The 57671-nt window shown below is 60.0% G+C and carries 47 protein-coding genes (2 of these 47 running past the window's edge); 17 read left to right on the forward strand and 30 right to left on the reverse strand.

What is annotated here, in order from left to right:
* Nucleotides 1-298, reverse strand: partial view of a helicase-related protein gene (locus FHX05_RS23675; protein WP_183874876.1) — the 5' portion only. It extends 2825 nt beyond the left edge of the window; 298 of the gene's 3123 nt are visible here — the first part of the coding sequence; its start codon is at nucleotides 296-298; the stop codon falls past the left edge of the window.
* Nucleotides 299-1069: 771 nt separating this feature from the next.
* Here FHX05_RS23675 and FHX05_RS23680 point away from each other — a divergent pair.
* The 4 genes from FHX05_RS23680 to FHX05_RS23695 all read left to right on the forward strand — a co-directional run bounded on the left by FHX05_RS23680 (nucleotide 1070) and on the right by FHX05_RS23695 (nucleotide 2329).
* Nucleotides 1070-1291: a hypothetical protein gene (locus FHX05_RS23680; protein ID WP_183874878.1), complete on the forward strand. Its 222-nt coding sequence runs from the start codon at nucleotides 1070-1072 to the stop codon at nucleotides 1289-1291.
* A 266-nt stretch (nucleotides 1292-1557) separates the two neighbouring features.
* Entirely contained in the window at nucleotides 1558-1713 is a 156-nt protein-coding gene (locus FHX05_RS23685) for a DUF3309 family protein (RefSeq protein WP_015341639.1), read from the forward strand.
* Between the two features lie 45 nt (nucleotides 1714-1758).
* Nucleotides 1759-2013: a YMGG-like glycine zipper-containing protein gene (locus tag FHX05_RS23690; RefSeq protein WP_112336180.1), complete on the forward strand. Its 255-nt coding sequence runs from the start codon at nucleotides 1759-1761 to the stop codon at nucleotides 2011-2013.
* A 145-nt stretch (nucleotides 2014-2158) separates the two neighbouring features.
* On the forward strand, nucleotides 2159-2329 hold the full coding sequence (locus FHX05_RS23695; RefSeq protein WP_183712725.1) for a hypothetical protein: 171 nt from the start codon (nucleotides 2159-2161) through the stop codon (nucleotides 2327-2329).
* Nucleotides 2330-2462: 133 nt separating this feature from the next.
* Here the strand turns inward: FHX05_RS23695 and phbB are convergent, their stop codons facing one another.
* Both phbB and FHX05_RS23705 read right to left on the reverse strand, forming a co-directional pair.
* Entirely contained in the window at nucleotides 2463-3188 is a 726-nt protein-coding gene (gene phbB / locus FHX05_RS23700; RefSeq protein ID WP_112606772.1) for an acetoacetyl-CoA reductase, read from the reverse strand.
* 163 nt (nucleotides 3189-3351) lie between these two features.
* Nucleotides 3352-4533 (reverse strand): acetyl-CoA C-acetyltransferase, encoded by a 1182-nt coding sequence (locus tag FHX05_RS23705; RefSeq protein WP_112606774.1) that lies wholly within the window; start codon nucleotides 4531-4533, stop codon nucleotides 3352-3354.
* 242 nt (nucleotides 4534-4775) lie between these two features.
* On the opposite strand from FHX05_RS23705, the gene phaR reads away from it, so the two are divergent.
* Nucleotides 4776-5348 (forward strand): polyhydroxyalkanoate synthesis repressor PhaR, encoded by a 573-nt coding sequence (gene phaR, locus FHX05_RS23710; protein WP_015341644.1) that lies wholly within the window; start codon nucleotides 4776-4778, stop codon nucleotides 5346-5348.
* A 339-nt stretch (nucleotides 5349-5687) separates the two neighbouring features.
* On the opposite strand, the gene rpmF is transcribed toward phaR, so the two are convergent.
* The 3 genes from rpmF to mtgA form a co-directional block, all read right to left on the reverse strand.
* Complete coding sequence (gene rpmF, locus FHX05_RS23715) at nucleotides 5688-5873, reverse strand: 50S ribosomal protein L32 (protein ID WP_006724402.1); 186 nt, start codon at nucleotides 5871-5873, stop codon at nucleotides 5688-5690.
* Between the two features lie 172 nt (nucleotides 5874-6045).
* Complete coding sequence (locus FHX05_RS23720) at nucleotides 6046-6693, reverse strand: glutathione S-transferase family protein (protein WP_183874880.1); 648 nt, start codon at nucleotides 6691-6693, stop codon at nucleotides 6046-6048.
* Nucleotides 6694-6819: 126 nt separating this feature from the next.
* The gene (mtgA, locus tag FHX05_RS23725) at nucleotides 6820-7530 is read right to left on the reverse strand and encodes a monofunctional biosynthetic peptidoglycan transglycosylase (protein WP_132720069.1); all 711 of its coding nucleotides are present in this window, start codon (nucleotides 7528-7530) and stop codon (nucleotides 6820-6822) included.
* A gap of 219 nt (nucleotides 7531-7749) precedes the next feature.
* Here mtgA and FHX05_RS23730 point away from each other — a divergent pair, with 219 nt between their 5' ends.
* Together FHX05_RS23730 and FHX05_RS23735 are read left to right on the forward strand one after the other, a co-directional pair.
* Nucleotides 7750-8664 carry a polyprenyl synthetase family protein gene (locus tag FHX05_RS23730; protein WP_183874882.1) on the forward strand — a complete coding sequence of 305 codons (915 nt, stop codon included), beginning with the start codon at nucleotides 7750-7752 and terminating at the stop codon, nucleotides 8662-8664.
* A gap of 230 nt (nucleotides 8665-8894) precedes the next feature.
* Complete coding sequence (locus FHX05_RS23735) at nucleotides 8895-9536, forward strand: LysE family translocator (protein WP_183874884.1); 642 nt, start codon at nucleotides 8895-8897, stop codon at nucleotides 9534-9536.
* Nucleotides 9537-9566: 30 nt separating this feature from the next.
* On the opposite strand, the gene ispG is transcribed toward FHX05_RS23735, so the two are convergent.
* The gene (gene ispG / locus FHX05_RS23740; RefSeq protein WP_112336173.1) at nucleotides 9567-10820 is read right to left on the reverse strand and encodes a flavodoxin-dependent (E)-4-hydroxy-3-methylbut-2-enyl-diphosphate synthase; all 1254 of its coding nucleotides are present in this window, start codon (nucleotides 10818-10820) and stop codon (nucleotides 9567-9569) included.
* Nucleotides 10821-10947: 127 nt separating this feature from the next.
* Complete coding sequence (locus tag FHX05_RS23745) at nucleotides 10948-12147, reverse strand: MFS transporter (RefSeq protein ID WP_112606780.1); 1200 nt, start codon at nucleotides 12145-12147, stop codon at nucleotides 10948-10950.
* Between the two features lie 256 nt (nucleotides 12148-12403).
* Between FHX05_RS23745 and FHX05_RS23750 the strand changes: the two genes are divergently transcribed.
* On the forward strand, nucleotides 12404-13276 hold the full coding sequence (locus FHX05_RS23750) for a DMT family transporter (protein WP_112606782.1): 873 nt from the start codon (nucleotides 12404-12406) through the stop codon (nucleotides 13274-13276).
* 79 nt (nucleotides 13277-13355) lie between these two features.
* Here FHX05_RS23750 and FHX05_RS23755 read toward each other — a convergent pair whose 3' ends face one another.
* Together FHX05_RS23755 and FHX05_RS23760 are read right to left on the reverse strand one after the other, a co-directional pair.
* Nucleotides 13356-14390, reverse strand: a complete 1035-nt coding sequence (locus tag FHX05_RS23755; RefSeq protein WP_183874886.1) for an acyltransferase — start codon at nucleotides 14388-14390, stop codon at nucleotides 13356-13358.
* A 31-nt stretch (nucleotides 14391-14421) separates the two neighbouring features.
* Entirely contained in the window at nucleotides 14422-15402 is a 981-nt protein-coding gene (locus FHX05_RS23760) for an SGNH/GDSL hydrolase family protein (protein WP_183874888.1), read from the reverse strand.
* A gap of 501 nt (nucleotides 15403-15903) precedes the next feature.
* Here FHX05_RS23760 and FHX05_RS23765 point away from each other — a divergent pair.
* The 4 genes from FHX05_RS23765 (at nucleotide 15904) to FHX05_RS23780 (ending at nucleotide 19825) form a co-directional block, all read left to right on the forward strand.
* A complete protein-coding gene (locus FHX05_RS23765) occupies nucleotides 15904-16677 on the forward strand; it encodes an amino acid ABC transporter substrate-binding protein (RefSeq protein ID WP_183874890.1) in 774 nt (257 codons plus the stop codon).
* An 85-nt stretch (nucleotides 16678-16762) separates the two neighbouring features.
* Nucleotides 16763-17443 carry an amino acid ABC transporter permease gene (locus tag FHX05_RS23770; RefSeq protein WP_183874892.1) on the forward strand — a complete coding sequence of 227 codons (681 nt, stop codon included), beginning with the start codon at nucleotides 16763-16765 and terminating at the stop codon, nucleotides 17441-17443.
* A complete protein-coding gene (locus FHX05_RS23775) occupies nucleotides 17440-18201 on the forward strand; it encodes an amino acid ABC transporter ATP-binding protein (RefSeq protein ID WP_112336166.1) in 762 nt (253 codons plus the stop codon). The genes FHX05_RS23770 and FHX05_RS23775 overlap by 4 nt, the downstream gene beginning before the upstream one ends.
* Before the next feature lie 364 nt (nucleotides 18202-18565).
* Nucleotides 18566-19825 (forward strand): MFS transporter, encoded by a 1260-nt coding sequence (locus tag FHX05_RS23780; RefSeq protein ID WP_183874894.1) that lies wholly within the window; start codon nucleotides 18566-18568, stop codon nucleotides 19823-19825.
* An 18-nt stretch (nucleotides 19826-19843) separates the two neighbouring features.
* Here FHX05_RS23780 and FHX05_RS23785 read toward each other — a convergent pair whose 3' ends face one another.
* The 3 genes from FHX05_RS23785 to FHX05_RS23795 all read right to left on the reverse strand — a co-directional run bounded on the left by FHX05_RS23785 (nucleotide 19844) and on the right by FHX05_RS23795 (nucleotide 24746).
* Nucleotides 19844-20257, reverse strand: a complete 414-nt coding sequence (locus FHX05_RS23785; protein WP_348648334.1) for a GNAT family N-acetyltransferase — start codon at nucleotides 20255-20257, stop codon at nucleotides 19844-19846.
* A gap of 170 nt (nucleotides 20258-20427) precedes the next feature.
* Nucleotides 20428-23889, reverse strand: a complete 3462-nt coding sequence (gene pyc / locus FHX05_RS23790; protein ID WP_183874896.1) for a pyruvate carboxylase — start codon at nucleotides 23887-23889, stop codon at nucleotides 20428-20430.
* 116 nt (nucleotides 23890-24005) lie between these two features.
* Nucleotides 24006-24746 carry a LuxR family transcriptional regulator gene (locus FHX05_RS23795; protein ID WP_112607050.1) on the reverse strand — a complete coding sequence of 247 codons (741 nt, stop codon included), beginning with the start codon at nucleotides 24744-24746 and terminating at the stop codon, nucleotides 24006-24008.
* A gap of 379 nt (nucleotides 24747-25125) precedes the next feature.
* Here FHX05_RS23795 and FHX05_RS23800 point away from each other — a divergent pair, with 379 nt between their 5' ends.
* Complete coding sequence (locus tag FHX05_RS23800; protein WP_183712752.1) at nucleotides 25126-26895, forward strand: glucan ABC transporter ATP-binding protein/ permease; 1770 nt, start codon at nucleotides 25126-25128, stop codon at nucleotides 26893-26895.
* A 681-nt stretch (nucleotides 26896-27576) separates the two neighbouring features.
* Here the strand turns inward: FHX05_RS23800 and opgC are convergent.
* Together opgC and FHX05_RS23810 are read right to left on the reverse strand one after the other, a co-directional pair.
* On the reverse strand, nucleotides 27577-28773 hold the full coding sequence (opgC, locus tag FHX05_RS23805) for an OpgC domain-containing protein (RefSeq protein ID WP_246699066.1): 1197 nt from the start codon (nucleotides 28771-28773) through the stop codon (nucleotides 27577-27579).
* Between the two features lie 108 nt (nucleotides 28774-28881).
* A complete protein-coding gene (locus FHX05_RS23810; RefSeq protein WP_183874899.1) occupies nucleotides 28882-37392 on the reverse strand; it encodes a glucoamylase family protein in 8511 nt (2836 codons plus the stop codon).
* A 596-nt stretch (nucleotides 37393-37988) separates the two neighbouring features.
* On the opposite strand from FHX05_RS23810, the gene FHX05_RS23815 reads away from it, so the two are divergent.
* The gene (locus FHX05_RS23815; protein ID WP_183874901.1) at nucleotides 37989-38426 is read left to right on the forward strand and encodes a hypothetical protein; all 438 of its coding nucleotides are present in this window, start codon (nucleotides 37989-37991) and stop codon (nucleotides 38424-38426) included.
* 81 nt (nucleotides 38427-38507) lie between these two features.
* On the opposite strand, the gene FHX05_RS23820 is transcribed toward FHX05_RS23815, so the two are convergent.
* From FHX05_RS23820 to FHX05_RS23865, 10 genes are all read right to left on the reverse strand, one after another.
* Nucleotides 38508-38696, reverse strand: a complete 189-nt coding sequence (locus FHX05_RS23820) for a hypothetical protein (protein ID WP_183874903.1) — start codon at nucleotides 38694-38696, stop codon at nucleotides 38508-38510.
* A gap of 158 nt (nucleotides 38697-38854) precedes the next feature.
* Nucleotides 38855-39604: an ABC transporter ATP-binding protein gene (locus FHX05_RS23825; protein WP_183874905.1), complete on the reverse strand. Its 750-nt coding sequence runs from the start codon at nucleotides 39602-39604 to the stop codon at nucleotides 38855-38857.
* Entirely contained in the window at nucleotides 39601-40434 is an 834-nt protein-coding gene (locus tag FHX05_RS23830) for an ABC transporter ATP-binding protein (protein WP_112336149.1), read from the reverse strand. The genes FHX05_RS23825 and FHX05_RS23830 overlap by 4 nt, the downstream gene beginning before the upstream one ends.
* Nucleotides 40431-41357 (reverse strand): ABC transporter permease, encoded by a 927-nt coding sequence (locus FHX05_RS23835; RefSeq protein ID WP_041677726.1) that lies wholly within the window; start codon nucleotides 41355-41357, stop codon nucleotides 40431-40433. The genes FHX05_RS23830 and FHX05_RS23835 overlap by 4 nt, the downstream gene beginning before the upstream one ends.
* Nucleotides 41354-42421, reverse strand: coding sequence for an ABC transporter permease (locus FHX05_RS23840; RefSeq protein WP_112606810.1), 1068 nt, complete (start codon nucleotides 42419-42421; stop codon nucleotides 41354-41356). The genes FHX05_RS23835 and FHX05_RS23840 overlap by 4 nt, the downstream gene beginning before the upstream one ends.
* A gap of 21 nt (nucleotides 42422-42442) precedes the next feature.
* The gene (locus tag FHX05_RS23845) at nucleotides 42443-44083 is read right to left on the reverse strand and encodes an ABC transporter substrate-binding protein (RefSeq protein WP_112606812.1); all 1641 of its coding nucleotides are present in this window, start codon (nucleotides 44081-44083) and stop codon (nucleotides 42443-42445) included.
* Nucleotides 44084-44119: 36 nt separating this feature from the next.
* Nucleotides 44120-45190 carry a dipeptidase gene (locus tag FHX05_RS23850; RefSeq protein WP_112336145.1) on the reverse strand — a complete coding sequence of 357 codons (1071 nt, stop codon included), beginning with the start codon at nucleotides 45188-45190 and terminating at the stop codon, nucleotides 44120-44122.
* 190 nt (nucleotides 45191-45380) lie between these two features.
* Complete coding sequence (locus FHX05_RS23855) at nucleotides 45381-46406, reverse strand: ABC transporter permease (protein WP_183874906.1); 1026 nt, start codon at nucleotides 46404-46406, stop codon at nucleotides 45381-45383.
* 32 nt (nucleotides 46407-46438) lie between these two features.
* Nucleotides 46439-47980, reverse strand: coding sequence for a sugar ABC transporter ATP-binding protein (locus FHX05_RS23860; protein ID WP_112336143.1), 1542 nt, complete (start codon nucleotides 47978-47980; stop codon nucleotides 46439-46441).
* 73 nt (nucleotides 47981-48053) lie between these two features.
* The gene (locus tag FHX05_RS23865) at nucleotides 48054-48980 is read right to left on the reverse strand and encodes a sugar ABC transporter substrate-binding protein (protein ID WP_112336142.1); all 927 of its coding nucleotides are present in this window, start codon (nucleotides 48978-48980) and stop codon (nucleotides 48054-48056) included.
* 372 nt (nucleotides 48981-49352) lie between these two features.
* Here FHX05_RS23865 and FHX05_RS23870 point away from each other — a divergent pair, with 372 nt between their 5' ends.
* Nucleotides 49353-49859 (forward strand): DUF1993 domain-containing protein, encoded by a 507-nt coding sequence (locus tag FHX05_RS23870; RefSeq protein ID WP_183874908.1) that lies wholly within the window; start codon nucleotides 49353-49355, stop codon nucleotides 49857-49859.
* A gap of 6 nt (nucleotides 49860-49865) precedes the next feature.
* Here the strand turns inward: FHX05_RS23870 and FHX05_RS23875 are convergent, their stop codons facing one another.
* The 4 genes from FHX05_RS23875 to FHX05_RS30480 form a co-directional block, all read right to left on the reverse strand.
* Nucleotides 49866-51434 (reverse strand): alkaline phosphatase family protein, encoded by a 1569-nt coding sequence (locus tag FHX05_RS23875; protein WP_183874910.1) that lies wholly within the window; start codon nucleotides 51432-51434, stop codon nucleotides 49866-49868.
* Nucleotides 51412-52395 (reverse strand): UDP-glucose 4-epimerase GalE, encoded by a 984-nt coding sequence (gene galE, locus FHX05_RS23880; protein WP_168839694.1) that lies wholly within the window; start codon nucleotides 52393-52395, stop codon nucleotides 51412-51414. The genes FHX05_RS23875 and galE overlap by 23 nt, the downstream gene beginning before the upstream one ends.
* A 149-nt stretch (nucleotides 52396-52544) precedes the next feature.
* Nucleotides 52545-53228 (reverse strand): DUF1275 family protein, encoded by a 684-nt coding sequence (locus tag FHX05_RS23885; protein ID WP_183874912.1) that lies wholly within the window; start codon nucleotides 53226-53228, stop codon nucleotides 52545-52547.
* 1254 nt (nucleotides 53229-54482) lie between these two features.
* The gene (locus FHX05_RS30480; RefSeq protein WP_075853439.1) at nucleotides 54483-54671 is read right to left on the reverse strand and encodes a hypothetical protein; all 189 of its coding nucleotides are present in this window, start codon (nucleotides 54669-54671) and stop codon (nucleotides 54483-54485) included.
* A gap of 262 nt (nucleotides 54672-54933) precedes the next feature.
* On the opposite strand from FHX05_RS30480, the gene FHX05_RS23895 reads away from it, so the two are divergent.
* A complete protein-coding gene (locus FHX05_RS23895; protein WP_183874916.1) occupies nucleotides 54934-56220 on the forward strand; it encodes a nucleotide sugar dehydrogenase in 1287 nt (428 codons plus the stop codon).
* A gap of 15 nt (nucleotides 56221-56235) precedes the next feature.
* Here FHX05_RS23895 and FHX05_RS23900 read toward each other — a convergent pair whose 3' ends face one another.
* The gene (locus FHX05_RS23900; RefSeq protein WP_183874918.1) at nucleotides 56236-57165 is read right to left on the reverse strand and encodes an SDR family oxidoreductase; all 930 of its coding nucleotides are present in this window, start codon (nucleotides 57163-57165) and stop codon (nucleotides 56236-56238) included.
* A 187-nt stretch (nucleotides 57166-57352) separates the two neighbouring features.
* Between FHX05_RS23900 and FHX05_RS23905 the strand changes: the two genes are divergently transcribed.
* Nucleotides 57353-57671 carry the 5' portion of a sugar transferase gene (locus FHX05_RS23905; RefSeq protein WP_183874920.1) on the forward strand. It continues 257 nt past the right edge of the window, so only the first 319 of its 576 coding nucleotides appear in the window; its start codon is at nucleotides 57353-57355; its stop codon lies beyond the right edge, outside the window.

Consider the following 57671-nt stretch of genomic DNA (forward strand, 5'->3'; position numbering starts at 1 on the left):
CGACGAAGGAGGCGCGCGTCTCGCGCGGCATGGCCTCCACCGTGCAGACCGAATAGCGCGCATTGGGCGGCGATATCTTTTCCTCACCGGTCACCAGCGCGACGTTGTGCGCCCCGACCTTCTCGACGACGCGCGTATACACCTCACGGGCAAGCAGCCGCAGCGGCAGGCCGATCACGCCGCTGCCGTGTGCCACCATGCGCTCGATGGCATAATGGGTCTTGCCGGTATTGGTCGGTCCGAGCACTGCGGTCACGCCGCGTCCGCTCAGGATCATGGGCTGCGAAGTCTGAGTCATAGGTCCGTGCATAGGCGAGAAACAGCCGTCTTCCGATCAGCCAATTCCTCCTGGAGGAAACGAACAGATGACGACCATATGTGACAAAGGCAAGACCCGAATGAAAAAACAGATGCGGCAACATTCGATTTCATATTTGAGCGCTTCAACCACAAGCTACATTTACTTTGCATCCCATGCGAGTCCGGGCGATTCCGGAACAGCCTGAGAACGAATCGGAGACGAATCGCTGACTCCGTCGCGTTCCTTATTTGTTCACGACTACATATGGATTGCAATGAAAAGATTGCCACCAAATACTGAATCTCGTTTACACGGCTTTCCGCAGGAAAAAGGAGTCAAGCGGAGAATCCTCGGCCAGAGAAATTTCGCGCCGTGCCATCGTTAACAATCTGTAAATAATAAAGTTTCGCATGAATCAGCGGACGACATCAACATCCAGGCCAAAGTCGAAACGAATCGGCGACGAATCGCAGATTCCAAGCGATTCTGTTTTGTTCTCCACAATATCTAGCGGTTTCCCGGCAGAGGCATACCGGACTCTGAATGGTTGAGATGCGAATCCGACCCGAATCTGCGATTGCGGTTCGTCTTTTGACGAGCGCAGCTATAATGAATCGACAAATGCACGCAAAAAGTGCAGCCGTTAACACAACGATCAAAGCCGGAACGAATCGGTGACGAATCGCGGATATCAGCGGGTATCGCATTTGTTCACGGCTACATGTTGTATTTCGCCGGAGCAGCATCGCGACATAGAGGTCAGCTTGAATGGCAATGCTGCTGCGGAGTTCGCTGCGAATTAACGAATTCGCCCGCGAACACACCACCTGGACGACATTTGCCGACGGCAGCATCCTTGTATTCGGCGTGTCGGCAAACGCCCAGCCGTTAACCAAAGTTCAAATGCAGAACGAATCGCCGACGAATCACGGACATCCGGCCTTTCCCGTTTCGTTCACCACAACCCATTGTATTTTAATGGTATTTTAACCATACAACGAATTTGCCGCCGCGCTTGTAACCGTCACCCGATGCGATCCCATTTAAGGATTCGCTAAGCATTCCAACTGCTGTGCGCGTGTATTTTTATTTCTTAGCCGGAACAATTGTCGCGCATGCAAGTTTCTATGAGCAGAATTGAGGAATTCGTCCATTCACTGGAACAGTTTCGAGTGGGAAAGCTGGAAGGTTAACGCCATGTCGAACGGCGATAATGGCGGGATATTCGAGCCGGACGGACATGGAGGAGACATATCATGCTTGGTACGGTATTGCTTGTCATACTGATTCTGCTGTTGGTTGGCGCACTTCCCAGCTGGGGTTACAGCCGGTCTTGGGGGTATGGCCCATCGGGTGGTCTCGGGCTTGTTCTCGTCATTGTCCTCATTCTGTTATTAATGGGGCGCATCTGATCCGCCGACATTGTTCAAACCTCGCAACATCAGGGAGCTAACACCATGAAGAAGATTATCGTCGCGATCGCCCTCGTCGGCGCATTGGCGTCGTGCACGGCAACGGAAAAAGGTACGGCGATCGGCGCCGGCACCGGCGCGCTGATCGGTGGCGTCGCCACCCATAGCTGGGGCGGCGCCGCCGTCGGCGCGGTGGCTGGCGGCGTAGTCGGCAACCTCATCGGGCGTTCGGAAGATCGTCGCGGCTACTGCATTTATCGCGACCGCTACGGTCACCGTTATGAGGCTCGCTGCCGCTAAGGCATTGCCTGACCGGCCGTCATTGGCGGCCGGTCAGGATTCGCTCTCGGAACAAATTCAGGGAGCGGCAGGTCCCTCAACAAAATCGTCTTCCCGCGCCGTCGATCACGGCGAGGTGGCAGTGTTTTGAGAAAGGAACGGCATCATGGCCGCAATCATCGCAAGCATTGCAGCACTCGTTCTTACCGGCACCACTTTTTACGCGCTGGTGAGCGCGGCGAGAGCTCGAGACAGAGAGAAGCGGCAGCTCGCCCTTGAGGCCGTCATCCTGGAATTCAAGCCACGACATCAGCAGCAGGCCTCAACAAGAGGATGATTGCCGGCGGAGCTCAGTAATTCCGTTCGTAACGCGCTATACAGGCTGAAGCGGCTCCGTAGCCCTGAGCCGCTTTTTTATAGCCCTTGCGCAGCTCCCAGCGGAAGACTGGCCTGCGCTTTTCCTGAATTGCCTAGACGAAGAGCTGGCCGCCATTGGCAGATATGGTCGATCCGGTAATGAAACCGGCATCGTCGCTGGCCAGGAAGACGGCGATGCGGGCGATTTCCTCGGGTTCGCCGAGGCGCCCGACGGGAATCTGCGGAATGATGCGCTCGTTGAGCACTTTCTCCGGAACCGCCAGCACCATCTCCGTGCCGATATAGCCGGGGCAAATCGCGTTGACCGTGATGTTCTTGGCAGCGCCTTCCTGCGCAAGCGCCTTGGTAAAGCCGAGATCGCCCGCCTTGGCTGCGGAGTAGTTCGCCTGCCCCATCTGCCCCTTCTGACCATTGATGGACGAGATATTGATGACGCGGCCGAAGCTGCGGTCGCGCATGCCCTGCCAGACGTGGTGCGTCATGTTGAAGAGGCCGGTGAGATTGGTATTGATGACCTCGTGCCACTGCTGCGGCGTCATCTTGTGGAACATGGCGTCGCGGGTGATGCCGGCATTGTTGACCAGGATGTCGACATGACCAAGATCATGCTCGATCTTGGCGATACCCATGCCGCAAGCCTCGTAGTCGGTGACATCCCACTTGTGAACGGAAATCCCCGTCACATCATGGAAAGCCCGGGCCTTCTCATCATTGCCGGCATAGGTTGCGGCCACCTTATAGCCCGCATTGTGCAGCGCCATCGAAATGGCAGCTCCGATGCCGCGCGTACCTCCGGTTACCAATGCCACTCTGCTCATGTGCCACTCCCCTTTTTTGTTGCGGAGGCGTGACGCCCGAAGGTCGGGTCGCCCGCTCGCTTTCATCACTTCTTCTGGAAAATTCCCTTCAAAACGCCTTAGAGCATGATGCCGAAAAGTGTCATGCGGTTTTCGGACGACATCATGCTCTATTTCTTTGATTCTAGAGCGCCTCGAAGCACATGGCGACACCCATGCCGCCGCCGATGCAAAGCGTGGCAAGTCCCTTGCGGGCGCCGCGGCGCTTCATCTCGAACAGCAACGTGTTGAGGACGCGAGCGCCCGAAGCGCCGATGGGATGGCCGATGGCAATCGCGCCGCCATTGACGTTGACGATCGACGTATCCCAGCCGAGATCCTTGTTGACGGCGCAGGCCTGGGCAGCAAACGCCTCATTGGCCTCGACGAGATCGAGGTCGTTGACGGACCAGCCGGCCTTTTCCAGCGCCTTGCGGGAGGCCGGTATCGGCCCCGTACCCATGATCTGCGGATCGACGCCGGCTGTTGCCCAGGAAACGATGCGAGCGAGCGGCTGGATGCCGCGGCGCGAGGCTTCCGCTTCGGTCATGAGCACGGCAGCGGCAGCACCGTCGTTAAGCCCGGAAGCGTTGCCGGCGGTGACGGAGCCCTCCTTGTCGAAGGCCGGGCGCAGCTTCGCCATGGCCTCCATCGTCGCACCAAGGCGGATATATTCGTCGGCATCGACCGTGACGTCGCCCTTGCGCGTCTGGATGGTGAAGGGAATAATCTCGTCCTTGAAGCGGCCGGCCTTCTGTGCGGCTTCCGCCTTGTTCTGCGAGGCAACGGCGAACTGATCCTGTTCCTCGCGCGACAGCTGCCACTGGCGGGCGATATTTTCAGCCGTGATGCCCATGTGGTAGCCGTAGAAGGCATCCGTCAGGCCGTCCTTGATCATGGTGTCGATCATCTTCATGTCGCCCATCTTGGTGCCGGAGCGAAGATTCGCGGCATGCGGCGCCATCGACATGGATTCCTGGCCACCGGCGACGATGATCTTGGCGTCACCGGTTGCGATCTGCTGCAGGCCGAGCGCCACGGCACGCAGGCCCGAGCCGCACAGCTGGTTCACGCCCCATGCGGTCGCTTCCTGCGGAATGCCGGCCTTCATCGCGGCCTGGCGAGCCGGGTTCTGCCCTTCGCCGGCCTGAAGCACCTGGCCGAGGATCACTTCGTCGACTTCTTTGGCATCGACGCCGGCGCGCTCCAGCGCACCCTTGATCGCGGCCGCGCCGAGTTCATGCGCCGGAACGGTCGCGAACGCGCCGTTGAACGAACCGACCGCAGTGCGGGCAGCGCTGGCGACGACGATGGATGAACTGCTCATGGAAGCCTCCTCACAGAATGAACACGTATATGAGGCGAAACTGTCAAAGCTTTGCTCCTGAGTCAAACAGCAAGAATTTTCATCGTACAGATTTCACGAAGCTGTCACCGCCTTCAAAAAATCCAATCAAAGGAAAGGCCTTGCCGCATCGCACAAACCGATTGTCACCAAGCTTCTTTTGCGTCTACACTCCGGAGTGGAGGAATATTCCATACAATCAGACGGGGCCAGGAGACTGATAAATGGCAAAGAATGAGGGCCAGATCGTAATCAAGAAATACGCCAATCGCCGCCTATACAATACCGGCACCAGCACCTATGTGACGCTGGACGACCTGGCGGAGATGGTGAAGAAGGGCGAGGAATTCATCGTCCAGGACGCCAAGAGCGGTGATGATATTACGCATTCGGTCCTGACACAGATCATTTTCGAACAGGAATCGAAGACCGGCAACACGCTGCTGCCGATTTCGTTCCTCCGCCAGCTGATCGGCTATTACGGCGATCAGATGCAGATGGTAGTGCCGAGCTTCCTCGAGCACTCCATGCGTGCCTTTACCGAGCAGCAGACGCAGATGCGCGAACAGATCAATCGCGCATTCGGCGAGACGCCGCTCGGCAAGAACCTGCAACTGCCCATGCAGATGGTCGAGGAGCAGGTCCGCCGCAACACCGAAATGTTCCAGCAGGCCATGCAGATGTTCTCGCCCTTCATGAAGCCTCCGGCCAAGGAAAGCCGCAAGGCCGAAGCCAAGGACATCGACGAGCTCAAGGAACAGCTCCGCGCCATGCAGAGCAAGCTGGATAGCCTTTGAAATCAGGCGATGCGCTCCTGAATCCTTGGAGAGTTTTCACCCCGCTCTGTCACTGTCGTGACATCTCCCCCACCAGGGGGGAGATTGTTGGGAGTATGTCGCTCCGCTCTGGCAAGTAACCTGATTTAGTTTCTGCAGATGCGATTGTAGCTTGAGGCGAGAAAGTGCCGCGAGTTACCGACCTCCCCCTGGTGGAGGAGATGTCCTGAAGGGACAAAGGGGGTATCAGAGCTTCGGCACAAGCGCAGCCACTTCGTCCCACTAACACACCCAATCAAAACAGAAAAAGGCCGGCGAACCGCCAGCCTTTTATTCATGCGCCATCAAGGCTGCGCTAGATTATGCGCTTTCCTTCGGCGTCAGAACCTGACGACCGCGATACATGCCGGTCTTCAGGTCGATGTGGTGCGGGCGACGCAGTTCGCCGGAGTTCTTGTCTTCGACGTAGGTCGAAGCCTTCAGGGCGTCAGCAGAGCGGCGCATACCGCGCTTGGACGGGCTCGTTTTTCTCTTCGGTACAGCCATTCTCGTTACTCCATGTACGGACGACACATATCCACGGCCAGCAAGGCGGCCGAAACAGACATGCATCAATTTCGGAAATTGGGCGGGCTTATACATGGCTTGGCGGGCTTTGACCAGTCCCTAATAGCATTTTTTGCCCATCGCACCAGATTCGCGGATATTCGAGACCGGGTCAGTCCTCGTCCTCCGGCACGGTCCATGTTTCCTGCAATGCGGCTTCCTCCCATTTTTGCCAGGCAGGCAGCGCCTTCATGGCCGCCATATAGTCCCGCGTATCCGCCGCAACCGCGATGTCATACCGCTCCAGACGGCTGACGACGGGGGCAAACATGGCGTCCGCGCCGGAAAAATTCCCGAACAGGAAAGGCCCGCCAGAAAAGGCTCTCGCCTCGCGCCAGATGGCCTCGATACGCGCCACGTCCTCCATCACTCCGCCGCGGAGATCGCGCCGGGCGACCGGACGGCGCATGTTCATCGGGCAGAAGTTGCGCAGGGCGCTGAAACCGGAAACCATTTCCATGCTGTAGGATCGCGCCAGCGCACGCGCCTGGCGATCTCTCGGCAAAAGCCCGGCGTCCGGGAAAAGCTCGGCCGCATATTCGATGATGGCGAAGGATTCCCATACCTTGAAGCCCCCGTGAACCAGCATCGGCACCTTGCCCGTCGGCGACACCTCACGAATGCGCGGGTTTCCGGCTGGAAAATCGAAAGGGATCAGCACTTCTTCGAAGGGAATGCCGCACCCTTTAAGAGCAATCCATGGCCGAAACGACCAGGACGAATAGTTCTTGTTGCCGATATAAAGCGTGAGCTTGTCCACGATCGCATGTTCCTTTTCAGTGCCGGACTCTGAAGGGAAAGAATTCTTGAAATGATTCATATCGCCCTTACGTCACGGTCAAGAATGCCAGATGACGACAAGCCGATCGAACGACAAGTTCTGATATCAGTCATAAAGGCATTTGATGTATGCGTCGGCGTTGCGCGCGCGGCGCTGGATCAGCGAAGCGAGCTGGCTGAGCCCGCGTCCGGGCCTGCTCGCCACGCGGTCAATCGGGTTCGGCAGCGATACGGCGAGGAGGGCTGCCTGACGTGCCGTGAGCTTGGAGGCCGGCACCTTGAAATGGTAGCGCGCCGCCGCCTCGATGCCGTAAATGCCTGGCCCCCACTCGGCAATATTGAGATAGATCTCCATCATCCGGCGTTTCGACCAGACGGCCGAGGCGGAAACCGCCAGCGGCAACTCCAACGTCTTGCGTACGAAAGAGCGGCCGTTCCATAAAAACAGGTTCTTCACCGTCTGCATCGGGATCGTGCTGCCGCCGCGCGTGGACCTGCCGCGCAGCGTTTCCTGGACCAGCGCCCGCATCTCGCCCCAATCGACACCACCGTGAAAACAGAACTGCCCGTCTTCCGAGACCATGACGGATTTCACCAGCACCGGCGCGATTTTATCGAGCGGAACCCAACGGCGGTCATATCCCTGAAGGGTAACGGCGTCGCCGACCATCAGGGTGGAAACGGGGTGGACGAACGGCAGCAGATAAAAGACGATGAAAAGATAAGGCAGCAGGAGGACGCCAATCAATACGAGGACGACGCGCTGCCAAACTGGTCTTGCTTTGAAGCGCGCCAACGGGGAGGAGCGTTGCGGCACCTCGGCTTCCTCCTCCTCATTATCAGTCGATATGTCCAAGTGCCTGACGTCCACGATCGCTCCATCCCGGTACAACCCCTTAATGTATCCGGGAAACGCTCTGATGCTGCATCCCGTCATACCGTCTACATAAAGCGATGACCAGAGCGCGGCGCAATTCCCACCCCGCCGTCGACAATTGTCATTGCCAGCAACGGCCTCTCATGCCAAACAGCGCCCATGGACAGCACCCATTCCTCGTTCGAGAACCGCCTGAAGGACAATGCCGGCAAGACCGAAGCTCTGCTGAACCGACTTCTCGCCGACGGCTGCCTGAATGACGAGATCGTCCGTCCCGACAGGCTGCTGAGGGCGATGCGCCACGGCGTCCTGAACGGCGGCAAGCGGCTGCGTCCATTCCTTGTCGCGGAATCGGCGGCGCTTCTCGGCGGCAATGCCGAGGCGGCACTGAGGGTCGGCGCAGCGCTCGAATGCGTGCACTGCTATTCCCTCGTCCACGACGATCTTCCCGCCATGGACGACGACGACCTGCGCCGCGGCCAGCCGACGGTGCATATCGCCTTCGATTACGCGACCGCGATCCTGGCGGGCGACAGCCTGCTCACCTACGCCTTCGACATTATCGCCGCCCCCGAGACGGAGCTACCGGCGGATCGGAAAATGGCACTCGTGCTGGCGCTGTCGCGTGCGGCTGGCATTGGCGGCATGGCCGGCGGCCAGGCGCTTGATCTCGCCGCGGAGAAGGAAACGCCCGATGAAAATGGCATAACGACGCTGCAGGCAATGAAGACCGGCGCACTGATCCGCTTTGCCTGCGAGGCCGGCGCCATCATCGCCGGAGCCTCAGCCGAGGACCGCAAGCGCCTTCGGATCTTCGGCGAAAAGATCGGCCTTGCCTTCCAGCTCGCCGACGATCTTCTCGACCTCACCGCCGATGCCGCCACCATGGGTAAGGCAACCGGCAAGGATGCCAGCCGCGGCAAGGGTACGCTGGTCGCCCTGCACGGCCAGGAGTGGGCCGAAACGACGCTCGCGAAGCTGGTGAACGACGCTGCCGACCTGCTGTCCGGCTATGGCGACAAGGCGGATGTCCTGACGGAAACCGCCCGCTTCGTCGCAAACCGTAGAAACTGATCCCTAAGCACCTTCATGGCATTGCCCGAGGGTGAGCCCATCCACTCGGCAACTGCTACCGGCCCATGCCTGTTCAGCCATGGCCATCCATTCAGCTATGAAATGTCACCATCACAAGAATCCATGATTGTGCCGGGTGATTTCGGCCGTGTTTTATGACAAGTTGCCGATCCGAGTTGGCCGACAACGCAGAATTCTTCGCGCCGGCAGACACCCCCGGGAAATCTTCCATGCACGAGACCCTTGCCTATCTGCCGCAGATCCTGCCGGCCTATATTGCCTACCTCATCGCCGTCGCCAGTCCCGGCCCCGCCATCATGGCCATCATCGGCACCTCGATGACCCATGGCCGCAAGGCCGGCATGTCCATCTCGCTCGGGATTTTCGGGGGATCGATGACTTGGGCGATTGCCGCAGCGGCAGGTCTCGCAACGCTGCTGCAGACCTATGCGATGGCGCTGGAGCTGCTGAAGATCTTCGGCGGCATCTACCTGCTCTATCTCGCCTACAAGGCATTCCGTGCCGTGCGTGCCGGCGGCGAGCTGCCGACCGCTACCGAAGGCCCGAAAACGCCCAGCTTCAGGTCGCTGGTCCTGCGCGGCTATGGCATTCACGTCACCAATCCGAAGGCGATCTTCGCCTGGCTCGCCATCATTGCGCTCGGCATGCCGCAGGGCGCGCCCGCTTCCGTGGCCGTGCTGATCATCGCCGTCTGCTGCACGACCGGTTTTCTGGTGTTCATGGGCTATGCGATCCTGTTTTCGACATCGCATGCGCTGAAAGTATATCGCAATGCCCGGCGCTGGATCGAGGGCGCCATGGCCGGCTTCTATTGCTTTGCCGGCATCAAGCTGCTGACGAGCAATATCTGATCCGGCCTCGCTTTAAGTTTAAGCGGCGGATCACTCCGCCGCGACGGTCTTCTGGCCGAACCGCTTTTCGATATAATCGGTCACCAGCGCTTCGAAATCGGAGGCAATGTTCGGGCCGCGCAGCGTCATAGCCTTCTGGCCGTCGATGAAGACGGGAGCCGCCGGCGTCTCGCCGGTGCCGGGCAGCGAAATGCCGATATCGGCATGCTTGCTTTCGCCCGGACCGTTGACGATGCAGCCCATGACGGCGACGTTCAGCGCTTCGACGCCCGGATATTTCTCGCGCCAGATCGGCATGTTCTTGCGGATGTCGTTCTGGATGTTCTGCGCCAGTTCCTGGAAGACCGTCGACGTCGTGCGGCCGCAGCCGGGACATGCCGCAACGACGGGAATGAACTGCCGGAAGCCCATGACCTGCAGCAACTCCTGCGCCACCTGCACTTCGCGGGTACGGTCGCCGTTCGGCTCCGGCGTCAAGGAAACGCGGATGGTGTCGCCGATGCCATGCTGCAGCACATAGCCCATGGCAGCGGACGACGCGACGATGCCCTTCGAGCCCATGCCGGCCTCGGTGAGGCCAAGATGCAACGCATGGTCGGAACGCTCCGACAGCATGGAATAGACGGCGATCAGATCCTGCACCTGGCTGACCTTGGCCGACAGGATGATACGGTTGCGCGGCAGGCCGATCTCCTCGGCAAGATCGGCCGAGATCAGCGCGGATTGCACGATCGTCTCGCGCGTCACCTGCCGGGCCGAGAGCGGCGAGCCTTCGGCGGCATTCTTGTCCATCAACGCGGTCAAGAGATCCTGATCGAGCGAGCCCCAGTTGACGCCGATGCGCACCGGCTTGTCGTAGCGGATCGCCATCTCGATGATTTCGGCGAACTGCTTGTCCTTCTTGTCCTTGAAGCCGACATTGCCGGGATTGATGCGGTATTTCGCCAGCGCCTCGGCGCAGGCCGGATGATCGGCGAGCAGCTTGTGGCCGATATAATGGAAATCACCGATCAGCGGCACGTCCATGCCGAGCCGCAGCAGCCGCTCGCGGATCTTCGGCACGGCGGCAGCGCTTTCATCGCGATCGACGGTGATGCGCACCAGCTCGGAGCCGGCTTTGTAGAGGGCAGCGACCTGGGCGACGGTCGAATCGATATCGGCCGTATCGGTATTGGTCATGGACTGCACGACTACGGGTGCACCCCCGCCGACGATCACGCCGCCGACATCGACGGCAACGGAGGAACGGCGCGGTTTCGGATCGAAATCGGTGGCGGACGACATGGAAAACTCTCGCAGGCCTCGAAAATGGGTGCCTTTCAGGTGGATCACGAAGCGGTCGTTGTCAACCGCTCCGGCGATCTCTTTTGATCGGACGGAGTTTAGCCGTTACCGAGCAAAAGCGACGAAATTAATGCTTCGCATCCCCGATGCCGTCGGCGTAGCGCGCGAGCGACGAGAAGGCTAGCACGACGAGCAGCAGCACCGGCAGCGTCATCAGGACCGGTGAGAAGCCGACATGCTCGGCGGCAAAACCGATGGCCGACGGCGCGACCAGCATGCCGGAATAGCCGAGCGTCGTGACGACGGAAATGCTGATCCCTGGCTGCAGGCCAGGAATATTGCCGGCAGCGGAAAAGGCGATTGGCACCATGTTGGAAATACCGATGCCGCAGAGCGCAAAGCCGAGAATGGCGATCTCCGCATTCGGCGCCAGCGCCGCGGTCAGCATGCCGACGATGGCAAATACCGTGCAGATGCGCAGCGTTCTGATGGCCCCCAGCCAATCGCGCACGAAATCGCCGGCAAATCGCATGGTCGCCATGGTGGCGGAGAAAGCGGCGTAGCCGAAACCCGATAGCGCCACCGACGCACCTTTTTCCTGGCTGAGATAAAGAGCGCTCCAATCCAGGACCGCGCCTTCGGGCACCATGCAGAACAGCGCAACGATGCCGAGCAGCCACGGCAACGGAATCATCGGTAGCTTTGCCTTCGGCTTGGCCTCATCGTGATGCGGCTGATCGCCGAGCACCATCGGCCAGGCAATGGCGACGAAAAGCACGGCAATCGCGGTCGAGGCCTCGGCATGACCGAGAATGCCCCAGCGCGAAATCAAGAGCCCGCCGATCGCCGCGCCCAAAAGGCCGCCAAGGCTCCAGAAGGCGTGGCAGGAGGACATGATCGCCCGGCGCATGGATTTTTCGACCGAGACGGCATTGGCGTTCATCGCCACATCCATTGCACCGATGAAACCGCCGAAGAGGAAGAGAGCGACGGCCGCGGTCCAGACATTCGGCGCGAGCGTCAGCGCCAGGATCATCGGCAGCAGCAGCACCGCGAAGGCGCGCACGACGACGCGCGAACCGCGCACGGCGATCTGCGCGCCGGCAAGCGGCATCATCACGAGCGAGCCGACGCCAAAGACGAGGATCATCAACCCAAGCTCGAATTTCGTCAGTTGCAGCCGCTCGGCGAATTCGGGAATTTTCGGTGCCCAGCAACCAACCATGAAGCCATTCATCAGGAACATCAGCGAGACGGCTGCGCGCGATTTGGTGAAAAATGGGCTCCTGCGCTCCTTCAAACCCTCCAGTCTCGTTCCGTTGTCCATAAAAACTCCTCCCAAATCTGTGTCGCAGTCTATTTAAATCGATTGAAATCTCAACAATCGAAAAAGCCGCGTCAGTCACATTTCGTCTCCGTCTGTTAAAGTGGGGACGATGGCGCTACAACCCCGAATAAATAACACTACCGGGCGTCACCCTGATAAAAAGTCCTATTGACGGCGTAAAATTAGGCTCCTATCGGTTGAGGCCAGAAAGATTCTTTGGCCGGCCTCGAGTCGGGTCATCCTCTGGTGCATCCCCGTGAAAAACTCCATCAGCTATGGCATCCTGCTTACGGTGTTTGCCTACATGCTGTTCACCGCCCACGATTCGGCGGTGAAGCTGCTCGTCGCCTCCATCCCCGTCTGGCAGGTGCTGTTCATCCGAAGCTGCACCATTCTTGCCGGCTGCTTCGTCTTCGAAGGCCCCTCGCTCGTTCAGAAAGTGGCGCGCTCGCCGATCATCAAGCCGATGATCCTGCGCAGCGTCATCATTCTGATCGCCTGGATTTCCTATTACTCGGCAGCCTCCTACCTGCAGCTCGCCGAAGTGACGACGCTCTATTATGCAGCACCGATCGTCGGCACTATCCTCGCAACCATCGTGCTGCGTGAAAAAGTCACCGTCGCCCGCTGGATGGCAGTCGGCGTCGGATTCTGCGGCGTGGTGATCGCCTCCAACCCCGTGGGGCTATCGATTTCCTGGCCGGTTTATCTGGCGCTGCAGGCCGCCGTCCTCTGGGCAAGCGGCATGGTGCTATTGCGCAAGACCGCGCTGCACGAAAAGAGCCATATCCAGATGGCAGTCTCCAACATTCTGTTCATCATCCTGACCGCCGGCATGGCGATCGCCCACTGGCACACACCGACGCCCTTCCAGATCGTGCTGCTGGCACTGACAGGCATCATCGCCGGCGCCGGCCAGCTCGCCCTTTTCGAAGGCATGCGCCAGGCGCCAGTTTCGGTGCTGGCGCCGTTCGAATATACCTCGCTCGTCTGGGCCTTCCTGCTCGGCTACCTGATCTGGGGCGACATCCCCGGCCCCAACACCTTCATCGGCGCCATCCTGATCCTGAGCGCGGGGTTCATCATCATTATCAGCGAACGGATGAAGCGGCGGGCGGCGGCGGCTTGAGGTGCCTAGATGTGCTTTCGGCAAGCACAAGCCAGAGAGCGAGTCGTAAGCAAACGCTTCAACCGCCGGCGGATAGCCGTCACCCCACCGGAGCGACGGTCTGTTCCATGGGTTTCGGCTGCCGCATCAGAAGAGCCTGCATCGGCCGCTCAAAGAACTTGAGGAGCACCACCGAAATCCCGATCGTGCAAAGCGTGACCACCAGCAGTATTCCGGTCACAAAGGGTAGGGAGAGATGCTTGCCCAACAGCTTGAGTGGAAGCTGCAGCGTGTAGGGGTGGATGAGATAGAGCGAATAGGAGGCGTCTCCCAGCAGAACCAGAATGGCCCATATTCTCCCGGCTGGCATCCGCATCAGCAGGAAGCCCGAGACGAGCAGGACGGCAAGCAGGCTCGAGGCGAAAAGACTGGGGCCGGCGAATGTCACGATGAAGAAATGAGCCCCGCAGGCCAGAAGAATGAGCAGAGCGGCGGCTATATTCGATCCGCTCCTGAAGGCGCTGTATGCCGAATATGCCTTATGAAGCATCATGCCGAGAACGAATTCGATCAATATCGGATTTGTATAGAAACGCCATTCGACCGATCCCTCTGGCCAAATCTCATGCAGCGCGATCAGGAAGAGGACGGCCGCGGAGGCGAACCAGGTTGCCCTGGCGCCAAAGATCAGACAGGCGCCATAAATTATGTAGAAGAACACCTCGTAACAAAGCGTCCAGCCCAGAAAAAGGATCGGCTGCACGGCGCCGCCCGTTTTCTGATAGGGGACGAAAAGAAGAGATTTGACGATCGTCTCCACGGTCACGATCGTCGAATTGAGCAGGCTGGGTTTCACAAGCGCAATCAAGACGACGACGAACGTCAACAGCCAGTAGAGCGGAACGATTCTGGCAATGCGCTTGCGTGCGAAATAGACAAGTCCCCGCGCCGGATTGGAGGAGTAGCTGATGATGAAGCCGCTGAGAACGAAGAAAACGTCGACGCCGGTCGCACCCATGAAGAAATAATTTCGATCGAGATGGTATTCGATCGCAAGGCCGCTTCCGAAATGGAAGAGAACGACGGAAAAAGCGGCCACGAACCGGAGAAACTGGAGAGAATCCAATTGTTTCAAGTTTGACCGCCGAATGGAAAGCGTCTGTTCGTTAATCATGAGGGCCCCAATCCGCTCTGATAGCTTGCTCCAACAAGATTGCCATTGCCGCATTGGTGCTGCGGCTTGGATGCCAATCGCATCCGAAATCCTTCGGTTTGACGCGTAAATTCAGATATCGCAGGCGAGTTTCGCCTTTCGCGGCGCTCGCCTGGACGACGGCCTCGATTGCTTTCTCGGCCACATCGAAATCCTTCTGGGACATCATCGGACCGAGAGCGGCGTACAGATAGGCCTTTGGAAACTGATTTCTGAGCCTGAAAATGAGCTTGACGTATTCCTCGATGAAATCGCTGGGATTCCTGTTATCCGAAAAGTCGTTCGTCCCCAGATTGACGACCACCGCGGAAACGCGTTCGTCAGGAAGAGCGGGCACGCCCTTTCTCAACGGCGTCACGCTGTCGATGACATCAAGCATGGTTTTCGCATTCTTGCCTGTGCGCGAAAGGCCGATTCCGGAAACAGCGAGCGTCGTAAGTTCCATCTCGAGGCTACGCGCCGCGACCGCGGCATATGTCAGGTATTGATTTTCCGTTCCGGGGCTGAATTTACATCCGGGACCAACACCCTCGAGGCCATAGCCTGCGGTAATGGAGTCTCCAATCGCCACCAGCTTTGTGGCCGATGCTTCCGCAGGAAGGAACGACCCATCGGTTTCGGCGGAAACGAATATGGTATCGCCGATCCATCCCTCGGTGCGACGCGTCGCGCGAACCTCATGGGCGCCTTGCCGCAAGCCATCTGCAAGCTGGTAGCGGTGCTGCTCCGCTTGCAGATCAAGGCGCTGGGGAACGCCGTCCAGTTCGACCTCAAGGCTATTTTTCCCGGTATCAACGAGGGTAACCGAGAGCGACGTGCCTTCAAAACGCAACGCAAAACCACTGCCCGGCCAACCGAAAGCCGCATCGCTGGCGGCAACCCGGCCGATCCATTTCGATGGCCGCTCGATCGTTTCTGCCGCAAAGCACGGCATGAATGTACATAAACTCAGAAAAAGAAACGCAATCGCGACATCAAACCTCATGACCGGCCATGGCCGGCAGCGCGCAATGATGGGCAATTCATCACCTCTTCGGGCTGCGTCAGATCAATTTTGCACTTTAAATTTCTAGTAGAATCGCAGTTTGATTACTGCTGGTGTCTCGCGGCAAACTGCCGGGACACGTCAATGGAGGCGCATGCGCATGCCTGGAATGAAAGGTGCCGCGCCAAGACATCGATGAGATGACGAAATGGGGCAGCATTAAGAATAATAGGGCAGCATTGAGAATTGTCACTATGCCGCACCGCAACATTGATCAGCAATTATTAGCGGTAACGGAAGCAGCGGCTTCCTCGACGCTCCGTTCGCAATTCCTTGAGAAAAATATTCGCATTTGCCCGTTTATCTTGCAGTTTTCTACGCTTTCGCGGTGCAAATTTTCTGCGATGTATGCGAGATTGAATGAAACCGCTCCAGAAACGGAAGAAAACGATGAACTGGTTGAAGACTGTTGCCGCCGCCGCCCTCCTGCAGGCTGCGTTCCTGCTCCCCGCCCATGCCGGCGAAAACCTCAAGGCTATCCAGTCGGCCGGCGTATTCAAGGTCGGCACGGAAGGCACCTATGCCCCTTTCACCTTTCATGACGAGAGCGGCAAGCTGACCGGCTTCGATGTCGAGATCGCGGAAGCCATCGCCGGTAAGCTGGGCGTCAAGGCGCAGTTCCTGGAAGGCAAGTGGGATGGCCTGATCGCCGGTCTCGACGCCAACCGTTACGATGCCGTCATCAACGAAGTCGGCGTCACTGAAGCCCGCAAGAAGAAGTACGACTTCTCCGAGCCCTACATCGCCTCCAAGGCCGTGCTGATCGTCAAGGACAGCAACACCGGCATCAAGGATTTTGCGGATCTCAAGGGCAAGAAGGCGGCACAGTCGCTGACCAGCAACTTCGGCAAGCTCGCAACCGAAGCCGGCGCCGAACTCGTCGGCACCGACGGCTTCGACCAGTCGATCCAGCTCGTGCTGACCGGCCGCGCCGACGCCACCATCAACGACAGCCTTTCCTTCCTCGATTTCAAGAAGCACAAGCCCGATGCACCGGTGAAGATCGTCGCCCAGCAGGCCAATGCCGATTTCTCCGCCGTCATCATCCGCAAGGGCGAGCCGGAACTGCTTGCTGCGATCAACAAGGCGCTGGCCGATATCAAGGCCGACGGCACCTATGACAAGATCTCCAAGAAATATTTCGGGCAGGACGTTTCGAAGTAAGAAGGCATAGGCAGGGACATAAATCTGTGAAAAAGATGCGTCCGGGGTCACCTCCGGACGCATTCTGTTATCGAAAGGCTTCTCCTTGGAGCATTGGCTGCAACTGATGTGGGAGTCACTGGGCACGCTACTTTGGGCGGGGCTCGTCTTCACCATCCCGCTCACCTTGATCACCTTCGTTCTCGGCCTTCTGCTCGGCCTGCTCACCGCCGTCGTAAGGCTGTTCGCTCCGGCACCGTTCGTTGCCATCGCCCGTTTCTATGTCTGGGTGATCCGCGGCACGCCGCTTCTGGTGCAGCTCTTCGTCATCTTCTACGGCCTGCCGAGCCTCGGCATCCTGCTCGACGCCTTTCCCGCCGCCGTCATCGGCTTCACGCTGAGCGTCGGCGCCTATACGTCCGAAATCATCCGCGCCGTGATTTCTTCCGTGCCGAAGGGCCAGTGGGAAGCCGCCTATTCGATCGGCATGAACTGGCGCCAGGCCATGAGCCGGACCATCCTGCCGCAGGCAGCGCGCGTCGCCGTGCCGCCGCTGTCGAACACCTTCATTTCGCTGGTCAAGGATACGTCGCTCGCCGCCGCCATCACCGTGCCGGAGCTGTTCCAGGCCGCGCAGCGCATCGTGGCGACGACCTATGAGCCGCTGATCCTCTATATCGAGGCCGCCATCATATATCTCGTGCTCAGCACCTTTCTTTCGACGCTGCAGGGTTACCTCGAACGCCGCTTCGCCCGCTCGGGCGGCACACTGGAGGCACAGGCATGATCGAGCTTTCCCATATCGAAAAGCGCTTCGGCGACAATGTCATCCTCAAGGATATCAGCCTGATGATCCCGGAGGGAACGGTGACGGCGCTTGTGGGGCCTTCGGGCGGCGGCAAGAGCACGCTACTTCGCTGCATCAACCTTTTGGAAATCCCGACCGCCGGAACGATCCGCATCGGCGGGGAGACGGCCACCTTCCAGCCGGGCAAGAAGCCCTCCTGGCAGGATATCCAGAAAATCCGCCGCCAGACGGGCATGGTCTTCCAGAATTTCCAGCTCTTTCCGCATCAGACCGCGATCGGCAACGTCATGGAAGGGTTGACCACCGTGCTGCGCTGGCCGGCAGACAAGGCACGCGCCCGCGCCGTCGAGCTTTTGACCAAGGTCGGCATGGCCCACAAGATCGACGCCTGGCCCTCGACGCTCTCGGGCGGCCAGCAGCAGCGTGTCGCCATCGCCCGCGCGCTTGCCCCCTCGCCGCGCGTACTGCTCTGCGACGAACCCACCTCGGCGCTCGATCCGGAACTCGCGGCTGAAGTCGTCGATGTCCTGGGCAAGCTCGCCAACGAAGGTACGACCATGGTCATGGCAACGCATGACCTGCGCCTCGCCTCAAAGATTGCCAACAATGTCGTGTTCCTGGAAGCGGGCAACATCGTCGAGACCGGTTCTTCCCGCAGCATCTTCGGTGCCCCGGCGCAGGAGCGGACCAAGCAGTTCATCTCGACGCTGAATGCCGGCCACAGCTACGACATCTAAGCCGTCGACCTAGAGCAATTCCAGGAAAAGTGCGCAGCGGTTTTCCGTCCGGAATTGCGAGACGATAAAGAGATAGAGCGACTCAGAGATTCCGTGAAAAACTGAACCGCTCTAGGTCGAAAGCTCCGATGTTGGGGCAAGCCGCGCATTGACGCTGCGCGGCTTTGCGGTTAGCTCTAATGCCATGAACGCGGCACTCGTTATCGTAGTGGTAGGAAGGCGCATGGGCGGGATGGCGTAGCCATCCGGCGAAAGCACCCATGCGCGGTAAGCAGGCTCCTGACGGGGCCTTTTTTATTGCCCGGATTCCGGCGGCGTCTCGTCAGATCCCCTTCGACTTCCCATCCACACGACGGACAAGGCCATGACGCGCACCGAAAGCCGCATCGACCATTCAGCCAGGCAAGCAACCGAAGACCCGACCCTCGCATCAACCGTCGCACAGCCGCGGCTGATAACCCTCGTCCTGCTCTCGGCACTTGCCGTGCTGCCCGTAAATATGATCCTGCCGTCCCTGCCGAAGATATCGGCGGCATTCCATGCCGATTTCGCTCTCGTGAACCTCTCCGTCGCGGGCTTTTCCATCGTGACTGCATTCCTGGAAGCGATTGGGGGAGCGATATCGGATCGGTTCGGACGCCGGCCGGTTGTCCTGACGGCGCTCGCGATCTTCATCATCGCCTCGATGGGCTGCGTTCTCGCTCCGACTATCGGCATTTTCCTGCTGTGCCGCATGATGCAGGCGTGCATCGGCCCGTGCTATTCCATCGCCCTCGTCATCATCAAGGAAACATCCGACGAGCGCCAGGCTGCCAGCAAGTTCGGCTATCTCGCCATGGGATGGGCGCTGGCGCCGATGGTCGGACTGATGGTCGGCGGCTCGCTGGACGAGATTTTCGGTTGGCAGGCAAGCTTCATTGTCCTTGCGATCTTCGGTAGCGCCGCCTTCCTCCTGTCCCTGCGCGAGCTCAAAGGATCGAAAGCGTCCGTCTCAGCTACACGCGGAAACTATCTTGCCTCCTATGCCGTGCTTCTGAGTTCTAGTCGGTTCTGGGCCTATACGCTCTGCATGGCCTGCTCGATGGGCGTGCTCTATATCTTCCTCGGCGGAGCACCGCTCACGATAGGCGATGCCCTCGGCGGCTCGAGCGCCAAGCTCGGCTTCTACATGGGCATGGTTCCCGCCGGCTTCATTGTCGGCAGTTATCTCGCCGGCCGCTATGGCGCAAGAATCCCGATCGGCACAATCCTCGTCATCGCGCGGCTGCTGACCTGCATCGGTCTGTCAATTGGGCTCGCCTTGTCGCTATTGGGCATGACGGAGGTTCTGGCGCTCTTCGGCCCCTGCATCTTCATCGGCATAGGCAACGGCTTGACCATGCCGGCCGCCAATAGCGGCGCCATGTCTGTTCGCTCCAATATGATCGGGACGGCTGCAGGGCTGGCCGCTGCCATGCGAATTGCCGGCGGCGCGCTGATAGGCTCCGTCGCCGGGCTGTTTCTGGCGCAATCGGCCGATATCCATACCCTGTTCGCCCTGATGCTGGCATCGGCCGTGCTCGCACTCGTGGCGGCATTCTGGGCCGCCTCCGTCGAGCGGCGCCATCAGCGCCTGGCATGCTAACGCACAGCGCGCAATCGCCTATCCGACCCGCTTGCGCATATGAACGAGAAAGCCGTCCTTGAGCGGCTCTTCCCGATCGATCGCATAGCCGTTTCTCAGATAGAGCTGCACGTTTTCGACAAAACGCTTGTTGGTGTAGAGCAGGATATCCGCCACCCCAAGCGACGCGGCAACCTGTTCGGCATGGGCAAGCAGCTTTTTACCGATGCCCTGCCCCTGCTGCGCCGGTGACACGGCTATATTTTCGATCAGCAAATGATCCGCAGCGGGGACCATTTCGATCAATGCGGCAAGCTGCCCGTCGATGTCCAGAAGATCGATGCGGTGCTTGCGGACGGCTTCGGCATAATCAGCGATCATCGGCAGCGGTTCGCGACCGATGAGAGGCACCCATTTGCCGTAGGCCTCGCGCGTCAGCTGACCGGATGGCATCGACATCCGCATCCGCTGCCGCACGCAAGGTAGGAGGTTGCGTCGTTGCCATTGCTCTTCGCACCTCCCCGTGCGCCTGCCCGCCGGCGCCATCCAAGACGGAAAGCGCCTCATATTTCGAAAACGACCGGCTTCAACGGTCGCCTTCCACATCTAAGCGAAGCGTAAGACTACGCCCCATAGACGACAAGCAGATCCTTGGCGTCGATCTGGTCGCCGGCACGCACCAGCACCTCGGAGATCGTACCATCCTTTTCCGCGTGCAGCGCAGTCTCCATCTTCATGGCCTCGATGGAAACAAGCACGTCGCCGGCCTTGATCGCCTGGCCGGGCGAGACAAAGACGGTTGAGATGACGCCCGGCATCGGCGCGCCAACATGGGCGGCATTACCGGTCTCGGCCTTGCGGCGCACCGCGCTGCCGGAGGCCCCATGGGCGCGATCCGGCACCTTGATGCGGCGCGGCTGGCCGTTGAGTTCGAAAAAGACAGTCACCATGCCCTTTTCGTCGGTCGCTGTCATCGCCTGGTTGACGATGACGAGCGTCTTGCCCTTCTCGATCTCGGCAAAGAGCTCATCGCCTTCCTTGAGACCGTAGAAATAGGCCGGCGTCGGCAATACCGAGACGGGTCCGTATGTGTCGGCAGCCAGTGCATAGTCGGTGAAGACTTTTGGATACATCAGGTAGGAGGCGAATTCGAAATCGTCGACCTTGCGCTCGAGCTTCGTCTCGATGACTTTACGCTCGGCATCGAGATCGGCTTCGGCAAGCAGCGAACCGGGACGGACCGTATAGGGCTTGTCGCCCTTCAGCGCCTTCTTCTGCAGCGCTTCCGGCCATCCGGACGGCGGCTGGCCGAGATCGCCCTTGAGCATGGAAACGACCGAATCCGGGAAAGCGATATCCTTCGCTGGGTTCTCCACATCGGCGACCGTCAGGTCCTGGCTCACCATCATCAGCGCCATGTCGCCGACGACCTTGGAGGACGGCGTCACCTTGACGATATCGCCGAACATCTGGTTGGCATCGGCATAGGCCTGCGCCACCTTGTGCCAGCGGGTCTCGAGACCGAGCGAGCGGGCTTGTTCCTTGAGGTTGGTGAACTGACCACCTGGCATTTCGTGCAGATAGACTTCCGAAGCCGGTCCCTTGAGATCGCTTTCGAAGGCGGCGTACTGATGGCGCACAGCCTCCCAATAGAAGGAGATGCGGCGAATCCATTCGGGATCGAGGCCCGGATCGCGCTCGGAGCCTTTCAGCGCCTCGACGATCGAGCCGAGGCAGGGCTGCGAGGTATTGCCGGACAGCGCATCCATCGCCGCATCGACGGCATCGACGCCGGCATCGACCGCAGCGAGCACCGTCGCAGCCGCAATACCCGACGTATCATGCGTGTGGAAGTGGATCGGCAGACCGGTCGCCTCGCGCAGCGCCTTGAACAGCACCTTGGCGGCCGCCGGCTTCAGCAAGCCCGCCATATCCTTCAGCGCGATGATATGGGCGCCGGCCTTTTCCAGCTCGACGGCAAGATCGGTGTAATATTTCAGATCGTATTTCGGCCGCGCGGAATTGAGGATGTCGCCCGTGTAGCAGATCGCCGCCTCGCAGAGCTTGTTCTCCTCGGCAACGGCATCCATCGACACGCGCATGTTCTCGACCCAGTTCAAGCAGTCGAAGACGCGGAAGAGATCGACGCCACCTTTGGCCGCCTGGCGGACGAAATACTTCACGACATTGTCGGGATAATTCGTATAGCCGACGCCGTTTGCGCCGCGCAAAAGCATCTGCAGCAGCAGGTTCGGCGCACCCTCACGGATCAGCGACAGACGCTCCCACGGGTCTTCCGTGAGGAAGCGCATGGAAACATCGAAGGTGGCGCCGCCCCAGCATTCGAGCGACAGGAGCTGCGGCAAAGCGCGCGCATAGGTGCCGGCGACGCTGGCGATGTCATAGGTGCGCATGCGGGTCGCAAGCAGCGATTGATGGCCGTCGCGCATCGTCGTGTCGGTCATCAGCACGCGTTTTTCATTGCGCATCCATTCGGCGAATTTCTGCGGGCCGAGCTTGTCCAGCAACTGCTTGGTGCCATCGGGGATATTGCCGTCGATATAGGGCAGAACAGGCTGCGCCACCTTGGGTGAAGGTACCGGACGACCGCGCGTTTCCGGGTGACCGTTGACGGTGACGTCAGCGAGATAGGTCAGAAGCTTGGTGGCGCGATCCTGGCGCTTGACCTGTTGGAACAGCTCCGGCGTCGTGTCGATGAAGCGCGTCGTATAGCTGTTGTCGCGGAATTTCGGATGCGTGATGATCGCTTCGAGGAAGGTGAGGTTCGTCGCCACGCCGCGAATGCGGAATTCGCGCAGCGCGCGGTCCATGCGGGCGATCGCCTCCTGCGGGTTCGGCGCCCAGGCCGTCACTTTTACCAGCAGCGGATCGTAGTAGCGGGTGATGATCGCGCCGGTATAGGACGTGCCGCCGTCAAGGCGGATGCCGAAACCCGAAGCCGAGCGATAGGCAGTAATGCGGCCGTAATCCGGAATGAAGTTATGTTCCGGATCCTCCGTCGTTACGCGGCACTGCAGGGCATGGCCGTTGAGGCGAATGTCTTCCTGGCGTGGAACACCCGATTCCGGCGTGCCGATGGCGAAACCGTCGAGAATATGGATCTGCGCCTTGACGATATCGATGCCGGTAACGACTTCGGTCACCGTGTGCTCGACCTGGATGCGCGGATTGACTTCGATGAAGTAGAATTTGCCGGTGTCGGCATCCATCAGATATTCGACGGTGCCGGCGCCGACATAGTTCGTCGCGTTGGCGATCTTCAGCGAATAGGCGGCCAGTTCCTGGCGCTGCGTTTCCGTGAGATAGGGGGCCGGCGCGCGCTCGACGACCTTCTGGTTGCGGCGCTGCACCGAACAGTCGCGCTCGAACAGGTGCACGACGTTGCCGTGCGTGTCGCCGAGGATTTGGCTTTCGACATGGCGGGCGCGCTCGACGAGCTTTTCAAGATAGACCTCATCCTTGCCGAAGGCGGCTTTCGCCTCGCGCTTGGCTTCCGTCACTTCCTTGGCGAGATCGGCCTCGGAGCGGATGACGCGCATGCCGCGGCCACCGCCACCCCAGGAGGCCTTCAGCATCACCGGATAACCGATCTCAGCCGCCATCTTGGCGACTTCAGCCATGTCGTCAGGCAGGGGATCGGTGGCCGGCACGACCGGCACGCCGACCGAAATTGCCAGATTACGCGCAGCAACCTTGTTGCCAAGCTGGCGCATCGTATCGGCGCGAGGCCCGATGAAGATGATGCCGGCGGCATCGCAGGCATCGACGAATTCGGGGCTTTCCGACAGCAGACCATAGCCGGGATGGATGGCATCGGCGCCAGAGAGCTTGGCGACGCGTATGACTTCCTCGATCGACAGATAGCTCTCGATCGGCCCGAGGTCACGGGCAAGATGTGGGCCGCGGCCCACCTGATAGCTCTCGTCCGCCTTGAAGCGATGCAGCGCGAGTTTGTCTTCCTCGGCCCAGATGGCCACCGTTTTTATGCCAAGTTCGTTGGCGGCGCGGAATACGCGGATGGCGATTTCGGAACGGTTGGCAACCAGGATCTTGGAAATGGGCAATGCTGTCTCCTCACGGCATCGAAACGGGCAATGCTGCACCCGCGAAGAGAATTCTTAACTTCTTGTCACGGGAAGTTCAATTTCTCCTGCGACATCCGGCATCAAAATAGTTGCCTTTACGGAATAAGTCCGTTTCTGAAGGCGATTGCCACGATATGCTGCCGATTTCTGGCCTTCAGCTTGTCCTGGATACTGTTCATGTACCAGTCGACGGTATGATTGGAAATCTTCAGCAGCCGGCTGATCTCGATCGAGGTCATGCCGTCGGCCAGATGGCTGAGCACTTCCATCTCACGCTTGGTCAGCTTCAGCTCGGCCGCTCCCACTCTCTCAAGGTATTGGGCCTCGTCTCGAAACTCCAGAAGTCGCCAAAAGACTTTTTTGGCAACCGCCTCGAAAACGGAAATCTCGGTTGGAGAGAGATCGACCGCCTCACCGCCGATCGTCATGCTTCCCAGCAGGCCGTTGCGACCATGGATCGGGAAGAGATAGCCGTCGGCAAGCCCGTTGGCGCGGGCGTCCGCCATCATCTGCTCCATGCGCCGCCGCAGCGGGTCCTTCTTCAGCGCCGCTACTGCATCGCTCCAGCGGAAAGGGCGTTGCGCCTGGGCCGCATAGCGCGCGACCGGATCGACGAGCATGTACCTCTTGCGGACATAAGTCAGCGGCCACTGATCGGGCCAGCGGCCCGCCAGCATGAAATGCGCAACATCGACATTCGGCCGCGCTCGCTTCAAGACGCCATAGAAATCGAACTTATAGGAGCGAAGCGCGAGCTCGAGCTCGGCCACGACGTCCTCCGCGAGCTTGCATTCCTCGATCACGACAAGCAATTGTATTAGCGAATGGATATTCACAGTTACCTCTTGGCCTCGCAGCCCGAATGATCGGCGGACGAGCTTGCCATCCTGCTCGCCCGGTCCCATAGCCGAGCTTAATCGGCGGCAACATACTCAGGCCGACGCAAAATTGAACGCTTTTGGCGATTTTTTTGCCGCTCAACCCTGAATAGCCGTCCTTTGCGTGACTTAAAGGTAACGGTTAACGCAGCGGTGGATTCACTTCCAGACTGTCATATTCCTGCGGCGAACGATAGCACCACTTTCCGCGGCAACGCGTCTAACGCGAGAAATTCCCCTTAAAAAACAGCTTCAGATTCCGTTAATCGCCGGTTCAGGTACCGATCTGTAGTGTCACAACATTCCGAGTTTTGCTGATGCACAGAGGGTGCCTGACGTGTCACTGTTCAAAGTCTATGCAAGAGCCCTGAAGTATCTTGGCGCGTATCGATACCGCGTATGGATGGTCGTGATCGCAAACATCGCGCTTGCGATGACCACCATCTACGAACCGGTTTTGTTCGGCCGCATCTTCGACGCCATTGCCAAGAAGGAAGCCGTCACGCCGACCATGATGTTGTGGGCGGGCTTCGCCGTCTTCAGTGCTGTCGCCTTTATCGTGGTGTCCCGCGAGGCCGATCGCCTTGCGCATGGTCGCCGCGCTTCCCTGCTTACCGAAGCATTCGGCCGCATCATCTCGATGCCGCTTTCCTGGCATAGCCAGCGCGGCACGGCGAGCGCGCTGAACACGCTGCTGCGCGCCTGCGAAGCGCTGTTCGGCCTGTGGCTCGAATTCATGCGCAACCACCTCACGACCGCCGTCGCGCTCGTCATCATGATCCCGACGGCCATGGCCATGGACCTGCGCCTGTCCGCAGTCCTCGTCCTGCTCGGCGTCTTCTACTGGTTCATAGGCCGTCTGGTCATGAGCCGCACGAAGGATGGCCAGACCTCGGTCGAAAGCCACTACAATACCGTCTTCTCGCATGTGAGCGACTCGATCAGCAACGTCTCGGTGCTGCATAGCTACAACCGCATCGAAGCTGAAACCAAGGCGCTGAAGTCGTTCACCGAACGCCTCCTGCAAGCTCAGTATCCGGTCCTCGACTGGTGGGCGCTTGCCGGCGCCCTGAACCGCACGGCCTCGACCGTTGCCATGATGGCGATCCTGATGATCGGCACCGTTCTCGTCCAGGATGGCAGCTTGAGCCTCGGCGCGCTCATCACCTTCATCGCCTTTGCCAACGTGCTGATCGGCCGCCTGGAGCAGCTGCGCAACTTCGCCAACCAGATTTTCGAAGCCCGTGCCAAGCTCGAAGACTTCTACACGCTGGAAGATTCGGTTCGCGACCGCGAAGAGCCGGCCGGCCTTGCTGAAATCAAGGACGTCAAGGGTGAAGTGGAATTCCGCGATGTCTCCTTCGGCTTCGCCAACTCGTCGCAGGGCCTGCACGACATCTCCTTCAAGGTGAAGGCGGGCCAGACCGTCGCCATCGTCGGCCCGACCGGCGCCGGCAAGACGACGCTCGTCAACCTGCTGCAGCGTGTCTTCGATCCGCAGAGCGGCCAGATCCTCGTCGACGGTCACGACATCACCAAGGTGACCCGCAAGTCGCTGCGTCGCTTCATTGCGACCGTGTTCCAGGATGCCGGCCTGCTGAACCGCTCGATCAGCGACAACATCCGTCTCGGCCGCGAAGGTGCGACGCAGGAGGAAATGATCCGCGCAGCCCAGGCCGCCGCCGCCAACGATTTTATCGAAACCCGCGAAAGCGGCTACGATACCCGCGTCGGCGAGCGTGGCAACAAGCTCTCGGGTGGTGAACGCCAGCGTATCGCGATCGCCCGCGCCATCCTGAAGGATGCGCCAATCCTCGTGCTCGATGAAGCAACGAGCGCGCTCGACGTTGAAACGGAAAACCGGGTCAAGACGGCGATCGACAACCTGCGCCAGAACCGCACGACCTTCATCATTGCGCACCGCCTGTCGACGGTTCGCGAGGCCGACATGGTCCTCTTCCTGGACAACGGCCGCATCATCGAGAACGGCAGCTTCAACGAGCTCAGCCAGAGCAACGGCCGCTTCGCTGCCCTCCTGCGCGCCAGCGGCATCCTGACGGACGAGGAAGTCCGCAAGGCACACACGACGGAACACGAAGCCGCCTGATCTTCGCAAGGGGCCTAAGATCGAAGCCGGGAGAACCTGTTCTCTCGGCTTTTTGCTGTCGAGCTGTGGGCAGATGATATTTGTGAAACCAGCGTGACGCAGCAGCCACCCTAAGACCAGCCCCTCCCCCTTGTGCGCGGGGGTTATCGCATATGGGCTGAAATCGCAGCTGCCTCCTTCTCCCCAGCGGGGAGAAGGTGCCGCCAGGCGGATGAGGGGGAGCCCGCCAAGACCACGAAAATCCATGAATTCAAATCGATAGCCTTCTCATCCGACCCTTCGGGCCATCTTCTCCCAAAGGGGAGAAGGAATTTCCGGTGCCGATCCATCCCATATGCGATACCCCTGCCGCCTGCGGAGGTTAGGGTGAGGGGGCAATGCCTGCAAGGAGCGGGCCAGTAAGATCCGATTGCCTCGATCGAAGCCACGTGACCAACCTAAAAAGAAAGACCCGGCGGGAAAACCGGGTCTTTCCGTTTTCTGATCGGAGGTCAATACGGACGAATGCCGGCTGGAGTTAGGGCCGGCCCCGTTCGGTATCGGATCAGAACTTGCACCCGAAGCTTAAACAGGCCCATCCAGTTGTCAGTGCCGATCCAGTTAGTCGAGCCGCCGCTCCCTCGGCGACTGCGGAAAGATCGATAGGGCGGCCCGCGCAGGCACGTGGCGCGGCGGAAGCCTTCAGTGACGCTTTCCGAAATGCGCAGGCATTGCGGTCGGTGCCGCAGGCGTCTTAGCCGCGCGCTGGCCGGCAAGCTCGAGCCGCTTGTGCTCGAGATGATAAGCATAGAGGAATTGTGCGGTAATGCCGAAGACGACATAAATGGCACCCACGACGGGGCTCTTGTTGGTCACGTAGAGAAGAACCTGGCCGGCCATGGCGAGGATGGTGCCCGCAACGAAGATGTTCAGCGAATGCCGCCCGAGGATCGTCAGCGGGTGGTTCGTCGAACGGCGCAGGAACGCCGAAATGGCGGGGATACTGACGATCAGATAGGCGAGCGCCAGAACATGCAGCAGCCGCGGCAGCGACAGGAAGGTCTTGTCGAAGCCGGTGACGACGGTCGGCAGGCCGAGCATGGCGAGGTAGTCGCCGAGTATCCATAGCTTGTCGGTCACCCAGATGAAGGACACGAGCACATAGGCACAGGCCAGCGCGATCAGAACCGGATGGGCGGGGATTTTCCCGCCGCGCTTGACATGCATGCTGGCAATGAAGCCGATGACGAAAAGCAGCTGCCAGGATAGCGGATTGAGGAACCAGAAACCATCAAGCAGCGTCGTGTGCGGCGCGATGTAATAGATGCCGGATACCAGCCAGACGCCGACCGAAATTGCGAGCAGAAGCAGGGGGCTCCTCGCCTCCAGCAGCATGATCAGCGGCAACATGAGGAACAGGGCGCCGTACATCGGAAGAATATTGTTGTAGCCGATTTGATGTCCGAGCGTCAGTAGCGCGGGAATGCCGCGCGCCGGATCCATCAGCAGAGCCAGGATATTCACTTCGCAAAGCAGGCCCTTCTGGTGGAAAATCCACGCGCCGGAGATGAAGAGCACCAGCGTCACGAAGGTCGTAATCATATGCGCCGTATAAAGCGTGAAGGCCCGCTTGATCGCCTTCCATGCCATCTTCAGCCGATTACCCGGAAGAAATCTAGTTCCATAGGCAAGGCCGACCGACATGCCGGAAATCAGCACAAAGGCTTCGGCGCCATCGGAGAAGCCGAAATTCTTGGAGGTCAAATCCTCGAAGATCTGCCCCGGCACATGGTTGATGAAGATCATGATCAGAGCCAGGGCTCTGAGAACATCCAGTCGGGTATCCCTCTGCGAGACCGGCTTCGGCACGGTCACCCGTTGCGCCGGTGCCAGGCTCATCTGCGCCCTTGAATTCATCAAACTCTCCTGTTCCGACACTCAAATGCAATCGGGGCCAAAGAGTTCCCCCTTTGGCCCCGATCGTCGAAGCGAAGCAGTGCAGAAACGCTACTGTCCGATCGGAAAGCCCTCTTCGGGATGGGCGACCGCCCTGTCATTGATAGTGACCGAGTATCCCGTCGCATCGGGCGCTTTTGAGACGGAAATACGGTAATTTCCGCTCGGCAGTTGGATATCTGCCGCAAAGCCATCCCAGTTCGAAGGCAATGCCGGCTTGACGAAAAGTCGTCCGTTTTTCACACGGATGCCGAGAATGCCTTCGACAGCGACGCGATAGAGCCAGCCGGCGGACCCCGTATACCAGGTCCAGCCGCCACGGCCCGTCAACTGTCCTTCGCCGTAAATATCAGCAGCGACCACATAGGGCTCTACACGATAGGTATCGGCCTGATCACGATCGCGTGCATGGTTGATCGGGTTCAGCATGTCGAAGCAATGCCAGGCATCGTCGCTGCGATTCATTTCTGCCAGCGCCATGACCACCCAGGTGGCCGCGTGAGTGTACTGGCCGCCATTTTCGCGCACACCGGGCGGATAGGACTTGATGTAGCCCGGATCGCGCGCCGACTTCGCGAAGGGCGGCGTGAACAGCCGGATGATACGGTTTTCATCGTCCACCAGCTTCTCGAGCACGGCATTCATCGCCTTCTCGCCGCGCGCCCTATCGCCTTCGCCGGAGAGAATGTTCCAGGACTGCGCGATCGAATCGATCTGGCACTCGAAATTCTCACTGGAGCCGAGCGGGCTGCCATCGTCGAAATAGCCGCGGCGGTAGTGGCCGCCGTCCCAGCCGGCCGATTCCAGTGCCTTGCGCAGTTCCGGCAGATGGTCGGACCAGCGCTTGACGCGCTCCTTGTCGCCGCGTGCTTCGGCATAGGGCAGGAATGCGGTTAGCATGCCGGCAAGGAACCAGCCGAGCCAGACACTTTCGCCGCGGCCCTGTATACCGACGCGATTCATGCCGTCGTTCCAGTCGCCGCCGAGGATCAGCGGCAAGCCACTGCCGCCCTTGCGCTTGATCGCGAGATCGAGAGCCAGAGCCGCATGTTCGTAGACGCTGACTTTGTCCTGCGACACGGTCGGCTGGTAGAAGACGTCATGCGTGCCGGGCATCAGCGCCGCACCCTCGACGAAGGCAAGTTCCTCATCGAGGAGCGACTTGTCGCCCGTTACCGTGCAGTACTGGTCGATGGCATAGGCAAGCCAGACGACGTCGTCCGAGATATGGGTACGCACGCCGGCGCCGCTGCCCGGCAGCCACCAATGCTGCACGTCGCCTTCGCGGAACTGACGCTGGGCCGCATTGAGGATCTGGTTGCGGGCAAGCTCCGGCTTATGCACCAGGAATGCCAGCGTATCCTGCAGCTGGTCGCGGAAGCCGAAGGCACCCGACGACTGGTAGAAGGCGGTACGCGACATGATACGGCAGCCGAGGCTCTGATAGGGCAGCCAGGCATTGATCATGTTGTTCATCGCCTTGTCCGGCGTCGAGATCTTCACATGGCCGGTGAAGCCGTCCCAGAACTCGCGGCCTTCCGAAAGCACGGCCTCGAAATCGGCCTTGCGGATTTCCGAGACCAGCGCGCGGGCCTCTTCGACCGTGGCCGTATCGCCCATATAGAAGCAGATTTCCTTCTGCTCGCCGGCGGCAATCGTCACGTCGAAGGCCAGAGCGCCGCAGGGATCGCCGTCGAGATCGGTCGAGTTGGAAAGCGCGGCAGCCGTCACGACGGCTTCCGGCATCTGGATCGTGCCATGGCGGCCGATGAACTCGCGACGGCTTGCCGAGAAGCTCGAATGCGTCTCGCTCGCCGCCATGAAGGCGGTCCGCTTGAAGTAGTCGATACTGTAGGGGTTGTTGGCAAACAGCGCGCCCGTCTCCTCATCCAGCGTCGACAGGATGAAGGGTCTGGTCTTGTTCTGATTGGTGCCGAGCACCCATTCCGCATAATTGTAGATCCGCAGCCGCCGGCTGCCGGCGCCCTTGTTGCTGAGCCGCAGACGGAAGAGCTTGACCGGACGCTCGCGATCGACGGTCTGCGTCAGCTCCAGCGCCACGCCATCGTCTTCGCTCGAGAAGACGGAATAGCCGAGACCGTGACGGGCCTCGAAGCGGACCTTCGCATTGCGCGACAAGCCGGCATAGGGCGTCATGACCTTGTTGCTGTCGAGGTCGGCGACATAAAGCGCCTCGCCCGGACGGTTGATGACCATGTCGTTGGTCCAGGGCGTCAGCTGATAGTCGCGCGAATTGTGGCTCCAGGTGAAGCCACCGCCTTCGGCGGGAACGTGGAAGCCGAAGCGCTCGTTCGAGATGACGTTGATCCACGGATGCGGCGTCGACTGACCGCCCGGCAGACGCACGACATATTCGCGACCGTCCTTGGAGAAGCCGCCGTAACCGTTCCAGAAATCGAGATCGTCCTGCGCCTCGATAGGCTCGGCCGCAAAAACGGAATCTTGCAGCGCGAGCGGTACGGAGAGACGATTGACCGGCGTCGTTTCATCGGACTGGGTCGAGGCAAACAGCGTCGCCGCGCGCGCGATCTGATCGACGAGCTTGCCGTTGCGGGCATGGAAGATCACCCGCGATGCGGCAAGGATCTCCTGGTAGGTCTCGTTTTCGATCTGGTCCTTGCGAACCGAGAAGATGTTCTGCCTGAGACCGTCGCCTTGGTTGTGACGGACGTGCTCGACGAGCTTATCCAGCTCGCGCTGCATGTCCTGGGCCTGCTCGACAGCGCGTTCGTTGACGATCACCAGATCGGCGCTGATGCCGCGTGAACGCAGATATTCCGCCGCCATCAGCGCTTCCCGGGCGATTTCGAGGTCGATATCGTCGTTGATGCGCAGGGTGAAGATCGGGAAATCGCCTGAGATCGTCACCGGCCAGAGCGCGGATTGCGAATGCAGGCCGGCCTGCACGGTGGCGCCGTCGGCGCGCAGGTGCATATCCGGGTAGACGAGATAGCGGGCGAGCTTCTGGAAGGCGGCCGCCTGCTGCGAGGTAACGCCGACATGGCGCATCTGCATCTGCGTGCGGGTCCACGCCTGCGTCAGCTCGATGCCGAAGGTGTCGGGATTGCGGTAGCGCTCGACCGCCTTATCGACCTCTTCGCGGTTCGGCGCGGCAATGGTCCAGAAGATGATGCTGACCTTCTTGCCGGCGGGAACGCGCACGACGCGACGCAGCGACAGGCAGGCATCCATGGTGAAGCCGTCCGTGCCGGAGAGCGTCGCACCCGGATCGAAGGCTGCAGCTTCCGCAAGCGTGCGGCCGCGGCCGAGGAATTTGCGGCGGTCGGTTTCGAATTCGGTCGGACGTTCCGATCCGGCGTTGTCGACGACCAGATGGGCGACCGACATGTCAGGCTCGTTATAGTCGCGCTTGTTGCGCTCTGCGCGGATCACGTCACCGCTGTTGCCGATCTCTGTGCGCACGAACATGCGCGTAAAGACCGGGTGACCGGAATCGACGTCGTCACTCGCCAGCGCCGGCTCGAGATAGGAGGTCACTTCGATGAAGCGGTCCTCCGTGCCCATGTTGAGCAGCGTCACACGGCGGCCTTCGGCATCATGCTCGGTGGCGACGATGCATTCAACGTCGCTGGTGAGATCGCCGACCGTCTTGCTGTATTCGACCTTTTCATCGCTGAAGGCGACCTTGGCCTTTTCCCCTTCGATGCTGCGCGGTTCAGCGGTCGCCGACCACCATTGGCCGGAGGCGGTATCGCGCAGGAAGATGAAGGTACCCCAGCGGTCTTCCGTCGGATCGGCGCGCCAGCGCGAGACGGTCAGGCCGTTCCAGCGCGAATAGCCCGCGCCGGTCGCGGTCAGCATGACCGAATAATGACCGTTGGAGAGGAAGGCGAGCTCGCGATCCTGCGTCGCCGGATCGGCGATCTTGCGGATTTCCGGACGCAGCATGTCCTCCTGGATATTAGCCGGCTGGTCGCTCTCGTGCTTGGCGGCCATGACCGGAATATCGCGCGGCGCCTTTTCCTGCAGCAGCAGTTCGGCCGCTTCGATCACCGGATCGGCATGGAAGAGTTCGCGCAGGCGTCCGTTGAAGGCGACGTTGGCGATCGCGGCGATCGACATACCATGATGGTGGGCATAGTAGTTGTAGACCACCGCGCACTTCTTACCTTCGGGAACGCGGGTCGGCGTGAAATCGACGGCATCATGGAAGCCGTAGATGCCGAGCGCGCCCACCTTACGCAATTTCTGCAGGTTTTCGAGCGCCGCAGCCGGGCGATACTGGCTGGCGAGGATCGAGGCATAAGGCGCGATGACGGCGTTCTGGCCGAGGCCGCGCTTGAGGCCGAGCGAAGGCACGCCGAAATTGGTGTACTGGTAGTGCATATAGTGGTCGCGGGCGTTGAAGGCCGCTTCTGAAATACCCCAGGGGATATCGGAGCCAAGTCGCTTGGCGTAGTTCATCTGCTCCTGCACGACCAGATTATTCGTCTGGTTGAGGATACCGCCCTGGCGCTCCTGCATGACGAGCGGCGGCATCAGATATTCAAACATCGAGCCCGACCACGAAACCAGCGCGCCGCGCGAGCCGACAGGCACGACCTGACGGCCGAGTCGATACCAGTGCTCCGTCGGCAAATCGCCCTTGGCGATGGCGAAAAGGCTGGTGAGGCGTGCTTCGGAGGCCAGAAGGTCGTAGCAGGCGGCATCGAGCTCATTGGTTTCGACGCGGAAGCCGATGGAAAGCAGGCGCCGTTCCGGACGATAGAGGAAGGCGTATTCCATCCCGAAGGCGAGTTCGCGCATCTGGTCGCGCAGCTTCGCCAGACGCTGGCGCAGCGAATCCACATTGGCGAGATCGAAGATGCTGTCGGCGATATGGCCCTCGCAGACCTTGACCAGCGACTGCGACCAGGTGAGCACCTCGCCGCTCTGCGTCGACTTCACCTCATGGTCGAGGTTTGCCGCAAGCTTCTGGATGTCCTGCGCCAGAACAGACAGGTTGATGACGCGGATCGAGGCGAATTCATGTTCGCGCTTGACGGCAGCAAGCGCGTTCTGGAAGCCGGCGATGCGCTCTTCCAGGCGGCGACGCAGCGGGCGAACCGTCTTGCGGTCATCCGGAAGCTCGGCAAGGGTTTCGGCGAGAATGCCGGCGACATCGCCGATACCGTCGAGATTGCCCTGCATATGTGCAGACGGTGCTTCCGCCCAGATGCGGCAAGCGGACGAGACAGCGATCAGATGGCCGGCGAAATTGCCGCTGTCGACAGCCGAGATGTAGCGCGCGCCCATCGGCTTCAGCGTATCGGTGTGATACCAGTTGCACAGGTGCCCACGGAACTTTTCGAGCTTTGCCACGGTCGCCATGGTCTTTTCCATGCGATCGATGGTTTCCTCGAAGGAGGTCCAGCCGAAATGACGCGCCGAGATGACCGACAGCAGGTAGACACCGATATTGGTCGGCGACGTGCGTGATGCCACAACCGCATTCGGGGTCTGCTGCACGTTATCAGGCGGCAGATGGTTTTGCTGTTCGACGACGAAAGTTTCGAAATAGCGCCAGGTGCGGCGCGCGATCTTGCGCAGTTCGAACGAAACGCTTTCCGGGACTTCCAGCCGATCTTCGGTCTCGGCCGACTGGCTGACATACCAGGCGATCGCCGGCGACAGGACCCAGAGCAGTGCAAAGGGAATGCCTACGAAGAAGGCGTTGTTGCCGGAAAGCGACGCGAAGGCAAGTGCCAGCAGCGCAAGCACTGGCGCATGCCACATGACGCGGTAATGGCCGAGGATCGTCGTCTGTGCCGCGGCCTGGGCGCTCGCCGCGGTCCGCCATTGCAGCATCAGCTTGCGGCTGACGAAGGCACGATAAAGCGAACGGCCGATGGCATCGGCCATGACGCAGGCGCCATCGGCGATGAAGACGATACGCAATGCGACCTGTGCATTGGCGGCGCGGATATCCGACCAGACCGTATAGAGATGGGCGCGGGCGACGATATCGCTGCTGCGCGGAATGATGCCGTTGATGAGCGACAGCGTCGGGGCGACGAACAGGCAGAAGATCAGCAGGATCTGCCAGAGGAGCGCCGCCAGCGGCTCCATGAAGTACCATCCGAGCACGGAGGCGAAGAACCAGGCGATCGGCGTCAGCGAGCGACGCAGATTGTCCATCATCTTCCAGCGGCCGAGGCCGGTGACGCCGCGCTTGGGATTGAAGAGATAGGGAAGCAGCTGCCAGTCACCACGCGCCCAGCGATGCTGGCGCGAGACCTCGACTTCGTAGCGGATCGGGAAATCTTCGACCAGCTCGCAGTCGGTGACGAGGGCGCAGCGCGCCATCGAGCCTTCAAGCAGATCGTGGCTGAGGACGGCGTTTTCGTCGATCTTGCCTTTTAGCGACGCTTCGAAGGCATCGACATGATAGAGGCCCTTGCCGGTGAAGGTGCCTTCTTCCACCAGATCCTGATAGACGTCGGACACGGCGAAGACGTAAGGGTCGAGACCGCGGTTGACCGAGAAGACGCGCTGGAACACAGACGCATCCTTGCCCGTCGTCAGCGACGGGGTAACACGCGGCTGCAGCACGCCGTAGCCGCGCACGACGCGCTTGCTTTCGGGATCGAAGACCGGGCGGTTGATCGGGTGATGCAGCTTTCCGACGAGCTTCGTCACCGTATCGCGCACCAGGCGCGTGTCGGAATCGAGCGTCATGACATACTGCACGTCCTTCGGCACGATATTGGCGCCGGGCAGGAAAGTGGTATCGCGGTCGCCGCGCAGCAGCATGTTCAGCTCATGCAACTTGCCGCGCTTGCGCTCCCATCCCATCCAGGCGCCTTCGGACGGATTGTAGAGGCGGCGGCGATGCAGCAGATAGAAGCGCTGAATGCCGTCCTCGTCATAGCGGGCAGCGAGATTGGCGACTTCGCGGCGGGCATAATCGAGGATTTCCAGATCGCGCTCGCTCTCTTCCTCCTGGCTGTCAGGCCAGTCGCTGAGCAGCGCGTAATAGACTTCGCCGCGCGGATTGGCGAGATAATGGACCTCGAGATTGCGCACGAGCTCGTCGACACTGTCGCGGTTGCCGATCAGCGTCGGCACGACGACCAGCGTACGGGCCTCTTGCGGAATGCCTTCCTTGAATTCGTAACCGACCAGCCGCGCCGGCGTCAGATACATGGTGACGAAGAAATTGAAGAGGCCGGTGGCGCCTTCCGATGCCGGCAGCGAGAACATCAGGAGCAAGAGGATGGTCTCTGCCCAGCCCATGCCGGCATGCAGCATGAAATAACCGACGATACCGAGGGCCACGACGGTCAGGAACAGCACCGGGGCTGCGATCGACAGCCAGTTGAGCTTGCGCCACTGACGCACGAAGCTCACCGAAAGGGGCACACGATACCCGATCGCCTTCTCCAGCTTCTGCGTCTGCTGACCCATGATAAAATCGCCGATATTCGGCTCACGTGCCTGCCCTTCGCCCGATGCCTTGGCGGCTTCGGTCATCGCCATGGCGATCTGGGCAATTTCCATTTCGGTCTTGTCGCAACGGCGCGCGAGCTTTTCGATACGGCGGCGATAGCTGTTGCGCGAGCCGGGATCGAGCTTGGCGTAGTCGGTCTCGTCCCAGAGCAGCTTGTCGACGGCGCTGACCTCTTCGACCCATACGGACCAATCGGTATCGTCGATGAGACGCAGGCTCTTGATGATGTTGCCCATCGTCACATTGCCGGATGACAGGCGATTATGCTCGGCCATCATGACGCTTTCGGCGTCGGTGCCCGCCTCGGCAAGCCGCTTCTCAAGCCAGGTGACGGCGAGGCCGGACGTATGCGAGCCGTCGCGCAGACGGTAGAGGAACTGCGTGGCGAAGGTGTTGTCCGAGGTATAGGGCTCAAGCGTCTTCAGGAACTCGGCGACCTTGGCGTCGTCGTTCAGACGGATCAGTTCGTCGACGGCGGCATTCGCCTTCTTGCGGGTGATGCGGCTCTGCTCGACGCGGCTCGAAATGCGGCGCAGGTTTTCAACCAGGATATATCGCACCAGCGAGGGAACGGCCCAAAGCTCGCCGATTTTCAGCATCTCCACCGACTGGAAACCTTCGACGAGCGCCAGCAGGCCCTGATTGGATACGGTGCTATGCGTGTGGGCGACGTAGAGCCAGGCAAGCGCCATGGTGCGCGGCATAACCATGCCGTCGATGGTCAGCGTCTGCAGCTGGTCATAAAACTTCTTCGGAAAATCGCGGCGGACTTCCTGAATAGCCTCTTCGATGATGTAGTGGTTATCGAGCAACCATTCGGCCGCCGGCGTGATCGATTCCCCCGCATCGACATCGGCATTGGCCGAGCGATAGACGCGCAGGATCTCTTTCTCGTTTTCCTTGTGCCGGGCGAAGAAATCAAAGGGCGCAAAGCCTGGCAGCTTGGTTTTCGCGCCGTTGCGGGCGAAGGCCGCGCCGCATTCCTTTATCTGCTCATTGGAGAAATAGGTGGCGCGGATCGCATCATTATGATCGATCTGCTTGGCATCAGAATCGCGCGGCGTAACGGTGGAGAGATTTTGAGATGTCATGGATTCGGGTTCTGGGTCCAAACAGAGTGAGTGGCATTGTCGCCTTTATCGTTTTTGCCCTGCCCGACGCAAGAATTCACGCATTTGGACCCTTTTGCTTCGCTTCCCGGCGGGCGAAGGGGGTGAATTCGAAGTGACGGCTTAGAACAAACTTATACAGGCGAAGATTTTCACGGGGCGTTCTTAAAGATTGCGGCGACTATTCGTCATCATCCAAAAGGGTGTCCGTGAAACTGGATACGCGACCAAATGGTTCCGGCAGCGATCCGCAGAGGTCAACGACAATCGATCAAGGTCATGAGGCATTCTCCCTGGGCTGATTCATCCCGTTTCGGAAATTCAGCATGGTTCGGCATATTAAATCCTCCATATCCCGCAGAAGATGAACTTAAACTGAACCCCATAAAAAGATTCGCAAATTCCTGTCGGAGCGCATCGCTTTTCGAAGCTGCGCAGAACTGAGCGCCATACCTGCCTGTGAATGGCAACCCCGCAGAGCCAAGACACATCCTCCCTGTCATGCCATCGCAGCGATTCGCCTTCACTCCGAAAAGAGAGGCAATACGGAATAGCATGGCGACCAGCCGAGCCGCCGAATGGCAACGCGCCAAGCGCTTACGCGAGCGTATTTTGGGGGGGAAGTTTACTGTTTTCACACGGCACATTCTATCGGCCGAGCAAATTTCTTTGCGCAGCAAAATGATGCCAGGAAAACTGAATGGAATTTACCGGGGGTCGCCGAGAAATCGGCCAAACAAGCGGCAGTATTCCCTGCCGCTTCCAAAGGCACCACCTTAAACGACGATGCCGCAAACAATGGCCGCGACAAAGAGGAATGCAGCCGAAAACAGGACGACGTGAACAGCCGTTTGAATCTTTTGCCGCTTATTCGCAGCGCGCTTGGAACCATCGAACCGATTCACATGCGTATTCGAAATACCCAAATTCGCCATGTGTCGCCTCCGTTCGTTTCTTATATGTCTCTCAGGTCAAGCCCGGGACGGATATTCATAGATATCCTATCAATTAGGTAGAGATGAATTTTCGTCCAGAACGCGAGCCGAGAAAAATTAAACCATTTGAAGTCGAGGACCCGAAAGATCGGCAACGCCTAATCAGCAGAGAATGCGGCGGGCCCAAATCAAGCTACGCTCGACGGCGCTGGTATCGGCCGTCTGCTCTTCGGCAGATCCGGCCTGACGGCGGCTGTTTTCGTCGGAAAGAGAGGCGGACCGTGCACCTTCCTGCTTCGCCGGCACCGGCGGATGAAGATAGCCCATGGTCATGCCACCCATGAAAAACATGCCTGCCTCCACTTAACGTCTGACCCCTCATCGGGATCACGAAAGTTAACTGCCATTAACGAGATCATGACAGAATTGCGGCAGGTGTCAATAGTCTATACGATTGGTCGTGTTTAAACGACCTCTTCGTTAACGTGCCGTGGGGCAAAGCCGTCCGCTCAGGCGCGGACGAACCCCTTGCTGGCGATCATCAAATTGCGCGTGTAATCTTCCTTCACGTCACCCGCCGAAAGCTCCTTGGCGGTCAATCTCTCGACGACAGCGCCGTTGCGCATGACGGCCAGTCGCTCGCACATGTGGGTGACGACGCCGAGATCGTGGCTCACCATCACGAAGGTCAGATGGCGGTCTTTGCGCACCTGTTCGAGCAGGTTCAGAACTTCGGCCTGCACCGAAGCATCGAGCGCCGAGGTCGGCTCGTCGAGCAGCAGGATTGACGGTTCGACGATCAGCGCGCGGGCAATGGCGACGCGCTGGCGCTGCCCGCCGGAGAGCTGGTGCGGATAGCGGAAGCGAAAACCTGTTCCGAGGCCCACCTCATCCAACGCTCTCGCGATCCGGGTTTCGGCATCGTCGATCCCATGGATCGACAGAGGCTCCAGCAGCAGCCGGTCGATCGTCTGGCGCGGATGCAGGGAGCCGTAGGGATCCTGGAACACCATCTGCACCTGGCGATAGAAGGCCTTGCTGCGCCTGGCGCCCTTCAGCTGCTCGCCGCCAACCTGGATCTTGCCGTCGGTGACGGGTGCAAGGCCAGCAACGGCACGCAGTAGTGTCGATTTGCCCGAGCCGGACTCGCCGACCAGGCCGAAGGATTCGCCCTTGTTGACCTCGACGCCGACGGCATCGAGCGCATAATAACCGTCATAGACGACGCTGAGGCCATCAACTACGAGTGCTGTCGTCATGCCGCCCACTCCGGCTTGCGGTCGAGCACCGGTAGCGGATGCCGGTTTTCGCCGATGACGGGCATGCAGTTCAGCAGGCCGCGCGTATAGGGATGCTGGGCATTGTTCAATTCGGAAGCCTTAAGTTCTTCCACGACCTTGCCTGCATACATGACGATCACCCGGTCGCAGAAGGACGACACCAGCCGCAGGTCGTGCGAGACGAAAATCAGCCCCATGCCACGCTCGGAGACGAGCTTGTCCATGATCCTGAGGACATCAAGCTGGACGGTGACGTCGAGCGCCGAGGTCGGCTCGTCGGCGATCAGCAACTCCGGTCCGGCGATGAGCATCATGGCGATCATGACGCGCTGGCCCATGCCGCCCGAAACCTCGTGTGGGTGCAGGTCGTAGACACGGCCGGGATCGCGAATCTGCACGGCTTCCAGCATGGCCATGGCACGGTCCCGCGCCTCGGCCTTGCTCACCTTCTCATGCGTACGCAGGGTCTCAGTGATCTGCCGGCCGATGGTCATGACGGGATCGAGCGAATATTTCGGGTCCTGAAGCACCATGGCGATGCGCTTGCCGCGCAGCGAGCGGCGTTCCCTGGCCGAAATCGATAGGAGGTCGATGCCGCTGAAATTGAGCCTGTCCGCGGTGACGAGGCCATGCGGCGGCGTCAGCCCCATGATCGCGCGGCCGGTCTGCGATTTGCCGGAACCGCTCTCGCCGACGATACCAAGCCGCTCACGGCCGAGCGTGAAGGAGACGCCGCGCACCGCATCGATGACGCCGGTACGGGTCGGATAGCGAACCTTGAGGTTCTCCACGGTCAAAAGTGTCGTCATTGGCCGCTCTCCTTAGGATCGAGCGCATCGCGCAGGCCATCGCCGAGCAGATTGAAGCCGAGGCTGACGATGAGGATCGCAATGCCCGGCATGGCCGCCACCCACCATTGATCGAGATAGTATTTGAAGCCGCTCGCGATCATCACCCCCCATTCGGGCAGCGGCGGCTGCGCGCCGAGCCCGAGGAAACCGAGACCGGCGGCCGTTAGGATGACGCCGGCCATGTCGAGCGTAACGCGGACGATCACCGAGGAGATGCAAAGCGGCATGACATGGCGAAAGATGATACGCAGCGGCGAGGCACCCATAAGCTGCACGGCGGCGATATAGTCCGAACGCCGCACCGTCATTGTCTCGGCCCGCGCCAGGCGCGCATAGGGTGGCCATGAGGTGATGGCGATCGCAATGACCGCATTCTCGATGCCCGCGCCGAGCGCGCCGGCGAAGGCAAGCGCCAGCACCAGCTTCGGAAAGGCAAGGAAGATATCGGTGATGCGCATCAGGATCACATCCACCCAGCCGCCGAGATAGCCCGACACCATGCCGATGATCAGCCCGATCGGCGCCGAGATGATCGCGACCAGAACAACGATATAAAGCGTCCAGCGCGACCCGTAGATGAGGCGCGAAAGGATATCACGGCCGAGATCGTCGGTGCCGAGAAGATAGCCCGGCGTGCCGGGGGGCTTCAGATAGGCATTGGTCAGGTCGCCGATAACAGGCGAATGCGGTGCGATGACATCGGCAAGTGCTGCCACCAGCACGAGGGCGATAATGATGAGGAGCCCGATCACGGCCAGGCGATTGGCGGAAAACTGCCGCCAGGTGACATAGGCGCGCCCTAGCCTCGCCTGCCGGCGCGACTGTGGCCGATCGGAGAGCAGCCAGTCCCTCAAGCTGGGTTGGGTGGTCTCGACAGTCATTTGCGTCTGGTCCTCGGGTCGAGCGTCCGATACAGAAGATCGGAAATCAGATTGATGCCGATGAACACTGTGCCGACGATGATCGTGCCGCCGAGAACGGCATTCATGTCGGCATTGCGCAGCGAGCTGGTGATGTAGAAGCCGATGCCCGGCCAGGAGAAGACGATCTCCGTCAGCACGGATCCCTCGAGCAACCCGGCATAGGAGAGCGCGATTACCGTGATCAGCGGCACGGCGGCGCTGCGCAGGGCATGCCCCCAGATTACCCGCGTCTCGGAAAGCCCCTTGGCGCGGGCCGCCACAATATATTCCTGGCCCAGTTCGTTCAGCATGAAACTGCGGGTCATACGGCTGATATAGGCAAGCGAGAAATAGCCGAGCAGCGACGCCGGCAGGATGATGTGGCGGAAGACGTCCCAGAAGACATCCCATTGCCCCTGCAGAGCGCTGTCGAGCAGGAAAAAGCCCGTAATCGGCGTGAAACTATATTCATAGGCGATGTCGATGCGGCCGGGATAGGCCACCCAGTTCAGCTTCGCATAGAAAATGACGAGCGAAACCATAGCCAGCCAGAAGACTGGCACGGAATAGCCGACGAGGCCGATCACGCGGACGATCTGGTCGATGAAGCTATTGCGGCGCACCGCGGCAAGTACGCCGAAGGGAACCCCAAACAAGGCCCCGATGATCGTGCCGACCGTCGCAAGCTCCATCGTCGCCGGAAAGACGCGCCTGATGTCATCCATGACCGGATTGGTTGTCAGAACCGACGTACCAAAATCGCCGCTGAGCGCGCTCACGAGGTAATAATAGAACTGCAGATAAAGCGGCTGGTCGAGATGCATCTCGCGCCGCAGGCGCTCCAATATCTGCTGCGGCGCGTGATCGCCGGCGATCGCCAGCGCCGGATCGATCGGTATGACGCGTCCGATGAAGAAGGTGACGGCCAGCAGACCGAGATAGGTGGTGACGGCCACGACGAGGAATCGTAGTAGCCCCATGAAAAAGGGAGCGGCACGGCCCTTCTTGGGCCGCACCTGCATTTTCCGTTCGACAGTGCTCAAAGACCTAGTCCTGCCGGATCATCACTTGGAGATCGGCCAGACGAAGTTGTTGTCGAAGCTCGGACCAAGCTTGAAGTCCTTCACGTCCTTGCGATAGCCGGCGACTTCCGTCTGCTGATAGAGGATGATGAAAGGGCTTGCTTCCAGGAATTTCTTTTGGATGTCCTGATACATGGCGCCACGCTTGGTCGCATCGCCTTCGAAGAGCGCAGCCTTGGCGAGCTTTTCCAGTTCGGGAGTGGTCCAGGTGTTGCGCCAGACCAGCGTCTTGTTGCTGCTGGTATCGGAATTGTCGTCGTTGGTGGTGAAAGTATCGGCGTTGGAATGGGGGTCCCAATAATCCGGGCCCCAATTGCCGAAGTAGATATCGTGGTTGCGGGCACGATACTTCGTCAGCTTCTGCTTGCCGTCACCCGGGATGATCTCCACCTTGATGCCAGCCTGGCCGAGCGTCTGCTGGATCGCAGTCGCGATGCCCGTGTCCGGCTCGATGCTGCGCACGTCCATGGTGATCGAGAAGCCGTTGGGCAGGCCTGCCTTGGCCAGCAATTCCTTGGCCTTGGCGACGTCGAGCTTGAACGGGTTTTCATCTAGCGAGCCGAGCATGCCCTTCGGCTCGAAGGTCTGGTGGATTTCGCCGATGCCCTTGATCAGCGTCTTGCCGATGGCATCGTAATCGACCAGATACTTGAACGCCTGCTGCACTTCCGGCTTGGCCAGATTGGCGTTCTTCTGGTTGAGGCTCATATAATAGATGGTGCCCTTCGGCGCGCTGGTCGAAGCGAGCTGCGCGTTCTTCTCGACAGCCTGAAGGTCGGTCGGAGACAGGTTACGCGCGATATCGATATCGCCGTTTTCAAGCGCCAGGCGCTGTGCCGAGCTTTCCTTCATGAAACGATAGATGACGCGGTTCAGCTTCGCCTTTTCGCCGTAGTAATTGTCATTGCGCTCCAACACGACGGCCTCGTTGGCGCGCCATTCACGCAGCTTGAACGGACCGGAACCGGCAAAGCCGGTCTTCAGCCAGCTGTTGCCGAAGTCGTTGTCATATTTGTAATCGGCAGTCGGCGTTGCCGGCTTTACATGCTGCAGGACCAGCTTCTTGTCGACCACTTCGGCAACGGTTGCCGTCAGGCAGTTCAGCACGAAGCTCGGCGCATAAGGCTTGTCGACGGTAAAGGTGAAGGTGTTCGCATCGGTTGCCTTGGCCTTTTCCGTCACGTTGTCGCCCGTGATGCCGAACTGCGTGAGAATGAAGGCCGGGCTCTTGTTGAGCTTGACGACACGCTCGAAGGACCATGCAACGTCTTCAGCCGTGATCGGATTGCCGGACGCAAACTTCAGGCCGGGCTTCAGCTTGAACGTATAGGTCAGATGATCGTCGGAAACCGACCAGCTCTCGGCGAGGTCACCCTTGATCTTGGACGTGTCGTTGATGTCGAGACGGACCAGCAGGCTATAGGTGTTGCCGGTGATTTCCGCAGCCGACAGTTCATAGGCTTCGGCCGGATCCATGCTCAGAATATCATCGAAGGCAAAGCCCTCGACCAGCGTGTCCTTGGGCGTCGCAGCATAAGCGTTCGGCGCCGCCATCAGCAGAAGCGAGAGAGCCACGCCGGCAGACAGTGCCCGCAAACCGCGGTTCATCTTGGTCATCATCATTGTTTTCATTCCCCTTTTTTAAACTCTACGCAATATTCAGGACGCACTCGAACGGCTGCCTTCCTTCCAAGCGGACGCCAGGACGCGAAGCCAGTTCTCCCTGCACAGCTTTACAAGATCGGCCTCACCATAACCAGCGTTCCGAAGGGCTTCAATCAGCTTCTGATTGCCTGCGGCATCGCCGATCTCAGCCGGAATCGTGGCGCCGTCGAAATCCGATCCGAGGCCGACGCAATCGATGCCAAGGCGGCCGACGAGATGATCGACATGCCGCACCATCGCCTCGAGCGGCGTATCGGCATCCGAGCGCGCATCGTCGCGCAACATCGCCGTCGCATAGTTGAGGCCGACGATTCCGCGGCTCTCCTTGATAGCATCGAGCTGCTTGTCGGTGAGGTTGCGCGCGACAGGCGTCAGCGCATGCGCATTGGAGTGGCTCGCGACCAGCGGCTGATCCGAGGTCTTCGCCACATCCCAGAAGCCTTTCTCGGTGATGTGCGCGAGATCGACCAGGATACCGAGCTGGTTGCAGGCGCGGACTAGCGCAAAGCCGGCGTCGGTCAGGCCAGGTCCCGTGTCCGGGGAGCTCGGATAAGCGAAGGGCACACCATGGGCAAAGACGTTGTTGCGGCTCCAGACAGGGCCGAGCGAACGCAGGCCGGCCGCATAGAAGGTTTCAAGTGCGACGAGATCGGCGTCGATCGCTTCGCAGCCTTCCATATGCATCACGGCCGCGAAAATTCTTTTCTCCATGCAATCGCGAATCTCGGCGGTGGAGCGGCAGAGCTTCCAGGCGCCGGCGCGGTCGAGCCGCAGCGCGATCGCCGCCATTTCGAGAGCGATATCCAGGGAAGGCGCACGTTCCAACGGAGCCGCCAAAGGCGTGGCATAGTGGCCGTTGCTATCGGGATCGGCGAAGACGAGATCGCCCGACGGAATGTAAATGGCGCAGAGGCCGCCGGCCAAAGCCCCAGCACGCGCTCGCGGAGCATCGATATGGCCGCTCGACGTCCCATCCCTGAATTCGGCAACCGGATCGGCGCCGTCGCGCGCGTGATGCCAGAGCCTCAAGAGAACGTCGTTGTGACCATCGAATACGGCTTGCATTGTCTATCCCGGACGAAGCGCTCGAGTGAGCGAATGGAAAGCGGCCAGAATAGAAAAGCTGACAGGATTCGCCATACCCAAATGAAAAAAATTTGCATTTGCATGGAACTGCATATTCGAATGGAAAAAGGCGGGGCAAACACCCCGCCTTGAAGGCATGCTTTACAACGCTGATGATGTGTCGGGCATTTCAGCGCTTGGCCCGCTTCTTCTGGCGGTAGACGTCGATGGCAACGGCCGCGACGATGATGAAGCCCTTGGCGATTTCCTGGTAATAGGCATCGACGTTGAGGAAGGTGAAGCCGGAGATCATCACACCGAGAATGACGGTGCCGATCACAGTACCGGCGATGCGGCCGACGCCCCCGGTCAGCGACGTGCCGCCGATGACAGCAGCCGCGATCGCATCCAGCTCATAATTGACGCCCATGCCGGCCTGCGCCGTCTGCACGCGGGCGGCGGTGATGATGCCGGCAAGGCCCGCCAGAAGCCCGGCGATCGCATAGACCTTGACCAGATGCGCCTCGACATTGATGCCCGACACGCGCGCCGCCTGCACGTTGGCGCCGATCGCGTAGGTGAACTTGCCGTAGCGCGTATAGCGCAGCACGATGTGGAAGGCGATTGCGATGATCAGGAAGACGATGACGGGCCAGATGCCGGAGCCGATGAAATTGAACTGGTCGGTGAGGCCCGAAATCGGCTGGCCCTTGGTGTAGAGCTTGGACAGGCCGCGTGCCGAGACCATCATGCCAAGCGTCGCGATGAAGGGCGGAATCTTCGTCTTCGTGATCAGCTGTCCGTTGATAAAGCCGGCAAGGAGGCCGATGAGCAGGCCAATGCCGATCGGCACGAAGAAGGGCATATCGGTCAGTGCGGGATAGACGGCCCTCGCCCAGGTCGACGACTGGGCAAAGCTCGCAGCGACCATGGCCGTGAGGCCCACGACTGAGCCGGACGAGAGGTCGATACCGCCTGTGATGATGACCTGCGTCACGCCGACCGAGATGATGCCGATGACCGACACCTGCAGGATCATAATTTTCAGGCGCTGCAGGTTCATCAGGAAGCTCTGGCCGACGAAGATCCAGCCGAGGATTTCGCACAGAAGCGCAATGCCGATCAGCACCAGGAAGATGCCGAGTTCGGGCGGCACGCGGCGCCTTTTTGGCCGTGTGACTGCCGGAGCGGTCGCCTCTGCAACTTTGCTAACCATGGTTCAATCCTCCCTTGCGATGATTGGCGGCGTCACTGCGCGGCCAGCTCCATCACCTTCACTTGAGTTGCATCCGCGCGATCCAGGAAGCCGGTGACCCGTCCTTCATGCATGACCATGATGCGGTCGCTCATGCCGAGCACCTCGGGCATTTCCGAGGAGATCATGATGACGGCGACGCCGTTGCGCGCCATTTCGGTGACGAGACGGTGGATTTCCGCCTTGGCGCCGACATCGATGCCGCGCGTGGGCTCGTCCAGGATCAGAATGCGGGGATTGGTGAGCATCCACCGGCCGATCAGCGCCTTCTGCTGATTGCCGCCGGAAAGATTTTCGATGCGCTCATCAAGGTTCGGCGTCTTGACGCGCAACTTCCTGGCCATCTCCTCGCAGGCCTCTTCGATCGCGCCTTCCTGCACGAAGCCGCCGCGCACGAACTGGTCATGCAGCACCGCGACCTGCATGTTCTCCAGCACGCTGAGGATGAGAAGGCAGCCCGTATCCTTGCGGTCTTCCGTGAGGAAGGCCATGCGGTGGCGGATCGCTGCGGCCGGCGAGGAAATCTCGGTCTTCTTGCCGAAAAGCTCGATCGTGCCGGACGAGGCGGGCGTCACGCCGAAGATGGTCTCCGCGACATTGGACCGGCCCGATCCGACAAGCCCAGCCACGCCGAGAATTTCACCAGCCCTGACGTCGAAGGAAACATTGGAGAAGACGCCATCGAGGCTCAGATCCTTGACCGACAGCACGGTTTCGCCGATCGGCACCTCTTCCTTGGGGAACATCTGCGTGATCTCGCGGCCGACCATCATGCGGATGATATCGTCGCGGGTCACATCGGTCGAAGCGTGCGTGCCGATATATTTGCCGTCGCGGAAAACCGAGAATTCGTCGGCAATCTCGAACAACTCATTCATCTTGTGGGTGATATAGACGATGCCGATGCCCTGGGCGCGCAGGTCGCGGATGATCTGGAATAGATGCGCCACCTCACGCTCTGTCAGAGCCGAGGTCGGCTCATCCATGATCAGCACGTCGGAATTATAAGAGACCGCCTTGGCGATTTCGACCATCTGCCGGCTCGCGACGGAAAGCTCACGGACCTGGATCTCGGGATCGATGGAAATGTTGAGGCGCTGGAAGAGCTCCTCGGTCTTGCGGCTCATCTCCGCGTGGTCGACGAGACCGAACCGGTTCTTCGGCTCACGCCGGATCCAGATATTCTCGGCAACCGTCATGAAGGGCATCAGGTTCAGTTCCTGATGGATCATGGCAATGCCGTTTTCCAGCGCGTCGAGCGGTGACTTCAGCCGGATTTCGACGCCCTTGAGACGTACCTCGCCCTGATCGGGAATATAAATGCCGGCAAGGATCTTCATCAGCGTCGACTTGCCCGCGCCATTCTCGCCCATCAGCGCATGCACCGTCCCGCGCTTCAGGCGGAAGGAAACGTCGTCCAGGGCGACCACGCCGGGAAATTCCTTGCGGATGCCTTCGGCGCTCAGCAGATAGGTGGCATTGGGGACAACGCCGCTGGCGCGCACCGCCGCCATGGTGGATGGGCTCACAACCATTTTTCCCTCCCGGGCAGATCGGATTTCAAGGGATGCGGGCTTTCAAGCCCGCATCCGTCGATCACTCTCGTCCTCAGTTCTTCTTGACGAAGTCCTTGACGTTGGTCGGGGTGACGAGCTGGAAGGGGATGTAGACCTTTTTCTCGATCTTATCGCCCTTGGCGAGCTTGAGTGCGGCGTCCACCGCACCCTTGCCCTGGCCGGCAGCATCCTGGAACACGGTGACCTTCAGGTCGCCGGCCTGCATCGCGGCAAGCGCATCTTGCGTGGCGTCGACGCCGGCAACGATGATCTTGTCCAGCGACTTGCCGGACGCCTTCAGCGCCTGGATGGCGCCGATCGCCATTTCGTCGTTGTTGGAGATGACGGCATCGAATTCGATGCCACTGGAGAGCCAGTTGGTCATCAGGTCAGCACCCTGGGTGCGCTGCCAGTTGGCGGTCTGTTCCTGGACGATCTTGATGCCCTTGCACTCATCGGTCGCCACGACATCATGGACGTCCTTGGTGCGCATGCGGGCAGCCTGGTTGGAAAGCTCGCCCATCATAATGACGGCCTTGCCTTTGCCGCCAAGCAACCGGCAGACTTCCTTGGCCTCCAGCGTACCGGATTCCTGTTCGTTGGAGGCGACGAAAGCCTGCTTGTCCGGAAGGCTATCGACGTTTGCCGGCTCGCGGTTAACGTAGACGAGCGGGATCTTGGCATCGGCGGCAAGCTTGGAAATCGCGGCCGTCGCGTCGGTATCGACCGGATTCACGATGATGGCATCGACCTTACTGGCGATGAAGTTCTGGATCTGGCTCTGCTGCTTGGCGATGTCGTTCTGGGCGTCTTCGACCTGCAGCGTCACGCCCTTGTCCTTGGCGTAATCCTGCATGCCATTGCGCAGAACCGTCAGGAAGTTGTCGTCGAACAGGGCCATCGAAACGCCGATGGTTTGGGCGTGGGCAGCGGTCGACAGCAGAAGTGCCATCGCAGAGCCAAGGATAAATTTCTTCATGTTTTCCTCCCAGATACGGTGCCCGGCCACACCCCTCCTGAATGCCGGAGCCCCCGGTTTCGACCGCGGGGCCTTTATTCAATCGGCTGTCACTCCCATGGCAGCCATATCGAAAACGGAACAAACAAACCGTAAAATTCTTTATCCGGAATATTCATTCCATTTTTCAAGACAAAGGTCAACAGCAAATTCTCGCCCCCGAGAGGGGCGCAGGCCACGACGAGTTTCTCGTCTCTGCTGCTGTAAGAAACGGCGGCCAAACCCTACATACAGGCGCCGACACCATGGAATGGTTATTCCATCGACATGGGAACGGAATAGAATGTCGGCAAACCAACCAGCCGCGCCGCGGCCCCGCAATGGAGAACACGCATGCCCTCGATGTACAGTTTCTCGGTCCCGATCTTTCAACGCGGCCTGCAAAACCTTTCGGCCTATCTCGACAAGATCGAAGCCTATGCGGCGGAAAAAGGCGTTGCGGCGGAGGAACTCGTTTCCGCACGGCTGATCGACGACATGCTGCCGTTCTCCGGCCAGTACCAGCGCGCCTCCGATACGGCGAAACTCGCCATCGCCCGTCTTGCCGGCATCGATGCGCCGCGCTTCGAAGATAACGAGACGACGGTCGCAGACCTGCGCGAACGTCTGAAGAAAACGCAGGATTTCCTGGCGACGATTACCCCGGCGACGATGGAAGGCAGTGACACGCGGGAAGTGACGATCACGCCGGGAGGCAACAAGATCGTTTTTAAGGGTGAGGATTATCTGGCGAAGTTCGCGCTGCCGAACTTCTTCTTCCATGTCACCACGGCGCACGACATTCTGCGCAGCCGCGGCCTGGCGGTGGGCAAGATGAACTACCTCGGTGCACTCGGCTAAAATTATTCAGGGCCGGCGCGACACCGGCCCTTTTTCCGTCAGCTCCGTATAGGCGAGCGTCTGGTCCAGATGCTCCGCCCGAAGAGAAAGCAGCTTTTCGGCGTAGGCAAGCCTGATCGCCGCGTAGGCGCTGTCATTGGCGACATTGGAAAGCTCCGTCGGATCCTTCGCCAGATCGAAGAGCAGCGGCGGAAGCCCGGCGCAATGGACATATTTGAAACGCTCATCGCGCACGACGGCCAGATTGCAGGCATTCGATCGTAAGCCGAAATGCCGCTCCGGGACACCCTCGGCGATATCGCGAAAATCGAACTCCCAGAAGGCGGCATCGCGCCAGTGAATTGGTTGGGATCCTGCGAGGAACGGCAGCAGGCTTTCGCCATCGACATGGTTTGCCGGCGCGATGCCGAGCCGTTCGCACAGGCTTGGGAAAATATCCGCGGCACTGGTGAAATGCTCTACCTGCCGGCCATACATGGCGGGCTGGTAGGGATCACGAATAACGAGCGGCACATGATAGCTGCCGTCGAAAAAGCCGCCCTTGCCGAGCATCCAGTGGTCGCCCATCATCTCGGCATGGTCGGAGGTAAAGACGATGACGGTGTCGTCCCAGGCGCCGGCGTCCTTCAATGCCTGCCAGATCCGGCCAAGCTGCGCGTCAACCTCCGCGATCATGCCGTAATAGATGGCGCGGATCGCCGCAAAATCCTCCGGCGTCCACTCATCGATGGAGCCCTTGCCGCCATAGATGAAGCCGCCCTTGCCGATCAGCGGCAGGCCGAAAGCGAGCAGCGGATGCGCTGTCATTTCCGCTTCGCGATCGGCGGCGCGCGCGAAAGCCGGGCCGTCAGCCGCCGAAAACATGCGGTTATAAGGCTCCGGCACCGAGAAAGGCGGATGCGGCCGGAGGAACGAAACATGCGCGAACCAGGGCTGATCCTGTTCGCCGAGCCAGCGGATGAACTCGCCCGCCAGAAAGGCTGTCTGCGTCTCGTCCTTGGAATAGGCGGGCGCATTGTTGGAAATTTCGCCGGGCTCGGCGCCGACCGGAATATGAATATTGCGGCTGACGGCCTCGGCATGGCCGCGCGACCGCAGCCAGGAGAGCCACTGTTTCTCATGTTCGGGCAGAAGCTGCCGCGCCGTGAAGCCGGGCAACACGCCCTCATAGGTCGTCAGGTGAGGATCATGAGGATCCCGGCCGCGCGGATCCGGCGCCGTGTCGGTATAGCCGAACAGTGTCGGATCATAGCCGGCCCGGCGTGCGGCAAGCGCGATATTGTCGAAACGTGCGTCCAGCGGCGAACCATTGCGGCAAACGCGATGGTTCATCTGATAGAGGCCGGTATAGAGCGTCGCCCGCGCCGGCGAACAGGGCGCCGTTCCGGCATAATGCCGCCGGAACAGCACGCCTTCCTTCGCCAGCGCATCGACATTCGGCGTCTTTACACATTCATGCCCGACGGCGGAGAGACAATCTCCCCGCCATTGATCGGCTGAGATCAGCAGGACGTTCGGGCGTTTACTCCCAACACCGGCGACAGAGCGCCGTTCAGTGCTGGTTGGACTTGGCATGCCAGTTCCAGGCCGATTGGATGATCTCGGTCAGATCATATTGCGGCGACCAGCCGAGAATATCGCGGGCCTTGTCGTTGTTGGCGACCAGCGTCGTCGAATCGCCCTCGCGACGGCCGACATATTCAACCGGGAACGGACGGTTCGACACGGTTTCGATCGTGCCCAGCAGCTCCTTCACCGTCGTTCCCGTGCCCGTGCCGAGATTGAGCGCGACGGAATCGCCGCCTTCAAGCAGGTATTCCACGGCACGGACATGGGCATCGGCAAGATCGAGCACATGGATATAGTCGCGCACGCAGGTACCGTCGCGCGTGTCATAATCGCTGCCGAAGACCTTGAAGCCCTGGCGACGGCCGAGGGCGGCGTCGATGGCGAGCGGGATCGCATGGGTTTCCGGCGTATGCCACTCGCCGATGCGCCCCTCGAAATCGGCGCCGGCGGCGTTGAAATAGCGCAGGATGACGGAGCGCAGCCCCTTGTACTGGTCATAATCGGCGAGCGCCTGCTCGACGATATATTTTGTGCGGCCGTAGGGATTGATCGGCACCTGCTGGTGGCTTTCATCCAGCGGCACGCTCTGCGGCAGGCCGTAGGTCGCGCAAGTCGAGGAAAAGACAAAAGCCTTCACACCGGCCGCCTGGGCTGCCGAAAGCAGGGTCAGCGTGCCAATGACGTTGTTTTCATAGAAAGAAACGGGATCCTTGACCGACTCGCCGACCTCGATCAGCGCGGCGAAATGCAGGATGGCGGCAGGCTTGTGCTTGGCCAGCACCTCGTCGAGACGGGCGCGATCGCGGATATCGCCTTCCTCGGCCGGACCCCATTTGACGAATTCACGATGACCGTTGGAGAAATTGTCGTAGACGACGGGCTTGAACCCCTTATTCGCCAGATCCAGACAAGTGTGCGAACCGATATATCCAGCTCCGCCGACCACAAGCACCGTTTCTCCTGCCATGACCATCCCTTCTCAACTGACGACGACTTACCGCCCCAAAGCGGCGGACCAAGTTCGATCCGACGCGTACACTTAGAGAGCTGTAGCCGACTTGCAAGGCGGGAGAAAGGAGCAAGATTGGTCGTATCGAGAACAGGCGAGGCCAAAAGCTAAGCCGGCTTCACCTCCGCCTTGCCGATATGCGTGAGAATTCCGGCAAGCGCCAGAACCGGAGGCAGAACGAAACACGCCATGCCGACAAACAAGAATAGCGCCGCCGCCAGCGCACAACCGAAGGCAAAGCCGCCGACAGAGACCCCCATGCGGCGAAGCCGCGCCTTCATTGCCGCCTTTTCCTCCGGCTTGGCACCATGGAGCAGATCGGCGATATCGATCATGATCTGCGTCGTCGTGCCCGTCATCATGGTCGTGGGTGGTGTCGAACCGAGATGAATGCGATGTGCCGTCGTCTGGATGGCCATGGCGGCGACAAGGATCATGCCGGTCAGGATGGCCTGCCAGCCATCTCCATCGCCGAACGGACCAAAGCGCAAAGCGAGGATCGCCGCAAGCGCGAGCAGCAGTAATTTCAGCGAGAGGATGATCTGCAACGTCGGCAGATTGCGCCGCGAGAGATCGCCGCCAATGAGACGGGCGAGGATGACGACGACGCAGAAGACCGGCAGCGCCAGAAGTTTGGCCAGCGCGCCCGAGGTTCCGAGCGCCAGGGAAGCACCAAGCGTGACGAAATTACCCGTGACATGGGCCGTGAACAGCCCATGCAGGGCCAGAAATCCGGCGGTATCGACATAGCCGCCATTGATGCTCAGAAGGGTAGGCAGACTCGGCTTCATCGGCTCCTCGCGCGCTTTTATCGTCTCCGACCTTATCGCGCCGAACAGCCGTCAATGTCGAGATACTTGCGTGGCCGCGAAACGAAACACCGCCGTGGAACGCCAACCGGACGGCGACGGCATGCTGCAGATAAGGTTGCATCGACTTGCTTAACGGAGTTGTGTTTTACTGGCCGTCTGTCACAAAGATGCTGGGAGGCATCGCTTCATGATTCCAGTAGTTTTCTCGCATCTTGCGCGCCTCCTTGTCCAAAACTGTCGGCTAGGGGCTGCAGCAGGACTAGCGCTCTTTACCTTGGCGCCGATGGCAGCAGCTCAGGTACCGGGCGCACCCATGCAGTTCATGCTGGTCCATGCCGATCCCGGCTCCGGCAGCTGTCGACCCGAGGGCTGCGTCGACTGGATTGCCGCAGAAGGCATGATCGATGCGAAATCTCCTGGCGATCTGCGCAAACTTCTGGCCAGTATCGGCAGCAGGAAGCTGCCCATAATCGTGAACTCGCCCGGCGGAAATGTAGCGGCTGCGATGGAAATGGGGGAGATCATCCGAAAGCGCGGCCTGTCGGTGGCGGTGGGCGGCACGAGACTTCGATCCTGCCCGAACGACCAGCCACTCTGTGGCGATGGCTGGCACGCCGGCGCAAGAGGCGTCGTCTATTCCGCTGGCGCCAGATGTTTCTCGGCCTGCCCTTTCGTACTGGCCGCCGGCGTCAGACGCGTCATCAGCCCTTTCGGTATCGTAGGCGTGCATCAAGTCAAGACGACCTATGATCGGGAGCGGATACTCTACCGGATGAAATATCAGATCGTTAACGGCAAGAAGCGCCTCATCAGTCGCCAGGAAATCAGCCGCAAGTTTATCGGGCTGCGCGACAGCACGACGCTGTCGAAATCACAGCGATCAAAATTTCTCGCTTACTTCAAGGAAATGGGCATCGATCGGTCGATCCTCGACATGGCAATGAGTGCCGCTCCGAGTTCGATACGGCTGCTTACGCCGGATGAAGCGATGAAAATCAGGCTGATGACCGATCAAGCCTCCGCTGACGACCTGATAAAGGCCGGAGCCTGCGCGGCTGGCCAGCCGTTTTCGGCCTGCCAAGCACCGGTATCCACGGATTCGGCGGCTCTCTTCGCCAATCCACCCTTCGCGGATTGGCAACTGAATCCCGTACAGGACTTCCTTGCACCTTCTATCGCACCGAGTACCGACCGAAGCTCGCAAGGCAGCGACTGCGTTCAGCAATCGTCCGACTATTCACCCCATTGGGTTTCAAGTTCGGTGATTTCATCAGACAGTTCCGCGATGCGTTGCCGCAGCTCCGCCTCCGTGCCGTCGTCCACCTCTTCGTCGCCGAAACAATAGCGGGCTATATGCAGCTCGAGCTTGGCTTCAAGCTGCTCGCGCTGGGTGCGTAGATGTTTGAGATAGCTGTTTCGCATTGCGAACCACGCTTTCCGAAAAAATTAGGTCTCACCCAAATAAATGGGGTCGAAACCAGAAAGTTTCGATAGGCATCCTATGCATCTGCGTCAAAGCTGAGGCGCAATATGCGACAAGGCTGTACGCCCGGGCCATTGCAAAGCCGCTGACCGGTCATCACATTCATGCGACCCACAGCTGAAATGATCCTGAAGGCAAATATTAAGCGCTGACATCCGCTTCGTATTCGGGCTAATTCAGGCGGAGTGTTCGAGGTATGTTGTGTTGAACGAAAAAATTGCCGTTATCGGCCTCGGTTATGTGGGCCTGCCCGTCGCGATTGCGCTTGCCGAAAAATTCCATGATGTCGTTGGCTTCGACATAAAGGCTTCCCGTGTCTCCGCGCTGAAGGCGGGCGAGGACGATACCCGGGAGGTTTCCACCGAACGGCTGCGGTCGAGCGGACTGCGCATCAGCAGCGAGATTGAGGATCTCAGGGATCGCAATATCTTTATCGTCGCCGTGCCGACGCCGATCGACCAGAACCGGCAGCCGGATCTGCGGCCTATGATTTCGGCCTCCCGCACGGTGGGCAAGGTTCTGCGCAAGGGTTCGATCGTCGTCTACGAATCCACAGTCTATCCCGGCGTCACGGAAGACGTCTGCGGCCCGGTGCTGGCGGAGGTTTCCGGGCTGCGTCAGGGCGAGGATTTCCATGTCGGCTATTCGCCGGAGCGCATCAATCCCGGCGACAAGGAACACACCTTCGAGCGCATCGTGAAGGTCGTCGCCGGCGATGATGCGGAAACGCTGGAAAGGATCGCCGCCATCTATGGTGCCGTGGTCGAGGCCGGCATCCACCGCGCCCCCAGCATCAAGGTGGCCGAAGCCGCCAAGGTGATCGAGAATACCCAGCGCGACGTCAACATCGCACTGATGAATGAGCTTTCGATCATTTTCGAGAAAATGAATATCCGCACGGCCGACGTGCTGAAGGCGGCGCGGACCAAATGGAACTTCCTGCCCTTCACTCCCGGCCTGGTCGGCGGTCACTGCATCGGCGTCGATCCCTATTACCTGACGGCCAAGGCGGAAGAGCTCGGCTACCACCCGGAAGTCATTCTCTCCGGGCGCCGCATCAATGACGGCATGGGCGCTTTCATTGCCCAGAAGCTCATCAAGATGCTGGTCGCGGCGAAAAAGCCGATCAACGGGGCGCGCATCGGCATATTCGGGCTGACCTTCAAGGAAAATGTACCCGACCTGCGCAACAGCCGCGTGCCGGACATTATCAGTGAACTGCGTCAATTCGGCCTCGAGCCGCTGGTGCACGACCCGATGGCGAGCCATTCGGAAGCTGAAGAAGAATATGGCATAAAGCTCAAAGAACTGCAGGATTTCGACAAGCTGGATGCCCTCGTGCTTGCCGTTCCCCACAAATCCTATTTGGCCGAAGGGGCCGCCCAGATCCTCGATCTCTTGAGCGAGAACGGTGTCGTCGTCGACGTGAAGGCGGCGCTCGATCGAGCCAATCCTCTGCTGGAAGGTCATTCGGTATGGAGCCTGTAAGGCCGAAAGGCCAGCTCAACTCGCCCCGGCACCGGCGACCGTGGCCGCCAATCCTTCTTCGACCGAGTAAGGCGGCGACCAGCCGGTGAGCGCCCGCGTCTCGCCGATATCGACCTGAAGCGAGCCAAGCAGCCGCTGCGCGGCGGCTCGACGCCCCAGCAGCGCCGCAAGTCCCTCGAGCAACACGGGTGGCACCGGCAGCATCAAGGCTTTACGCCCCCTCGACAGGGATAGTTTGGCGATCAGCTGGCCGATCGAAAGATCTTCGCCGTCACTGACCAGGAATACGCGGTTTATGACGGCAGGATGCTTCGCGCAGAGCAGCATGAAATCGACGAGATTGCCGACATAAACGAGCGACCTGCGGTTTCGAACCGCACCGAACGGCCAGGGAAACGGTCGTGCGGCCCATTTCATCAGGCTTGCGAAATTCGCCTTAACGCCGGGACCATAGACGAGCGGCGGCCGAATGATGACGACCTCCATCCCCGTTTCCGCTGATATCGCGAGCAGGGCCGTCTCCGCCTCCAGCTTCGAGCGGCCATAGGCATCTTCCGGATGCGGCACGTCCGAGGCCCTGAAGGGCTTTCCCGCTACTGTTCCCTCGCCGTTGACCTTGATCGAGCTCAGGAAGACGAAGCGCTTCACGCCGGCGCCTGCGGCCTGTCGCGCCAGGTTGACCGTTGCATTGACATTGACGGCGCGAAATGCGGCCAACGGATCGGCGGCACTCTCGTTCATGACATGGACGCGGGCCGCCAGATGCATGACGGTATCGACGCCAGCAAGTGCATCGGACCAATCCGTGTGGCTATCCATAGCCCCGATGGCGACGAAGCCCGGGCGGGAGCCGCGGCTGACCGGCCGATACTCCATTCGCCGGCGGGAAAGCTCCGCGCACAGAGCCTGTCCGACAAAACCCGTCGCACCCGTTACCAGGATCATCCGCCAGCTGCCTCCACATTTCCGCACCATGATTAACTGAGACATGCTTTGCACGGGATGTCTGCTTAGAACAAGGGCGGGGAATCTTACCGGGAATGGTTGTGCTTGAAATCGCGATATGAGATGGACGGAGCACTGACGACCTTGATCACCCTCAGAACAGAGGGCGATGCAACGACAAGAGACGATGTTTTATACGATCGCCAAGCGCCTATTCGATTTTCTCGCCGCTCTTGCCGCGACCATCGTCTTTTTCATCCCGATCCTGACCGTAGCTCTCGCAGTGCGGCTGACCTCGCCGGGTCCGATCCTCTATTGGTCGGATCGGGTCGGCCGGAAAAAAAAGATCTTCCGCATGCCGAAATTTCGCAGCATGCGCACAGATACGCCGGCGGTCGCGACCCATCTGCTGAAGGACCCGAATATCTATCTGACGCCGATCGGCTCCTTCCTGCGCAAGTCGAGCCTCGACGAGCTACCGCAGCTCTGGTGCATCCTGAAAGGCG

Source organism: Rhizobium sp. BK491 (genome assembly GCF_014194925.1).
GTDB lineage: Bacteria > Pseudomonadota > Alphaproteobacteria > Rhizobiales > Rhizobiaceae > Rhizobium.

Excerpts from the sequence above, each read along its gene's own strand:
- FHX05_RS23680 (WP_183874878.1), top strand. The coding sequence starts at position 1,070 with ATGGCAATGCTGCTGCGGAGTTCGCTGCGAATTAACGAATTCGCCCGC.
- FHX05_RS23785 (WP_348648334.1), bottom strand. The coding sequence starts at position 20,257 with ATGCCATCCGGTCAGCTGACGCGCGAGGCCTACGGCAAATGGGTGCCT.
- FHX05_RS23810 (WP_183874899.1), bottom strand. The coding sequence starts at position 37,392 with ATGACATCTCAAAATCTCTCCACCGTTACGCCGCGCGATTCTGATGCC.
- FHX05_RS23850 (WP_112336145.1), bottom strand. The coding sequence starts at position 45,190 with ATGCAAGCCGTATTCGATGGTCACAACGACGTTCTCTTGAGGCTCTGG.
- FHX05_RS23780 (WP_183874894.1), top strand. The coding sequence starts at position 18,566 with ATGACGCGCACCGAAAGCCGCATCGACCATTCAGCCAGGCAAGCAACC.
- FHX05_RS23875 (WP_183874910.1), bottom strand. The coding sequence starts at position 51,434 with ATGCCAAGTCCAACCAGCACTGAACGGCGCTCTGTCGCCGGTGTTGGG.
- FHX05_RS23815 (WP_183874901.1), top strand. The coding sequence starts at position 37,989 with ATGGCAACGCGCCAAGCGCTTACGCGAGCGTATTTTGGGGGGGAAGTT.
- FHX05_RS23870 (WP_183874908.1), top strand. The coding sequence starts at position 49,353 with ATGCCCTCGATGTACAGTTTCTCGGTCCCGATCTTTCAACGCGGCCTG.
- FHX05_RS23765 (WP_183874890.1), top strand. The coding sequence starts at position 15,904 with ATGAACTGGTTGAAGACTGTTGCCGCCGCCGCCCTCCTGCAGGCTGCG.
- FHX05_RS23900 (WP_183874918.1), bottom strand. The coding sequence starts at position 57,165 with ATGATCCTGGTAACGGGTGCGACGGGTTTTGTCGGACAGGCTCTGTGC.
- rpmF (WP_006724402.1), bottom strand. The coding sequence starts at position 5,873 with ATGGCTGTACCGAAGAGAAAAACGAGCCCGTCCAAGCGCGGTATGCGC.
- phbB (WP_112606772.1), bottom strand. The coding sequence starts at position 3,188 with ATGAGCAGAGTGGCATTGGTAACCGGAGGTACGCGCGGCATCGGAGCT.
- FHX05_RS23820 (WP_183874903.1), bottom strand. The coding sequence starts at position 38,696 with ATGTTTTTCATGGGTGGCATGACCATGGGCTATCTTCATCCGCCGGTG.
- FHX05_RS23835 (WP_041677726.1), bottom strand. The coding sequence starts at position 41,357 with ATGACTGTCGAGACCACCCAACCCAGCTTGAGGGACTGGCTGCTCTCC.
- FHX05_RS23860 (WP_112336143.1), bottom strand. The coding sequence starts at position 47,980 with ATGGTTGTGAGCCCATCCACCATGGCGGCGGTGCGCGCCAGCGGCGTT.
- FHX05_RS23760 (WP_183874888.1), bottom strand. The coding sequence starts at position 15,402 with ATGCCGTGCTTTGCGGCAGAAACGATCGAGCGGCCATCGAAATGGATC.
- FHX05_RS23825 (WP_183874905.1), bottom strand. The coding sequence starts at position 39,604 with ATGACGACAGCACTCGTAGTTGATGGCCTCAGCGTCGTCTATGACGGT.
- FHX05_RS23830 (WP_112336149.1), bottom strand. The coding sequence starts at position 40,434 with ATGACGACACTTTTGACCGTGGAGAACCTCAAGGTTCGCTATCCGACC.
- FHX05_RS23845 (WP_112606812.1), bottom strand. The coding sequence starts at position 44,083 with ATGATGATGACCAAGATGAACCGCGGTTTGCGGGCACTGTCTGCCGGC.
- phaR (WP_015341644.1), top strand. The coding sequence starts at position 4,776 with ATGGCAAAGAATGAGGGCCAGATCGTAATCAAGAAATACGCCAATCGC.
- FHX05_RS23685 (WP_015341639.1), top strand. The coding sequence starts at position 1,558 with ATGCTTGGTACGGTATTGCTTGTCATACTGATTCTGCTGTTGGTTGGC.
- FHX05_RS23695 (WP_183712725.1), top strand. The coding sequence starts at position 2,159 with ATGGCCGCAATCATCGCAAGCATTGCAGCACTCGTTCTTACCGGCACC.
- FHX05_RS23855 (WP_183874906.1), bottom strand. The coding sequence starts at position 46,406 with ATGGTTAGCAAAGTTGCAGAGGCGACCGCTCCGGCAGTCACACGGCCA.
- FHX05_RS23690 (WP_112336180.1), top strand. The coding sequence starts at position 1,759 with ATGAAGAAGATTATCGTCGCGATCGCCCTCGTCGGCGCATTGGCGTCG.
- FHX05_RS23705 (WP_112606774.1), bottom strand. The coding sequence starts at position 4,533 with ATGAGCAGTTCATCCATCGTCGTCGCCAGCGCTGCCCGCACTGCGGTC.
- galE (WP_168839694.1), bottom strand. The coding sequence starts at position 52,395 with ATGGCAGGAGAAACGGTGCTTGTGGTCGGCGGAGCTGGATATATCGGT.
- opgC (WP_246699066.1), bottom strand. The coding sequence starts at position 28,773 with ATGAGCCTGGCACCGGCGCAACGGGTGACCGTGCCGAAGCCGGTCTCG.
- FHX05_RS23865 (WP_112336142.1), bottom strand. The coding sequence starts at position 48,980 with ATGAAGAAATTTATCCTTGGCTCTGCGATGGCACTTCTGCTGTCGACC.
- FHX05_RS23730 (WP_183874882.1), top strand. The coding sequence starts at position 7,750 with ATGGACAGCACCCATTCCTCGTTCGAGAACCGCCTGAAGGACAATGCC.
- FHX05_RS23775 (WP_112336166.1), top strand. The coding sequence starts at position 17,440 with ATGATCGAGCTTTCCCATATCGAAAAGCGCTTCGGCGACAATGTCATC.
- FHX05_RS23735 (WP_183874884.1), top strand. The coding sequence starts at position 8,895 with ATGCACGAGACCCTTGCCTATCTGCCGCAGATCCTGCCGGCCTATATT.
- FHX05_RS23745 (WP_112606780.1), bottom strand. The coding sequence starts at position 12,147 with ATGGACAACGGAACGAGACTGGAGGGTTTGAAGGAGCGCAGGAGCCCA.
- ispG (WP_112336173.1), bottom strand. The coding sequence starts at position 10,820 with ATGTCGTCCGCCACCGATTTCGATCCGAAACCGCGCCGTTCCTCCGTT.
- FHX05_RS23885 (WP_183874912.1), bottom strand. The coding sequence starts at position 53,228 with ATGAAGCCGAGTCTGCCTACCCTTCTGAGCATCAATGGCGGCTATGTC.
- FHX05_RS30480 (WP_075853439.1), bottom strand. The coding sequence starts at position 54,671 with ATGCGAAACAGCTATCTCAAACATCTACGCACCCAGCGCGAGCAGCTT.